Annotated in this window: 44 protein-coding genes (2 of these 44 only partly in view); 40 read left to right on the top strand and 4 right to left on the bottom strand. The window is 43.7% G+C overall.

Features of this window, described 5'->3' with window-relative positions; all coding sequences use genetic code 11:
- The 10 genes from SIO70_RS32955 to SIO70_RS32910 form a co-directional block, all read left to right on the top strand.
- Window positions 1-213, top strand: partial view of a hypothetical protein gene (locus tag SIO70_RS32955; RefSeq protein ID WP_320578156.1) — the final stretch only. It extends 252 nt beyond the left edge of the window; only the last 213 of its 465 coding nucleotides appear in the window; its start codon lies beyond the left edge, outside the window; it ends in the stop codon at window positions 211-213.
- A gap of 677 nt (window positions 214-890) precedes the next feature.
- Window positions 891-1,064, top strand: a complete 174-nt coding sequence (locus tag SIO70_RS32950) for a hypothetical protein (protein WP_320578154.1) — start codon at window positions 891-893, stop codon at window positions 1,062-1,064.
- A 70-nt stretch (window positions 1,065-1,134) separates the two neighbouring features.
- On the top strand, window positions 1,135-1,347 hold the full coding sequence (locus tag SIO70_RS32945; RefSeq protein WP_320578152.1) for a class I lanthipeptide: 213 nt from the start codon (window positions 1,135-1,137) through the stop codon (window positions 1,345-1,347).
- A 32-nt stretch (window positions 1,348-1,379) separates the two neighbouring features.
- Window positions 1,380-1,601 (top strand): class I lanthipeptide, encoded by a 222-nt coding sequence (locus tag SIO70_RS32940; RefSeq protein WP_320578149.1) that lies wholly within the window; start codon window positions 1,380-1,382, stop codon window positions 1,599-1,601.
- A gap of 78 nt (window positions 1,602-1,679) precedes the next feature.
- The gene (locus SIO70_RS32935; RefSeq protein WP_320578147.1) at window positions 1,680-4,070 is read left to right on the top strand and encodes an outer membrane beta-barrel protein; all 2,391 of its coding nucleotides are present in this window, start codon (window positions 1,680-1,682) and stop codon (window positions 4,068-4,070) included.
- 9 nt (window positions 4,071-4,079) lie between these two features.
- Complete coding sequence (locus SIO70_RS32930) at window positions 4,080-7,220, top strand: lantibiotic dehydratase (RefSeq protein ID WP_320578145.1); 3,141 nt, start codon at window positions 4,080-4,082, stop codon at window positions 7,218-7,220.
- 3 nt (window positions 7,221-7,223) lie between these two features.
- Window positions 7,224-8,414 carry a lanthionine synthetase LanC family protein gene (locus SIO70_RS32925; RefSeq protein WP_320578143.1) on the top strand — a complete coding sequence of 397 codons (1,191 nt, stop codon included), beginning with the start codon at window positions 7,224-7,226 and terminating at the stop codon, window positions 8,412-8,414.
- 18 nt (window positions 8,415-8,432) lie between these two features.
- Complete coding sequence (locus tag SIO70_RS32920) at window positions 8,433-9,497, top strand: hypothetical protein (protein WP_320578141.1); 1,065 nt, start codon at window positions 8,433-8,435, stop codon at window positions 9,495-9,497.
- Entirely contained in the window at window positions 9,490-11,751 is a 2,262-nt protein-coding gene (locus tag SIO70_RS32915; RefSeq protein WP_320578139.1) for a peptidase domain-containing ABC transporter, read from the top strand. The genes SIO70_RS32920 and SIO70_RS32915 overlap by 8 nt, the downstream gene beginning before the upstream one ends.
- An 11-nt stretch (window positions 11,752-11,762) precedes the next feature.
- Complete coding sequence (locus tag SIO70_RS32910) at window positions 11,763-12,278, top strand: hypothetical protein (protein ID WP_320578138.1); 516 nt, start codon at window positions 11,763-11,765, stop codon at window positions 12,276-12,278.
- A gap of 3 nt (window positions 12,279-12,281) precedes the next feature.
- Here SIO70_RS32910 and bla read toward each other — a convergent pair whose 3' ends face one another.
- Together bla and SIO70_RS32900 are read right to left on the bottom strand one after the other, a co-directional pair.
- Window positions 12,282-13,166, bottom strand: coding sequence for a class A beta-lactamase (bla, locus tag SIO70_RS32905; RefSeq protein ID WP_320578136.1), 885 nt, complete (start codon window positions 13,164-13,166; stop codon window positions 12,282-12,284).
- 10 nt (window positions 13,167-13,176) lie between these two features.
- On the bottom strand, window positions 13,177-13,554 hold the full coding sequence (locus tag SIO70_RS32900; RefSeq protein WP_083720156.1) for a DoxX family protein: 378 nt from the start codon (window positions 13,552-13,554) through the stop codon (window positions 13,177-13,179).
- A 169-nt stretch (window positions 13,555-13,723) separates the two neighbouring features.
- On the opposite strand from SIO70_RS32900, the gene SIO70_RS32895 reads away from it, so the two are divergent.
- The 8 genes from SIO70_RS32895 (at window position 13,724) to SIO70_RS32860 (ending at window position 26,487) form a co-directional block, all read left to right on the top strand.
- A complete protein-coding gene (locus SIO70_RS32895) occupies window positions 13,724-14,425 on the top strand; it encodes an RsmE family RNA methyltransferase (RefSeq protein WP_320578132.1) in 702 nt (233 codons plus the stop codon).
- A gap of 54 nt (window positions 14,426-14,479) precedes the next feature.
- Window positions 14,480-15,043: a sigma-70 family RNA polymerase sigma factor gene (locus SIO70_RS32890; protein ID WP_320578130.1), complete on the top strand. Its 564-nt coding sequence runs from the start codon at window positions 14,480-14,482 to the stop codon at window positions 15,041-15,043.
- A gap of 67 nt (window positions 15,044-15,110) precedes the next feature.
- Window positions 15,111-16,028 (top strand): FecR family protein, encoded by a 918-nt coding sequence (locus tag SIO70_RS32885; protein WP_320578128.1) that lies wholly within the window; start codon window positions 15,111-15,113, stop codon window positions 16,026-16,028.
- Between the two features lie 176 nt (window positions 16,029-16,204).
- Window positions 16,205-19,513 carry a TonB-dependent receptor gene (locus SIO70_RS32880; RefSeq protein ID WP_320578127.1) on the top strand — a complete coding sequence of 1,103 codons (3,309 nt, stop codon included), beginning with the start codon at window positions 16,205-16,207 and terminating at the stop codon, window positions 19,511-19,513.
- 10 nt (window positions 19,514-19,523) lie between these two features.
- A complete protein-coding gene (locus SIO70_RS32875) occupies window positions 19,524-21,134 on the top strand; it encodes a RagB/SusD family nutrient uptake outer membrane protein (protein WP_320578125.1) in 1,611 nt (536 codons plus the stop codon).
- Between the two features lie 191 nt (window positions 21,135-21,325).
- Complete coding sequence (locus tag SIO70_RS32870; RefSeq protein ID WP_320578124.1) at window positions 21,326-23,323, top strand: glycoside hydrolase family 127 protein; 1,998 nt, start codon at window positions 21,326-21,328, stop codon at window positions 23,321-23,323.
- Window positions 23,324-23,508: 185 nt separating this feature from the next.
- A complete protein-coding gene (locus SIO70_RS32865) occupies window positions 23,509-24,420 on the top strand; it encodes an Abi family protein (protein ID WP_320578122.1) in 912 nt (303 codons plus the stop codon).
- 1,158 nt (window positions 24,421-25,578) lie between these two features.
- Window positions 25,579-26,487 (top strand): Abi family protein, encoded by a 909-nt coding sequence (locus tag SIO70_RS32860; RefSeq protein ID WP_320578120.1) that lies wholly within the window; start codon window positions 25,579-25,581, stop codon window positions 26,485-26,487.
- Window positions 26,488-26,524: 37 nt separating this feature from the next.
- Here the strand turns inward: SIO70_RS32860 and SIO70_RS32855 are convergent, their stop codons facing one another.
- Window positions 26,525-27,547, bottom strand: coding sequence for a quinone-dependent dihydroorotate dehydrogenase (locus tag SIO70_RS32855; RefSeq protein WP_320578119.1), 1,023 nt, complete (start codon window positions 27,545-27,547; stop codon window positions 26,525-26,527).
- Window positions 27,548-27,681: 134 nt separating this feature from the next.
- Between SIO70_RS32855 and SIO70_RS32850 the strand changes: the two genes are divergently transcribed.
- The 4 genes from SIO70_RS32850 (at window position 27,682) to SIO70_RS32835 (ending at window position 33,007) form a co-directional block, all read left to right on the top strand.
- A complete protein-coding gene (locus tag SIO70_RS32850; RefSeq protein ID WP_320578117.1) occupies window positions 27,682-28,191 on the top strand; it encodes an RNA polymerase sigma-70 factor in 510 nt (169 codons plus the stop codon).
- 125 nt (window positions 28,192-28,316) lie between these two features.
- Window positions 28,317-29,306 carry a FecR family protein gene (locus SIO70_RS32845; protein ID WP_320578115.1) on the top strand — a complete coding sequence of 330 codons (990 nt, stop codon included), beginning with the start codon at window positions 28,317-28,319 and terminating at the stop codon, window positions 29,304-29,306.
- A gap of 83 nt (window positions 29,307-29,389) precedes the next feature.
- Window positions 29,390-31,999: a carboxypeptidase-like regulatory domain-containing protein gene (locus SIO70_RS32840; protein WP_320578113.1), complete on the top strand. Its 2,610-nt coding sequence runs from the start codon at window positions 29,390-29,392 to the stop codon at window positions 31,997-31,999.
- A 153-nt stretch (window positions 32,000-32,152) separates the two neighbouring features.
- Window positions 32,153-33,007, top strand: coding sequence for a DUF4249 domain-containing protein (locus SIO70_RS32835; protein WP_320578111.1), 855 nt, complete (start codon window positions 32,153-32,155; stop codon window positions 33,005-33,007).
- 5 nt (window positions 33,008-33,012) lie between these two features.
- On the opposite strand, the gene SIO70_RS32830 is transcribed toward SIO70_RS32835, so the two are convergent.
- Window positions 33,013-33,264 (bottom strand): hypothetical protein, encoded by a 252-nt coding sequence (locus tag SIO70_RS32830; RefSeq protein ID WP_320578109.1) that lies wholly within the window; start codon window positions 33,262-33,264, stop codon window positions 33,013-33,015.
- Window positions 33,265-33,991: 727 nt separating this feature from the next.
- Between SIO70_RS32830 and SIO70_RS32825 the strand changes: the two genes are divergently transcribed.
- The 18 genes from SIO70_RS32825 to SIO70_RS32740 form a co-directional block, all read left to right on the top strand.
- Entirely contained in the window at window positions 33,992-34,807 is an 816-nt protein-coding gene (locus SIO70_RS32825; RefSeq protein ID WP_320578107.1) for a helical backbone metal receptor, read from the top strand.
- Between the two features lie 301 nt (window positions 34,808-35,108).
- Window positions 35,109-36,164: an iron ABC transporter permease gene (locus SIO70_RS32820; protein WP_320578105.1), complete on the top strand. Its 1,056-nt coding sequence runs from the start codon at window positions 35,109-35,111 to the stop codon at window positions 36,162-36,164.
- Window positions 36,165-36,351: 187 nt separating this feature from the next.
- The gene (locus tag SIO70_RS32815; RefSeq protein WP_320578103.1) at window positions 36,352-37,197 is read left to right on the top strand and encodes a heme ABC transporter ATP-binding protein; all 846 of its coding nucleotides are present in this window, start codon (window positions 36,352-36,354) and stop codon (window positions 37,195-37,197) included.
- A gap of 3 nt (window positions 37,198-37,200) precedes the next feature.
- A complete protein-coding gene (locus tag SIO70_RS32810) occupies window positions 37,201-38,235 on the top strand; it encodes a hemin-degrading factor (RefSeq protein ID WP_320578101.1) in 1,035 nt (344 codons plus the stop codon).
- A gap of 336 nt (window positions 38,236-38,571) precedes the next feature.
- Complete coding sequence (locus SIO70_RS32805; protein ID WP_320578099.1) at window positions 38,572-38,889, top strand: DUF6686 family protein; 318 nt, start codon at window positions 38,572-38,574, stop codon at window positions 38,887-38,889.
- Between the two features lie 698 nt (window positions 38,890-39,587).
- A complete protein-coding gene (locus SIO70_RS32800; protein WP_320578097.1) occupies window positions 39,588-41,648 on the top strand; it encodes a TonB-dependent receptor in 2,061 nt (686 codons plus the stop codon).
- Between the two features lie 41 nt (window positions 41,649-41,689).
- The gene (locus tag SIO70_RS32795) at window positions 41,690-42,706 is read left to right on the top strand and encodes an HmuY family protein (RefSeq protein WP_320578095.1); all 1,017 of its coding nucleotides are present in this window, start codon (window positions 41,690-41,692) and stop codon (window positions 42,704-42,706) included.
- Window positions 42,707-43,019: 313 nt separating this feature from the next.
- The gene (locus SIO70_RS32790; protein ID WP_320578093.1) at window positions 43,020-45,215 is read left to right on the top strand and encodes a TonB-dependent receptor; all 2,196 of its coding nucleotides are present in this window, start codon (window positions 43,020-43,022) and stop codon (window positions 45,213-45,215) included.
- Window positions 45,216-45,220: 5 nt separating this feature from the next.
- Window positions 45,221-45,916: an HmuY family protein gene (locus SIO70_RS32785; RefSeq protein WP_320578092.1), complete on the top strand. Its 696-nt coding sequence runs from the start codon at window positions 45,221-45,223 to the stop codon at window positions 45,914-45,916.
- A 5-nt stretch (window positions 45,917-45,921) separates the two neighbouring features.
- On the top strand, window positions 45,922-46,698 hold the full coding sequence (locus tag SIO70_RS32780) for an HmuY family protein (RefSeq protein ID WP_320578090.1): 777 nt from the start codon (window positions 45,922-45,924) through the stop codon (window positions 46,696-46,698).
- Entirely contained in the window at window positions 46,673-47,413 is a 741-nt protein-coding gene (locus SIO70_RS32775) for a hypothetical protein (RefSeq protein ID WP_320578088.1), read from the top strand. The genes SIO70_RS32780 and SIO70_RS32775 overlap by 26 nt, the downstream gene beginning before the upstream one ends.
- 176 nt (window positions 47,414-47,589) lie before the next feature.
- Window positions 47,590-48,321, top strand: coding sequence for a hypothetical protein (locus tag SIO70_RS32770; protein WP_320578086.1), 732 nt, complete (start codon window positions 47,590-47,592; stop codon window positions 48,319-48,321).
- Between the two features lie 56 nt (window positions 48,322-48,377).
- Window positions 48,378-49,079 carry a hypothetical protein gene (locus SIO70_RS32765; protein WP_320578085.1) on the top strand — a complete coding sequence of 234 codons (702 nt, stop codon included), beginning with the start codon at window positions 48,378-48,380 and terminating at the stop codon, window positions 49,077-49,079.
- 124 nt (window positions 49,080-49,203) lie between these two features.
- Complete coding sequence (locus tag SIO70_RS32760) at window positions 49,204-50,724, top strand: S41 family peptidase (RefSeq protein ID WP_320578083.1); 1,521 nt, start codon at window positions 49,204-49,206, stop codon at window positions 50,722-50,724.
- A gap of 284 nt (window positions 50,725-51,008) precedes the next feature.
- A complete protein-coding gene (locus SIO70_RS32755; protein ID WP_083720184.1) occupies window positions 51,009-51,458 on the top strand; it encodes a response regulator in 450 nt (149 codons plus the stop codon).
- 66 nt (window positions 51,459-51,524) lie between these two features.
- On the top strand, window positions 51,525-52,094 hold the full coding sequence (locus SIO70_RS32750) for a biliverdin-producing heme oxygenase (protein WP_320578080.1): 570 nt from the start codon (window positions 51,525-51,527) through the stop codon (window positions 52,092-52,094).
- A gap of 39 nt (window positions 52,095-52,133) precedes the next feature.
- Entirely contained in the window at window positions 52,134-53,645 is a 1,512-nt protein-coding gene (locus SIO70_RS32745) for a GAF domain-containing protein (protein WP_320578078.1), read from the top strand.
- A gap of 42 nt (window positions 53,646-53,687) precedes the next feature.
- Window positions 53,688-57,671: the 5' portion of a CheR family methyltransferase gene (locus tag SIO70_RS32740; protein ID WP_320578077.1), read on the top strand. 519 nt of this gene lie beyond the right edge of the window; only the first 3,984 of its 4,503 coding nucleotides appear in the window; it begins with the start codon at window positions 53,688-53,690; the stop codon falls past the right edge of the window.

The raw sequence follows: 57,671 nt of genomic DNA, 5'->3' as shown, positions 1-57,671 counted from the left end.
GCAAAAGGGATGTTAAAAGCAGGTATGCTGGACTTCGAAATTGAAACGCAGTTGAAAGATGAACTACTCAATAAAAAAAGAAAAGTTAAAATAGAAAAGCACGTATCTTTTCGTGTGACTTTGTACCGTGAATTACCGGTTTTTTATACCGTAAATTACCGGTTCTTGTTTTCTTCTAATGCCCGCGATGCTGCTGTATTTAATACTTCGTAAGTTGGAAGGTACAATTATCAATTTTCATTCCATTTTACATGATAAAAATAATCTGTTGACACGAATTTTTGAAATCATTTTCTAGTTATATTTGAATTGTAGTCGATTACAACCAGTGTAAAATAATCGTTTTATTAGCCATTAAAATTCATAAAAATCTAAGCTAAAGTTCGATGAATAAGTTTTAACCCGTGTTCAAAGAATGATGATCCCGTATTCACCGATGAAGAGTTTGTTGAGGAAGATTTTTACTGCTTATCCTTAGATCAAATGCAACTTCATAAACTAATCATAAGAGAGCCAAATCTAAATGCAAATGCATGTACGAACAGTGCAAACGGTTTCCCCATGCATTAGTTATCTGAATTGCAATGTTCAACTTTATGGGGATGTAATGTCGTCATGAATGCTTTTCTTCTTTTGCCCAAGGGGACGACTTATTGTTTCTTTCCACTTCTATAGTAAGGGGTGTAGTGTGTGCTTTACGAGATCGTAAAGGCATTGGGACCTTTTTTTCCTTCTGGAACCAGTTTAATCCGCATATTAAATCCGGAAAGTTATTGTTGCGCAACACAGGTGGAACTCGAAAATCCTGACCCAAAGAGTAGAGACTTCATCATTATTTTAAAAAATCATCTGAAATGAAAAAATTAGCGTTAAACCCTCTTGCCCTCGACATGGAAACAATTGCTAAACTGGATGAAAAGCAATTATTAGAAATCACTGGCGGTGTTAGCGACGAATTAGCTGCTGGTTCCACTGGTTGTGGTTCCGGTGCAAGCACTTGCGGTAGTGGTGGTTCTACTGGTTGCGGATCTGGTGCAAGCACCTGTTTGTCTGATGAAGCTTAATTGACTCTGTAATTCCTCCCTGCTCCTGTAGCAGGGAGTTTTTTGCCCGTAGAATTTAAAGCAGGTTTATATGAAAAAAATTCAGTTAAATCCTTTAGCCCTGGATAAGGAAACCATTGCGAAACTGGATGAAAAGCAACTCATGGAAATCACAGGTGGTATCAGTGAGGAAGTGGACGGAAGCTCCAGTGGTTGCGGATCTGGTGGAAGCAAATGCAGCACTGGTACCTCTACCGGTTGTGGTGCGGGTGGTAGTCAATGTCTAGTTGATGCTGCCGAATAATTATCCATTTTACTCCTAATAAAATCGATTATATGAAAAAGGTAGTATTAAATCCATTATCCCTGGATCAGGAAACTATTGCAAAGCTGGACGAACAGCAGTTGCGGGAAATCAATGGTGGTATTAGTGAAGATATAGCAGCTGGTTCTACCGGTTGTGGTGGTGGCGGCAGCAGCTGTGGTACTGGCGGCAGCGGCGGTAGCGGTGGTGGCGGCGGTTGCGGTTCCGGCGCAAGCACCAGTTTTACAGAATAAGCGTAAGCTTTTATAATCATACTGATTAACATCCCCCTGTACGTACATGCAGGGGGATGTTACTACATTTTTTTTCAGATGTCTACAATTAAGCCATATTTCTTTTTCCTGTTTTTTTTATTTGTCACGCTACCGGCTCTGGCACAACAGCTCACTATTTCCGGGGCATTGCAGGACAGCGCTCATTTACCTGTGGCAGGGGCCATGGTGCAATTGATGAATAGTGTGGATAAAAAGGTGATGTATACCGCACAGTCAAACAATGATGGCACCTTCCTCCTGAAGAATATTGACAAGGGTAGTTATCTCCTCCATATTCAACGTCTTGCTTTTAATGAATACCTGCATGCAATCAATGTCAGTGACACGAATATCAGCCTCCCGGTTATCATTATGAGCGTATCTGTCACTACCCTGAAGAACGTTACGGTGAATGGCCGGAAACCAGTGCTGGAAGAAAAACTGGACAGAACCATTCTGAATGTGGAAAACAATGTAGCCTTAACCGGTGCTACCGCGCTGGATGCTGTGGGCAAAATGCCCGGTATAAGGGTCTCCAACAGTTCAATTTCCCTGCGGGGAACGGGGATGCTCAATGTATTGCTGGACGACCGCTTATTACATATATCCGGCGATGACCTGATCAATATGTTGCGCAGTATGCCCGCCAGTGAAGTGGTGAGAATTGAACTGATCCCTAATCCTCCTGCTAAATATGATGCAGGCGGAAGTTATGGTCTCATCAACATTGTCACAAAAAAGAAACGACAGGAAGGTTTCAGTGGTAGCTTAAATGGTGCTTTTACCCAGGCGTTTTACAGTGGGGAGAACGGAGGTGTACTACTGAACCTGAACAGAAATAGATGGAATATCAGTACTAGTCTGAACGGGACAAAATCTTTGTATAACGAACTGACTAACCCTGTTACCTACTATACCGATCAGACCTGGGATCAACATAGAAAATCAGTGAACGATAATAAAAATATTTTATCCCGGACGGCTATTGACTATACTTACAATAAGCGGCAGCTGATTGGGTTCACCTACATTTATTCCAGCAGGAAAACCATTACCAATGAGCGTTCTAATACGACTATCGGTCTCAGCAAACTGGATTCTCTCATAGATGCAAAGAATAATATTGACCGGCATACACAAAGCCACGATTTCAACCTGCATTATGAAAATAAATTTGATTCGCTGGGTGGCAAGTTCAGTATGGATGGTGGATATTTTACTTTCAATAACAGGTTGGAACAGTTCACCCAAAGTGATGTACTGAACCCGGATGATGAAATGACCAACAGCTACCGGTTCAGGAATACCGCCCCGCAGGATGTACAGGCTTTTACACTACAGTCAGATGTGAACCTGCGGCCACGGTTTGTGACCTTTTCTTTTGGTGGCAAGTTCAGTTATATTGATACTAAAAGTGGGACTAATTATTATAGCTATACTGACCTGGGGTATAAATATGATACGACAAAGAGTAATTCATTCACCTATAAAGAAAGGATTGAAGCGCTGTATGTCAATGCCCTGAAAAATAGAGGTAAATGGGCTTTCCAGGTGGGGCTGCGGGCGGAGTATACACAGACTACCGGCATCTCTGTCACCCAGGATCAGACGACTAAGAATAATTACCTGAAATTATTCCCCACTGTCTATATCGGGTTTACAAAAGATAAGCAGAACAGCTTTTCTTTCTCTTACGGAAAGCGGATCAACAGGCCGAACTACTGGTACCTGAATCCTTTTAAACAATACATCAGCGAGTATTTTTATTATGAAGGTAATCCCTACCTGCAGCCGTTTTATAACAATACTTTTCAGCTGAATTATATACACAACAATATGTTCATCACCCGGATACAGGCCAATATACTGAACAACGTATATGACCAGATCCTGTTGACGGACGAAGTGACGAAGGTATCCCGCCTCACGAGACAAAACTATTATTCACAGCGTAATTATGGGATCAATGAAACCGTGAATGTGAATGTGGGCAACTGGTGGGAAAACTCCAGCACAGCCGCCGTGTATTACATCGATACCCGCTCAAAAGTAACAAATACTGCCAGTCAGCATGGATGGGGGGCTGATGTATCTACCAGCAATACTTTTTATTTCAATAAAGGAAAGACTGTTATGGGGGGCGTGGATGCTTCCTATACTTTTCCACAGCTGTCAGGTGTGAACAAATTTGATGCTTATTATGGAGTGGATCTTGGTGTCACCGTATTGTGTTATCAAAAGAAGTTATCTCTTGGTCTGAATGCGACCGACATTTTCAGAACCATGAAGACACGGTTCCATAGTACGGTAGATGGTGTAACTACTTATTACAACAATTATTTTGATGCCCGGAAGGTGCGTGTGTCAGTCTCTTATAAGTTTGGCAAAACCAAGACCAGACAGCAAAGTAAGCTCAGTAATACTGAAGAGAAAGGTAGAACCTATTAAACTTTTTGTATGAAGGATTACGTGTTAGAAGATTTTTATTTGCTGCGTACCCCGGCAAAACCCGTCGAGGAGATCCTGTATCTGAATGAACTGCTGGATCAGGGCAACCTGGATGCAGTGAAGCAGCTTTTTCGTGACTCTTATTTTTCTGAAGCCATTTATATTTCATCGAGGGACTTATATATGTCTCTACAAAAATGGTTGGAAGGAGAGGAATTATCTCCCAAAAAATTGAAGAAATTATTGACGGGACTGCAAAAGTATTACTCCCGCATGTGTACCCGCAGTACACCCTTTGGCCTGTTTGCCGGTTCTGCCTGTGGAAGCATCCATGAGCAGCAAAGTGGGGTCAGCTTTGACAGTAATAAAATACGGAAAGCGACGCGGTTTGATATGAGTTATATCAATGAACTCACGCACCAGCTGGCCAGACAGCCGGCAATAAAAGAGCAGATCAGGTATTATGTGAATAACACCTTGTACAAGGTGGGGTATCGCTACCTGTATGTAGAATATACTATGGTGGCAGGTAAGCGCAATCATGCTTTGAGTGCACTGACCGCCAGCGATTATATCGATATGGTACTGGAACTGGCAAAGGAGGGTGTGACCATTCCTGTATTGACTGTCGAAATAGGTAAGACTATTTCTGACGAGCAGGCCATCAACAATTTTATCAATGGTCTGATTGCTTCGCAGGTGCTTACACATGAATTGATGCCTGCTATTGCAAACGAAAATTTTGTACCTGCCTTTATTCAGCGCCTTCAGGAGCTAGGGCAGGAGCAGGTGTGTGCACCACTGGAAGAAGCGTTACACGTCATGAAGGATGAAAAAATCTCGCTACCCGGTTTTCAGGCAGTGGAAGAAAAGGCCGGGAGCGTGATACCTGTGAGTGGACTGGAGGTGCTGCAAACAGACATGTTTTATAATATGCAGCAGAATAACCTGAACAGGCAGGTGATCAGTGAGCTGGCGGAGGCGTCTTATGAACTGAGCAGCGCCATTCCTTCTTATGTTCCTTCCCTGCTGGAAACCTTTATGAAGAAATTTGCAGAGCGGTATGAACAGGCGGAAATTCCACTGGTACTGGCCCTGGACCCGGATGTAGGCATTGGCTATGGACTAGCTACTACCGGCAATGTAGAATACATGCCATTGATTGAAAAACTGGCGATCACACCCGGTGGTGGGGATGCTGCCCGTAAGCGACTGGCTTTTGAAGACCTTGTAGAAAATAAGATGCGTAGCTGGTGGCAAACCGGTGGACAGGTCATCACACTCACTGCGGCTGACCTGGAGATGTTAAGAACCAGGTCAGCCGCCGACCGGCCTACACAGTCAACATCCTGTTATATGTTCGGCAGTTTGCTGGCAAGTTCCTGCGAGGCGATTGACAGAGGCGAATATGCTTTTCTGGCCACACAGCTGCATGCGCCTTCTGCGGCCAAACTGATGGCCCGTTTTGCGCATGGGGACAGTCTCCTGAAAGAAAAAATGTTGCATATCACCCGTACCGAGCAGGAGGTGAACAGAGAGCGGATTATGGCGGAAATCGCTTATGTGCCGGAAGGCCATTTTGCGAACCTGTCGATTCGTCCTGTACAGCGGAACTATGAAATTGCTTTTCTGAGTCAGTCTGCCGTAGAACCGGCCTATAGGATTGATGTCAACGACATACTCGTCTCCATTAGGAATAACCGGATTGTGGTACGGTCCAGGCGATTGAACAAAGAAATCCTGCCTTGTCATACCAATGCCTTCAATACAGACCTGGCCCAGCCATTTGTGCGCTTTCTGACAGATCTGCAGTCGATGTTTGTGAACACGGGTTTCAGGTGGCAATGGTATAACTATGCGCCGGAGCCTCATTTGCCAAGGGTGGAATATAAAAAGATCATCCTGCACAGGGAGAAATGGTTCCTGGCCAGATTCAGGAACAGTACGGACGAAGTATTGATGGATACACTGCATGCATTCCTGGAAAAATACCAGGTACCCCGCTATGTGATCCTTTCAGAGGGGGATAATGAATTGCTGATAGATACCACCAGCGAATTTTGTAAAGGACATGTGATACAGGCCATGAGAAAGGGTGGGGTTACTTTTTTAGAACACCTGCTGACACCTGAAAATTGTTTTATCAAAGATGAAAAGGGTCATTACGGCAATGAGATGGTGATCCCTATGTCTGTGTCCAGTCCGGTGTTTGCAGAGCAACCTGCAAAAGAACTGATCGATTCATCAGTAGTTTGTCAGCGCACATTTGGTCCGGGTAGCAAGTGGTTATATTTAAAAATCTACAGTGGTTTTAAAACGATGGACTTGTTGCTCAGGGATATTATCCAACCGTTGTTACAGGAATGGAAAGGTAGTGGTGCGATTGAAAAATGGTTCTTTATCCGTTATAATGACCCTGATAGTCATATCCGTTTACGCCTGCTGAGAGGAACCGACCAGGAAGGCTGGTACCGGATTGCAGAAAAACTGAATGCGGAACTGGAACCCCTTATAGAATCGGGACAGGTATTTAAATGTATGATGGATACTTACCAGCGTGAGCTGGAGCGCTATGGTACCCTTACCATGGAAGACAGTGAATCGCTCTTTTACTATGATAGTGAGGCTGTGATCAATATGCTTGATCACCTGCAGGGGCAGCGGGGCGAACAGCTGCGTTGGCAAATGGCCCTGTATAATGTAGATCAGCTACTGGATAATTTTCAGTATGACCTGATGCAGAAAAGGGATTTTATGAAGCAGTTGCGGAATAACTTTTTCAGGGAGTTTGCAGGTAGAAGCAGGGAGAGCGCTATCAGGTGTGATCAGTCACTGAGCAATAAATACAGGAATAATAAATCGCTGATACAGGAAGTGTTTGTACCTGCCAGGAGAACTACACAGGTACTGGCGGCGATGGAGAGTTATAATGTGAGAGGCGACATGCATGCTGCCACTATTAAGCATATAAAAGGGAAGGTGCAACAGCTGGATGGCCTGCTCAACAGCTATATACATATGACGATGAACAGGACCTTTTTGGCAAGGCACCGTGTTCATGAACTGGTGGTGTATGATACCCTTTACAGGTATTATGATTCACTGGTAGCAATGGGGAAACAATTGTCTTTATCTATAAACGTGAGTTAACCTATGGAGACGACTATTAAAAATAACGTGGTGATCAGTGAAGAAATTGAACGCATCAGGGACGGGATTACAGGCGTTGAGCACCTGATACAAAATGCCACTTTCGATACGGGGCTTACGGGGTATACCTTATTCTACAGTTATTATGCAAAGTATAAGCAGGATGATACTTACCTGGACCTGGCTATGAAATATTTAGAGGAGGGGCTGGCATTTCTGAACGGCGATTTCAGGCGGGTATATGCAACAGATTCACTGGATAATCATTTGGGGCAGATAGGTCGCATGTTATTGTTTCTGCGGGAAACGAACCTGCTGAATATTGATATAGACGATTTCCTGACAAATATTGATGAAGCCCTGGCTACGCTTATGATCAGTAAGATCGGCATGGGTGACTTTGATTATAACAGTGGCGCACTGGCGGCAGGGCATTATTTTATGTACCGTATACAAACGAATCCTGCTGTGGCGGTGAATCTCGCTACGTTGGTGAGAGGTCTCCGTGATAAAGCCTATACGGATGAAGACGGCGATTATTACTGGAGATCTCCTTCTATTCATGACAGGGTATACATTGGAATTTCGCATGGCAGTGCTGCAATTATGAATATTGTGAGCAGTGTGATGGAAGCGGGTATTGAAGTGAAAATATGTGAGGATATATTGAAAAAGACAGCACACTTTGTGAGCAAACAGATAAGAACACAGGAACGTGGTATTTTCCCTTTGATGCGGAATGATAAAGTGGAACCGAAGCAGTTTGCGATGTGCTATGGTGATCTTGGAACAGCTTATGGTTTGTATCGGGCTGCAGGTGCATTGCAGGATACATCTTTAAAGGAGCAGGCCGAAAGAGCATTGGAAGATTGTTTGTTGCGATCGCGGCAGGATAACCTGACCCTGGATGCCGGGTATATATACGGAGCGGCGGGTTTGGCTGCTACATTCGAAAAGGTATATGAAAAAACAAATGATGTGAGATACCTGGAGCGTGCAGATTACTGGTATGAGCAGATACCTTTTTACGGCATTCATGGAGGTCCTTATGCCGGTTACAGAAGCAGGTTGCTTGAAGCTTCGGATTTCTGGCATGTATGTTTTGGATGGGGTGTGATTGGAATTGGTATTGCACTGATGCGATATGATGATAAATCATTACCTCCTATTGGAAAGTTACTCATGATCGCTTAACCTCTTAGAAGTTTTTGTATGGAAGCACTTCACCGTTCAATGGATACTTTAATGGCTGTATGTGATGATTTACCTGCCAGTACAAAGGAAATCACCATGCTCTATAACTATGGAAAATTAATTGCTATTCTGCAGCACAAGGAAATGTTGCCCTATAGCACCGGCGAGGAAGAAATGGAAAGTGTATATGTGCTAACCCGGAAGTTCGGAGATATTGCAAAGGATATTGTGGTATCGCAAGGGGAGGTTGGATTATCCGGATTTTTTGAATTGGAGCATACGATTGAAAGGCAATTAAACGGACACCTATACCTGTATGCCAAGCAATGGGGACTGTCCGTAAAAGCATTGTATTATCATAAGATAAAACAGTATGACAAGGCTGTAGATTTCAGTATGGAATGTGTGGCGATGAATGATTACCTGGTCAATATCGGTATTCATTCCTTGTTCTTTCGCAGCCTGGAGCAGTACAGGAATATTTCCCGTTCCTACCTGCGCAGTGGCGACTGGCGTACAGGCTGTAAGGTAGCGAATGACCTCATGAAGTTCCTGTTCAATGGTGTACCCGGCTCACTGAAAGGCGGCATCTACCATGATCCTGCTATATGGAATGCTATTCCATATGCAAGAGAGTATTATACTTATGAAACTTTCAGGGCGATGGTGTCTATGACGATCAGGATGGCTGCAAATTTTCCGGATTGTCCTGATATGTATACGGCGATTTTTGAGGGACTGGAAATTAATGCAGATACTATTGAGAGAGTGATTATATCCAACTGGCTGGAGGTGAAGAATAGTTTCAGGAAAAAGGACTATCCATTGTTTGTAGACAACTTTATAGAGTTTATGAATGAGCCGACCAGCATGATGTTCGACCTGCTGAAGATCTCCCTGTTCCAGGATATGCTGGTGCTGGTTCAAAGCAGTGATTATGCAAAGAAAGAAGCATTGTTGTTGAAACTGGAAAATCACCTGGATGAAAAGCTGCATGTGAAGGAAAATTTAAGAAAGGATATTAGTGCGACGAACTTTGCCCTGAATGATTTTAACAGCCATAAGCAACCTCTGAATGCGTAAGAGATTCCCGATATATAAGCAACTTGATAAAATGGATTGCGGACCTACGTGTCTGAAGATGATTGCTGCCTGGTATGGGAAGCACTATTCATTGCAGACCTTGAGGGATCATTCTTATATGACCAGGGAGGGTGTGAATTTAAAAAACATCAGTGACCTGGCGACTAAGATTGGGTTCCGCACGGTAGGTGCGAAATTGTCGTTTGAGCAGTTAGATAGCGAGGCAACCCTGCCATGTATATTATATTGGAACCAGAACCACTTTGTAGTGTTGCCTCCGCAGGATTATAACAGCAGGAGGAACGGCAAGATAATGGTAGCCGATCCTGCATTTGGATTGGTAAAGGTGGATAAGGCTACTTTTATAAAGGCGTGGGTCAGAACGGCTGATAATTGTGGAATTGCATTGTTGATGTCTCCGACTGCATCATTTTATGATAACGAGGGGGAAAAAAAAGAGGTAAAGAGCTTTTCGTTTTTGCTGAATTATGTTCGTCCTTATAGAAACTATTTTTTGCAGTTATTACTTGGAATGGTAGTGGGTAGTGTATTGTCACTGATCGCTCCTTTTTTGACGCAGGCATTGGTGGATTATGGTATAAACCAGCAGCATCCGGAATTTGTGTCGTTAATATTGTTTTCGCAACTGGCATTGTTTGCAGGCAATACGGCGATAGATGTGATAAGGGGATGGTTATTGTTGCATGTTGGGAGCAGGATCAATATTTCAATTATATCTGATTTTCTCAGTAAGCTGATGAAATTGCCGGTCAGGTTTTTTGACACCAAGATGCCGGGTGATATTAGTCAGCGGATAGCTGATCACAATAAGATAGAATCATTCCTGACGGGCACGTCATTTAATACCTTGTTCTCGCTGGTGAACCTGGTGGTATTTTCTGTCGTACTGGCGGTATATAGTCTTACGGTATTCTGGGTATTCTTTGGGGGGTCAGTATGTGCTATTGTCTGGATATTGTTTTATCAGAAGAAGCGGCGAGAGTTGAACTATGCGCGGTTTCAGCAGCTGACGGATAACCAGAATACCTTGTATGAGATCGTATCCGGTATGCAGGAGATCAAGATGAACAATAGTGAAACCACGTTCAGGTGGGGTTGGGAGCGGATACAGGCGAAGATGTTTAAGATCAATGTGAGTGGACTGGCCATCAACCAGTATCAGTTGGTAGGTTCTAATTTCTTTTCACAGTTAAAGAATATACTGGCTACTTATATTGCAGCCCGGGAGGTATTGAATGGTCATATGTCGCTGGGTATGATGTTGAGCGTATCGTATGTGATCGGGCAATTGAACTCGCCGGTAGATCAGTTGATTAACTTTATACAGGGTGCGCAGGATGCAAAGATCAGCCTTGAAAGACTGAGTGAAATTCATACCCGTGAGGAAGAAGAGAAGCCGGATGAAGTAACGCCGGATCATGAGTTGGTGGCCGTTTCGGAGGTCCCATTGAATGGGCATCATGTGGACATTCTTGCAGAAACAAAACCTTCGAGGGAGGGTATTATCCGGTTGCAGGATATTTCCTTCCAATACGGAGGGCCTTCATCGGCACATGTGCTGAATAATATCAACCTGGACCTGACGATGGGAAAGGTGACTGCTATTGTGGGCACCAGTGGTAGTGGAAAGACGACGTTGATGAAGCTGTTGTTGAAATTTTATGAGCCGGCAGAAGGACAGATCTATATTGGAAATACGGCTATGGGCAATGTATCGTCCCGGTGGTGGAGAGATCAATGTGGGGTGGTGATGACGAATGGGTATATTTTTGCAGATACGATAGCAAAAAACATAACGGTACAGGAAGAAGCAGACCGGGAGCGGTTGATGTATGCAATCCGGATGGCGAACATTGAGCAGTTTATCAACAATCTTCCATTGGGATTAAATACTAAGATTGGTACATCGGGCAATGATATCAGTTCGGGGCAAAAGCAACGTATCCTGATTGCCAGGGCGATCTATAAGCAACCGAAGTTTATATTTTTGGATGAGGCGACGAGTACGCTGGATGCTAATAATGAACGGATCATCATGGAAAACCTGCAGAAATTTTTTACGGGCAGAACGGTGTTTATTATCGCGCACAGGTTGAGCACAGTAAAAAATGCAGATCAGATAGTGGTGCTGGAGAAAGGGAAGATTGTGGAAATTGGCAATCATCAGCAATTGACCATGAAGAAAGGTCATTATTTTTCGCTTGTAAAAAACCAGCTTGAACTGGGTAATTAAAACCTTGTCGTATGCCAGCAGAATTGAAATTCAATGAACATAGTGAAGACGTACAGGAGATCATCGGGAGGGTACCTTCCTGGGTGATCAGGAGGGGGATTACGGCGATTGCGTTTGGAGTGTTGATAGTACTGGCAGGAGGTGCATTCATCCGGTTGCCGGATACGATTCCATCCAGCGTGTGGCTGACCCGGATAGTTACATGCAGCGATACCACTTATGATGTAAAGGCCCTGATCAGCAGGTACAAATCGGGGAAGGTGCAACCGGGGCAGGAGGTATTGCTGAAATTTGCCGAATATCCATTTGAGGAGTATGGATCCCTGAAGGCGAGGGTCATTACGATCAAGGCGCAGGACAGCGTTTATGTGGCTGATCTGAGCCTGGAAAAGGGATTGTATACTACCCGCAGGCAGTGGTTAGACTACCGGGGGAGGATGGAAGGAGTAGGAGAAATAATGGTGGATGAAAAGAGTGTATTACAACGGATCTTTGATAATGTGATCCGGAGATGGAGAAGCAGGTAGTGATTACCTGTTCCAGTGATCATATATTACTTTTGAGATTTGTGCGATCCAGGCTTCTCTTTCAGCATCACTTCCTTTTGAATCGGATACGAATACTGTCAGTATCAGGTGTTTCCCATTTGGTAAGATAATAATCCCGCTATCATTTGTGGCAGCAGTGAATCCATTATGTGTGCCGGAGGTGCCGGTTTTATGGGCTACTATCGTGCCTTTGGGCAATAGCCCTTTGATGCGGTTTGCGCCCGGGTAAGATCCTGCCAGGTCTTTCCAGAGGATATCGTATGATGCGCTGGACAATACTTTATTTTGGAGGTAGATCTTATATAATTGGGTGATACCGGTTGGCGTTGCCCAGTTACGATATTGGGTGGTATCATTGCTTTGTTGTTCCTTTTCGGTGGTGGCGATGTTGATCCCATTTACACCGAGGCTTTGGATGTAAGCGTTTGTTTTTTTAGTTCCTCCCAATAAGCGCAGCAGCACGTCGCATGCTGTGCCATCGCTCTCCATGATATTGTACCTGGATATTTCCCTGAGGGTCATGCTCACACCGCCATGTGGATGTTCATCACGGATAGGGCTATGGCCTTTGGGCATGATGTCGTCGTTGGTAATGAGGATCTTTTCATCCAGTTTATATTTCCCGATATCTACCTGATGCAGGATGGCCAGGGAAATGGGGAACTTATACACGCTTTGCATAGGATAATGATCATTGCCTCTGTAAGTAAGCGTATCACCGGTTTCCAGCAATAAGGCAGATACGCCGATATGTGCATTGGAATGTGTGGCAATAGAATCGATCGTTTTCCGGAGAGCGGTAGTTTGTGCGTGTACGATAGCAGACAGGCATACCAGCAATAAAACAATGGCGGTCTTTCGTGGCATATAATTTTTATTACCTTGAAGATACGCCAAATATTTTATGATAGGTAAAGTAGCTGATCGCTAAGATCAGCATGACAAATATAGGGAAGAAGGTCTGGCCGTTGGAAAGACCGTCTACAGCGGCATGGGAAACTGCTGCACTGATCAGGTTAAAAGTAAAGCCGGCATATGCCCATTCTTTGATCCTGCCTTTGAAGAAGGGGAGAATTAATACCAGCGCTCCTGTTACTTTGAAGATAGTGAGGAGCACCCGGAAATATTCAGGATAACCCAGATGTACAAACCCTTCTTTGGCTAATTGAGAATTGCCATAGATGGCAGGCATCACGCCTTCGAAGAGGAAGAAGATAGAGGTGGTAACCCAGTAAATGATCTTAGTCGTTTTCATATAGTATAATTTACAATTGTAAATATAGATTTGTTCACAGAAAATTGTGAGGGGGGAGTACGTCAATAAAGGGGGAAATTGCGACTGAAGGGGAAAGAGGGTAAGGCGGTAATTTGATGGCATTTGATTCAGAATCATTTTCTCGCGCCAATTAAATAGCTTTGCACCCATGTTTTACGCAAAAGAACTGCTGCCATCTGCAGCCACTTACACAATGGATGAACCTGGTTCCAAGTATTGCATCATGGTATTGCGCCATACTGCCGGGGATGAGGTGATCCTGACCGATGGGAAAGGGGGACGATACCAGGGGGTGATTACGGACGATAACCGCAAGAAATGTGTCGTAAGGATCTCCCAATACACCCTGATGCCGGCGGTGGCTGCGCCTGTGAGAATGGGGATTGCGTTTACAAAGAATACTTCCCGTATCGAGTGGTTCCTGGAAAAGGCCACAGAAATTGGTATACAGTCTATTATCCCGCTGATCAGTCATCGATCTGAAAAAGAGAAATTCCGTGCAGACAGGCTGGAAAACATCCTTGTATCTGCCATGCTCCAATCCCAGCAATATTATTTACCGGAACTGACTGCGCCAGCCAATTTTGATAAACTGGTGAATGAGCCCCCTTCCGAGCAATTATTCATCGCGCATTGTCTGCCGGAACAAAAACAACATCTCTGGCAAGCCATGGAAAAAGGGAAAGATTCGCTGTTGCTGATCGGGCCTGAAGGAGATTTTACACCTGAAGAAATTTCACTGGCCCTGGGTAAGGGGTTTAAACCTGTATCACTGGGTGAAACCAGGTTGCGTACGGAGACAGCCGGTGTGGTGGGGTGCACGATGATGAATGCGGTGAATGTTGGATAAAAGAAAAAATAATTGTAGATTACACACTTATAATATATACTTTATAAGTACCACGTGAAAAATGCGCATCTTCATCAGGATTCCGATTTATGGAATTTGATAAAAGCGGATGCTATTCCGGCTTTTAATGAAGTATACTCCCGCTACTGGGAGGTGCTGTTCCGTATGGCTTACAAACGTCTTCCTTCGAAGGAAATCGCCGAAGAAATTGTACAGGATACATTTATTATTCTCTGGGGAAAGCGGCATTCCATTGAAGTGACCACTTTAAAAAGTTATCTCTTCGCCATCACCCGTTACGCTATTTTCCATTATCATGCCCGCCAGGAAACCATTCGCACCCGTATGCAGGAAATGGCTGCCATGACGCAGTCGGCACCCGATATAGAAGCGATTGTGAATGCGCGCTTACTGTTGCAGCTGGTGGATACCATTGCGGCAGAACTGCCTGAAAAAAGCCGCCTGGTCTTTGCGGATAATAAACTGAAAGATCATGCTCTCTCTGAATCTGCCCAATCATTTAATATCTCCGTCAAAACTGCTGAGGGGCATCTAACCCGTGCACTGAAAACAGTGCGGTTAAAACTGGGTACTTTGTACACTACTTTATTTATGTGAAATTTTTTTGCGTCAGACCAAGGGTAAACCTTTTGAAAAATACTCTACCTATTAAAGGGCAATTCCAATGTCAAAAGAAAACATTCAGGAACTAGCTGGAAAATGGCTAAATGGCACTGCCACCCCTGCTGAAATACAGCGTTTGCAGGAGTGGTACCAGGCCCGGGAAACCATGCCCACGCCAGTACCGGATGCGGAGATGGGGGTACGGATCAGGGAGGGGATTCAAATTGGTCCCCGAAGAAAATCTGTTAAATGGGTGCGCATCGCTGCTGCAGTGTTGTTATTGTTTGCCGCTGGCTATCATTATTATAAAGCACCTGTTACCAGGCAAATGGCCGTTTATGTTCCCCGTGAGCACCAAAATCGATTATTGTTGCCGGATAGCTCTGAAGTATGGCTCAATGCAGATAGTAAACTTACGTATAACGAAACTGATAATAAAAGAGTAGTAACACTGGAAGGCGAGGCCTTCTTTAATATCAAACAGGCAGCAGGCCGCCCTTTCGTCGTCAAAGCAGGCCCCTGCACCGCCACAGTTTTAGGCACATCTTTCAACATTAAAGCGTACAAAAATGATCCAAAAGTCCTCATCACCGTCGCCACCGGCAAAGTACAGGTAGAAGATCAACACCAGCAATTGAAAGTGCTCACTGCCAACAAACAGATTGCGCTGGAACCAATCACAGGAGCGATCAGAGAAAAGAAAGTAAACGCAGTCGTATATAAAGCCTGGATAGACGGCAGCTTTGAAGTCAACAATGAAACCTTTGAAGAAGTCGCCAACCGCTTAAGCCGGAAGTATGATGTCGATATTCACTTTGAAAATCCGGCACTTGCGCACTGTACTTTCCTGGCTAGTTTTGACCAGGCAGCCAATCTGCCATTCATTTTATCCATGTTGTGTAAGATTAACAATTCCACATTTAGCATCAGTGAAGATAAGAGGGAGGTAACTATTTCAGGTAGTGGCTGTAGTAATTAAGGATAGTTTTTTTATTGATTAAATATTCCCGTTATGAAATTTATCAGCATGCCCGCCGGTGATTCTTCATGATAGAAAGAACATAGCGCTTTCAGCATCCACGGTCTGCAAACTTCAGATGCCTCAGCGCTACGGCATTGTACTTCTATTACATCATACAAAATGCATTTAAAGATATGAAATACTGCGGTATTTTAAGCGGGGTTCCTATTCCCTTATACGAACGTTTTCAACCGTTATTAAAGATCATGCGCTTCCTGTTCCTGGTCATACTGGTTTTATGTACAACGACGCTGCTGTTGGTAGCCCGCGATAGCCGCGGGCAGGACCTGAGCGCCATCAGACTCCACCTGAATATCCATGACGCCAAACTGGATAAAGTACTAAAGCAAATTGAACGCAACACTGAACTGCTTTTTATCATCGATGGCACTGTAGCCCAGCAGGCGGCGGTTCCAACACTGGAAGATAAAGAACGCTCTCTCAAAGAGATCCTGGATGCTGTATTGGCGCCAAACGATCTTGCTTATATGCAGGATGGACATTACATCATTATTAAAAAATCTATTCCTGCTGTTTTTGCAAAGCCTGTTTCTGGTGTGGTGACAGATGAAAAGGGAGAGCCGTTGCCAGGTGTGAGTATCTCTATTAAAGGATCCCGGGCAGGAACGATCTCTAATGAGAAAGGAATTTTCTCCCTGAATAGTTCTACTGACAATGATACGCTGGTCATCAGTTATGTAGGATATAAAACACAGGAGATCCCGGTGAAAGGTACCAGCCAGCTCACGATCCGACTGGCACTGAGTGAAAACTCCCTGCAGGATGTCGTGGTAATTGGATATGGTAGTCAGCGTAAAGGTGATCTGACCAGTTCCGTTGCTACCGTGAAATCTGAAAGTTTTGTAAAGGGAAATGTACTCGATGCCGGACAGTTATTGCAAGGTAAAGTAGCCGGACTGTCAGTATCTGCACCAAGTGGCGATCCTACCAGTGGTACACAGATCCTGTTAAGGGGTAATACCACATTGTTAGGTGCGAATAGTAGTCCGCTCGTACTGATCGATGGTATACCCGGTGATCTGAAAACAGTGGCGCCGGAAGATATAGAATCTATGGATGTACTGAAAGATGGTTCAGCAGCGGCGATATATGGTACCCGGGGTACGAACGGTGTGATCATTGTGACCACCAGAAGGCCAGGTGCTGCCTATACCAACACAGTAGATTATAGTGGTTACGTGGGTACACAAACGGTGGCGCGTAAACTGGATATGCTCACAGCTGAAGATTATCGTCAGCAGATAGCAGAGGGCACGCGTGATAAATCATGGGACCTGGGGTCCAATACGGACTGGCAGAAAGCCATTACACAGACACCGATCACGCATGTGCATAACCTGACATTCCGTGGTGGTAACAGTAAGACGAATTACCTCGCGAATGTGAACTATCGTTCATTGGAAGGTATTATGAAGAAGTCTGACAACAATACTTTCACAGGTAGAGTGGATATCAATCATAGCATGCTGGACGATAAGCTGCGCATCAATGTAGGTTTATTGAATTCAAATAATAAGTTCACCACTACAGGTGATGGAATTAGTTTTAACGGGTATACCTACAGACAGGCGTTGATACGGAATCCGACATCTCCAATATACGATTCTACAGGTAAGTGGTTTGAACAGACAGGTTTGTTCAACTATGAAAATCCGTTGTCAAGATTGTATGAGAGCAGTGGAGAAAACACTTTACAGAATACGCGAATGAACAGTACCATTACGTTGTTGCCAATAGATGGGTTGAAATTGTCAGCGTTGTTTTCTTATACCCGTTACAATGAAGAGCGTGGTTATTCAGAGACCAAGCAACACATATCTACTTTGCGTGATGGCAGGAATGGATATGCTTCAGTAGGTTCTTTACAGAATGTACAGCGATTGATGGAACTGACGGCGCAGTATAATAAGAATATTGGCAAACATAAATTCAGTGTGATGGGTGGTTATAGTTACCAGGAAACTGACTACCGGAATTCTTATATGCAGAACTGGGATTTTCCGACAGATCGATTTTCATATAATGACATTGGTATAGGGTATGCCCTGAAACAAGGGCTGGCTGTGCAATTTAGTGAGAAGTCAGAAACCAACCTGATAGGTTTCTTTGGTCGTGCAACTTATAGTTATGATGACAAATATTTATTGCTGGCTTCACTGAGACATGAGGCAGCGAGCCAGTTGTACGGAACGAAGCAGCCATGGGGCAATTTCCCGGCGGTATCATTTGGTTGGAGAGTGAGCAATGAGCCATTTATGAAAGGCATCAGCTGGCTTACAGACCTGAAGCTACGTGCAGGTTATGGTGTGACGGGTACACAGCCTACAGATCTGTTTCTGGGTGTGGGTATCCTGAGTTATGGCGATTATGTGTATAACAATGGGGTTTGGATACAAACACTGGGCCCATCACAGAATCCGAATGATAAACTGCGTTGGGAAGAGAAACATGAATCCAACTTTGGTGTAGACTATACATTGTTCAATGGCCGGGTGAGTGGTAATGTGGATTATTATATCAGAAGGATCAATGGTTTGCTGTATGACTACGCGGTGCCTAGTCCTCCGAACTTATATAGCAGCACCCGTGCGAATGTGGGTAAGATGGAAAACAAGGGGTTAGAAGTAATGGTAAATATCATTCCGGTGAAGACGAACGATTTTGAATGGAGTACGAGCCTGATGTTCTCAACCAATACGAACAAACTGATCACGCTTTCCAATGAGTTGTACCAGGCGAGTGTGGATTACATTACTACGGGTAGTACGGGAGAGCCGATCCAGACATTTACCAATATTGTGCGAGTGGGTCGTAATATCGGTGACTTCTATGGTTTTAAAGTGGTAGATATTTCAAATGATGGTAAATGGATCTATGAAGGTCGTGATGGGAAACCGGTAGATTATGCTTCCTATCAGCATGCATTTGAAGATAAGCGGGTATTGGGAAATGGTTTGCCAAGGTATTATGGAGGATGGAATAATACATTCCGCTATAAGAGTTTTGATCTGAGCGTGACCATGCGTGGCGCGTTCAAGTACCAGATACTGAACTTCCAGCGCATGTATTATGAGAACACAGGGTTGCAGCAGTACAATCGTCTGAAATCAGCATATGACAAGGTAATGGGCAAGGCGGTACTGAGTACGGATATGCCGTTGGAGTTCAATAGTAACTATGTGGAAAACGGAGATTTCTGGAAAATAGATAACATCACTTTAGGCTATAATTTCAATCACATTCAGGGTAAGTACATTCATGGGGCGAGGGTATATGTATCCACGTTGAACACGCTGACGCTCACAGGTTACAAGGGGATAGATCCGGAAGTAAACAGGCTGGGACTGGCGCCGGGCGTGGATGACAGGGATAAGTATCCTTCTGTAAGAACATTTACTGTAGGTGTGAACCTGAATTTTTAAAACCAAAGCAATGAAAAGATATATATGGATAGCAGTGCTGTTTGCAATGGCCTGTACCAAACTAAAAGATACCAGTTATAATAAGATCATTGATAGCCAGTTTGATCCGACTACAGAAGATTTGGCAAGCTTAGTAGGGGCAGCGTATGTAAACTGGCGGTATGTGATGAATGATTGGAATGGATTGTTCCGTGCACAGGAAGTATCAGGAGATGAAGTGGTGATACCGGCGAGGCCGAATGGTTGGGTAGATGGGGGGATTTACCTGCGTATACATGAGCATACCTGGACGGCGGATGATGATATCGTGGTACAGACATGGGGGCGTGCATATTCGGGGATTACGAATTGTAACAGGGTGATTTATCAGTTAGAATCAGGGATCATACCTATATCAGATTCAGCGGCCAAGCATGCAACGCTGGCGGAGTTGCATGTATTGCGGGCATCTTATTATTATGTGTTGTGTGATTTTTATGGGAATGTACCATTGGTGACGGAGTTCAATGTGCCGACGGGTTATTTGCCTACACAGAATACAAGGAAAGAGGTATATGATTTTATCGTGAATGAAATCAATACCTATCTGCCATTGTTGAGTGCGAAGAATGATGGAACGACGTATGGTAAATTCAATCAGTGGGCGGCACATGCGTTGTTGGCCAAGATGTACCTGAATGCGGAGGTGTATACGGGTACGCCGGCATGGGCAGAGTGTATAAAGCAGTGTGATACGCTGATAGATTCTCATGTAGGGTTTGCTTTGGAGGCTGCGCAGCGGAATGTGTTCATTACGGAGAATGAGAACTCACCAGAGATCATTTTTGCATTACCTTTTGATGAGACGTATGTAACAAACTGGAATGCATTTGATATACATATGGAGACGTTGCAACCGGCGAACCAGGCGACGTATAATTTGAAGTCCACGCCGTGGGGAGGGATATGTGCGATACCACAGTTTATAAAGACGTATGATGCGGACGATGACCGGCTCAGGGATAACTGGATAAAGGGGCAGCAGTACAGTGCGGGTGGAGAGGTGTTGAATTGTACGATGGGGGCTTATTCAGGGCAGCCATTGAATTATATCAACGCGGTGCCGGGGATAGATGCATCCGAGGAGATACATGGGTATAGATTAGGGAAGTTTGAGATAAAGCAGAAGGCGCAGGTGCAGTTGAGTAATGACTGGCCATTGTTCAGGTATGCAGATGTGTTGATGATGAAGGCGGAGAGTTTGTTGCGGACGGGGAATAGTGGGGATGCGGCTACGTTGGTGACGACGGTAAGGCAGCGGTCATTTTCAACGAATCCATCAAAGGCGACGGTGACGGGGGCAGATCTGTTGAAGGGGAGTGTGTATGATTATGGGTTGAGGAATCATCTGGATTCAAGTTTTCAGGGTGGGAGTGATGTGGTGTATGGACGGTTTTTGGATGAGTTGGGATGGGAGTTTAGCCAGGAGGGAAGAAGGAGGCAGGATATGATCAGGTTTGGTGTGTTTACGAAGAAGAGTTGGTTTTCGCATAGTCCGAATGGGGATTATAGGAGTTTGTATCCGATACCAAGGACGGAGTTGAATAAGAATGCGAATTTGAAGCAGAACACGGGTTACTAGGATAGCGGTGAAGTTGTTTTGTGAGTTTACTGAGTGCCTTTTTGTGATGTGTCTGAAAGATTTTTGCGAAGTGTTGAGTAGATACTAAGCGACGTTTTAGAATTTTTTGGAAGAATTATTTTTTGAGATAGGTCTTTTTTGTGGGAAGGGCTGCGGCCCTTTCCAGTATTCTATTATAAACATGCACGATTATGAAGCGATTATTATTATCATTGTCACTGTTCTATTCAGTTACCTTATCAGCCCAACAAGCGGATTACCCGATCCGTGCAGTCAATTTTACCGCTGTAAAATTGACGGACAATTTTTGGTTGCCGCGTATCCAGGTGAATCATACAGTAACGATTCCGGCGTCGTTTGCGCGGTGTGAGAATACCGGCAGGGTGAAGAATTTTGAGATGGCGGCAGCGCACTCGGGAAAGTTTTGTACGAAGTTTACATTCGATGATACGGATATTTATAAGACGATAGAAGGGGCTTCGTTCTCGATGGCAGTGACGCCGGACAAGCAAATGGATAGGTATGTAGATTCATTGATAGCGATAGTAGCGAAGGCGCAGGAACCGGATGGGTATTTGTATACGGCGAGGACGATCGATCCTTTGCATCCACCAGAGTGGGCGGGGCCTGAGCGGTGGGTGAATGAGCATGTGTTGAGTCATGAGTTGTATAATTCAGGGCATTTGTTTGAGGCGGCGAGTGCGCATTACCTGGCGACGGGGAAGAAGAATTTCCTGGATATCGCGTTGAAGAATGCGGATTTGTTGGTGCAAACATTTGGGCCAGGGAAGAGAGGTGTGGCGCCAGGGCATGAGGTGGTAGAGATGGGGTTAGTGAAATTATATCGTATCACAGGGCGGAAAGATTACCTGGCGCTGGCGAAGTTTTTTATAGATGAGAGAGGGAAGCGGGCGTATGATAAGAGGAGTAAGAATGAGTGGCAGAATGGGAAGTATTGGCAGGATGATAAGCCGGTGACGGCGCAGGATGAGGCGGAAGGGCATGCGGTAAGGGCGATGTACCTGTATTCAGCGATGGCAGATATAGCGGCGATAGATGGGGATACAGCGTATTTGGCGGCGATAGACAGGATATGGAATAATATGACGGGGAAGAAGATATATGTGCAGGGAGGGATAGGTGCGGTGCCGGAAGGGGAGCGGTTTGGAGAGGATTATGAGTTGCCGAATGCGACGGCTTATAATGAAACGTGTGCGGCGATCGGGAATGCGTTTTGGAATGAGCGGATGTTTTTATTGCATGGGGATGCGAAGTATATAGATTTGTTGGAGAAGGTGATGTATAATGGGTTAATATCAGGATTGGGGTTGGATGGGAAGTCGTTTTTTTATACGAATGCGATGCAGGTGACAGATGGGGTGAAGCATGGGAGTTTAGAGCCGGGTCGTTCAGGGTGGTTTGAGTGTTCATGTTGTCCGACGAATTTAGTGCGGTTTTTGCCATCAGTGCCGGGGTATATGTATGCGCAGGAGGGGAAGAAGGTGTATGTGAATTTGTATATAAATAGTACGGCAAAATTGAAAGTGAATAATGCGGATGTGGTAGTTACGCAGCAGCATGATTATCCGTGGGAGGGGAATATTGAATTAAAAATAGATCCGGTGAAGGCGACAGCTTTTGATTTGTATGTGCGGGTACCGGGATGGGCGAAGGGAGAGGCGATACCGGATGGGTTGTATTGGTTTAAGGATACTTCTTATGCTGCAGTGGTGATAAAAGTAAATGGGCAGCCGGTTGCATATAAGATGGAGAAGGGGTATGCGGTAGTGAGCAGGCAGTGGAAGAAGGGGGATGTGGTGACGATGAATTTGCCGATGGAGGTGAAGGAGGTGTTAGCGGATAGCAGGTTGGTGGATGATGTGGGGAAGGTGGCGATACAGCGGGGGCCGTTGGTGTATTGTGCGGAGTGGAAGGATAATGGGGGGAAGGTGAGTAATTTGTTTCAGTTGGGGAGTAAGTGGGATGTGGTGATGGAGAAGGGGTTGTTGAATGGGGTAGTGGTGTTGAAGGGAGAGGGGAAGAGGGTGAATGTAGAGCGGGAGAGGCAGGAGGTGAAGACGGTAAAAGAGGGGGTGACGTTGATACCTTATTATAGTTGGGCGAATAGGGGAGAGGGGGAGATGAGTGTATGGTTTTTGGAGAGGGTGAAGGAGGTGAGTTTGAAGTGATAATTGGGTGATTGAAATGATTGAGATATTCTTCAATTTTTAATTTTTTGATTAAAAATTGAAGAATATCTTTTTTTTTGTGGGAAAAATTTGTTTTTGACTAAAGAATGGGTGTATATTTGTGTTAACAGAACCCGCCGCGCTTCTCGTCAGATCAGCGTACCAAGGCGGGACATTTTTTTTTTATGAAATCCATTGAACGACCATTCCCATTATTACCAGACCAGATTAAAATTCTTCAACAACGTGGCTTAATGATAAATGATTTGGAAGAAACGAATCATTATCTGGCGCATGTAGGATTTTTTAGATTGGCAGAGTATTGGCAATTTTTGCAGAAGGAGAATATCCGAAATGCATTTATTTCTGGTGCTACTTTCGACCAGGTTATTGATCTATATAATTTTGATCGTGAACTCCGGCTATTGTTATTAGACGCTTTAGAGCGTATAGAAGTATCTTTTCGTGCTATCATGATTAACATGATGTGTCCTGTTTATGGCTCAAACTGGTTTACAAATAAAACTATATTTTTTAGTGAAGAAAGATTAAGTGGTGTCATTGAAACGATCAACCGCGAGCTTGAGCGATCAGATGAAGTATTTATAAAGCAGCATGATAAACAGAAAAGTGGATTTGAACATCCACCAGCATGGGAGACTTTGCGGATACTTTCTTTTGGCACATTGTCCAAGATTTATAGAAACATTCGGAACGATATTAGAGAGAAAAAGATCATTTCAAATTTGTATGGGCTTCCTGAGGAGAAATGGCTTCAATCATGGGTACAGGTAGTGTCTATTCTTAGAAATTATTGTGCGCATCATTCATTGATTTGTTACAGAATGTTTTTGTCCCGTCCTAAGGAGATTCGACGTACAAAACTACCATGGATAAAAAATATTCCTGATGGGAGTAGAGTCGAAAGTAAGCAATTGTATTATCAGATATGCATTGTAAGGTATTTGTTACATACAGCGAGTCCGGGGAATGATTTTAGTTATAGGTTGATGGAATTGTTGGTGAAGTATAGAGGGATTGATTTAGAGAAGATGGGATTTTTGGAGAATTGGGATGAGGAAGATTTGTGGCAATGATGAAGTTTATAATAGTTGATTGTAGAAGGTTCGATTAGAGTCGTGTTTTTGTAAAATGTGAAGGAGAATATCGATTGAATAATACTGGGATCAATTATTAAAAATTGATTTTTTAGGTAGGTGGAAATTTGTTTTTGTCTTATTGGTTATAGTATATTTGTGTTAACAGAACCCGCCGCGCTTCTCGTCAGATCAGCGTACCACAGGCGGGGCATTTTTTTATATGAACTTCACTGGAAAGCTATTTTCTTTTAGCTTTAGCAAATTAAAATATTTAGATAGTTTGGTGTGATTGATGGAAATGGAGGAGTTAATGTGGTTAGTTTTTTGTTTAGATGAGAATAATAATAACGATCAAATAATGTAGTAATCAACTAATGAAAAATGCTTTTTTAGATAGGTGAAAATTTGTTTTTGTCTTATTGGTTATAGTATATTTGTGTTGACAGAACCCGCCACGCTTCCCGTCAGATCAGCGCACCCGAGGCGGGGCATTTTATTTAGATGAACTCCACTGGAAGACTATTTACCTTATAACTTCATCAAATTAGAATCCTTATATAGCTCGGTTAAATAAAAATGATTCGTAAGAAGACGAATCGTTATTTAGTTTGTTGTGATTGAAGAAAATCGAGGAATTAAGAAGGTTTGTTTTTGTATAGATTAGAATAATAATAGCAATCAAATAATGTAGGAATCAACTAATGAAAAATGCTTTTTTAGACAACTGAAAATTTGTTTTTTTTGAATAAATGAAAGTATATTTGTGTTAACAGTCCCCGCCGCGCTTCTCGTAAGATCAGCGTACCAGAGGCGGGGCATTTTTTTATATGAACTCCACTGGAAGACTATTCACGTTATAACTTCATCATATTAGAATCCTTAGAAAACACGCTTAAATAATAAATGATTCGAAGAAAACGAATCGTTATTTAGTTTGTTGTGATTGAAGAAAATCGAGGAATTAAGAAGGTTCGATTTTTGTATAGATGAGAAAAATAATAGCAATCAAATAATGTAGCAATCAATTAATGAAAAATGCTTTTTTAGATAGGTGAAAATTTGTTTTTTTTGAATAAATGAAAGTATATTTGTGCTAACAGAACCCGCCACGCTTCCCGTTAGATCAGCGCACCCGAGGCGGGGCATTTTTTTTATATGAATTCCATTGAAAGACCATTCACGTTACCAGACCAAATAAAAATCCTTGAACAACGCGGTTTAATAATTAGTAGTTCTGATGAGTCAATTCATTATTTAACCCATGTAGGATTTTACAGATTATCAGGTTACTGGAAATATTTACAGAAAAGCCAAGTCAGTAATACATTTATGACTGGTACTTCATTCGATCATGTTATTGAACTCTATAATTTTGATCGTGAACTCCGACTATTAATAATGGACGCTATTGAGCGTATAGAGGTCTCTTTTCGTGCAATCCTGATCAATATGATGTGCCCCTCTTATGGTTCGAACTGGTTTGCAAATAAGTCTGTATTTTTTAGTGAAGAAAGAGTGAATGAAGTAATCGAAACGATTAATCGTGAGCTTGAACGATCTGATGAAGACTTCATAAAGCAGCATGATAGAAGAAATAGCAAATATGAACATCCTCCAGCCTGGAAAACATTACATATACTTTCTTTCGGTACATTATCCAAGATCTATAGAAATATCCGAAGTGATGTTAAAGAAAAAAAGATAATAGCTAATGTATACGGGATTTCTAAAGACAAATGGTTCCAGTCATGGATACAGGTTGTATCAATGCTTAGAAATTATTGTGCCCATCACTCATTAATTTGCTACAGAATATTTTCGTTCCTCCCGAGAGAAATACGACATGTTAAATTACGCTGGATTAATAACATACCTCCAACTGGAAGTGTAGAGAGTGAAAGATTATACTACCAATTATGTATCGTTCGCTATCTATTACACACCGCCAGCCCGGGAAATGATTTTAGTTACAAACTAATGGAGTTGTTAGTAAAATATAGAGGAATTGACCTGGAACGTATGGGATTTCCGGAAAATTGGGATGAAGAAGATTTGTGGCAATAAAAAAGGCTGTTCTTTTAGAACAGCCTTTTCAATCTTTTTACTTCAACCCATCACATATCTTCTTCGCTATCGCCGGCCCCTCATAAATAAACCCTGTATACACCTGCACCAAACTCGCTCCCGCATCCAACTTCTCCTGCGCATCTGCCGCCGTAAAAATCCCTCCAACCGCAATAATCGGAATACTCCCCTTCGTCTTCTTAGAAATATACCGAATCACCTCCGTTGCCTTCTCCTTAACCGGCAAACCACTCAAACCACCCGCACCAATCGCCTCCACTTCATCGGGAGGAGTCTGTAATCCTTCTCTTGAAATCGTCGTATTCGTAGCTACCAGCCCTGCCAGTTTTGTTTCTGTAACAATCTCTATAATATCATCCAGCTGACTATCCGTCAGATCCGGTGCTATTTTTAATAAAATCGGCTTTGGCTTCGCCTTCTGCTCATTCAGCATCTGCAAATGATGCAATAACTGTTTCAGCGGTTCTTTTTCCTGCAAAGCCCTTAAGTTAGGCGTATTGGGGGAGCTGACGTTGACTACAAAGTAGTCCACCACATCAAAAAGCGCCTGAAAGCACTTTTCATAATCACTAATCGCCTCTTCATTTGGTGTGATTTTGTTCTTCCCAATGTTGCCTCCAATAATAATATCCGACTTCCGTTTCTGCAGTCGTTTTGCTGCCGGAACGGCGCCGCCATTATTAAATCCCATCCTGTTGATCAGTGCCTTATCCATAGGCAAACGGAACAAACGGGGTTGGTCATTACCCGGCTGAGCCACCGGTGTTACAGTCCCAATTTCAACAAATCCAAACCCCAGACTAGCCAATTCATCTGTATACTTCGCATCCTTGTCAAACCCTGCTGCCAAACCAACGGGGTTTTTAAAGGTCAGTCCCCATAAAGTCCGTTCCAGCCCGGTCTTTTTAGGCATACAAAATGAATGGAGGATACGCTTGCCCATTGGAACGCCATGCAATATCTGCAGGCCTTTCATTACCTGATAGTGGATTTTTTCCGGCGGAAAACGGAAAAACACCTTTTTGATTAAATTATACATGCGGCACAAAGATAATGTTAAACCAGAAAAGCAAAAGACAGATCCTCGTCATTTCCATGTTGTCACAATGAAACTTTTATTATTTATAATTGCATTGATCTTCATTCGGGAATACTATTTTTGTAACCGATATCATGCTAGACCGCCAGACATTAGAAGCCATTTTTAAGGAGTACCATGCCCAGTGTGTGGCATTTGCCGTGCATTATACCGGAGATGTACATGATGGTGAAGAGGTAGTACAGCAGGTTTTTCTCAAGCTTTGGGAGAAACGGGAGAGTGTGGATATTACCGGAATGGTGAAGTCTTATCTTTTTGCCGCTATCCGGAATACAGCGATTAGTAACTGGCGGAAAGATACCGTCAGGTCTGAAAAAGAGCTGGCTTCAGGATATGAGTTATCCCCATCTGTGACGTCGTCCCAGGCATGGGAGCTGGAAAAATTGTACCAGCAGGCATTGGAGAAGTTACCGGAGAGATGTAGGGAAGTGTTTGTATTGAGCCGGCAGCAGCAATTAAAATATGCGGAGATTGCGACCCTGATGAATATTTCGGTAAAGACTGTCGAAAATCAAATGGGGAAAGCGCTGAAGCATATGCATAAAGAATTGAGGGATTATTTGGGGATGTTCCTGTTTTTATAGGCAGGTTGCACGATATAATTTATTTACCACAATAGGGGAGTCCTCCTTCCGCACGCGTCATTTATCATACCGGCAAATGTTATTTTTGCCCGGCAAATCTGTAAATCTACTAACTGTACATGACTATGCTTACACCAGATGAGGCATTATATGCACTCCTATGCAAGTATCTGCTGAAGGAAGCGGATAGCAATGAGCAGCGATGGGTGAATACGTGGTTGCAGGCGAATCCTGAGCATCCCGTATTGCTGGCTTCTCTGGATAAGTTGTTACGTACAGCACCTGAGCAGTCGGAAGCGGGAAGAATGGATACGGAGACGGCCTGGAGGTTGCTGAGTGAGCGGATGGAGCTACAAGAGGGAAGTGGTGGAAGGGCCCAACGGGGAATGAGTGATAAGTGGGAGCAGGGGGGCGGAAATGGTGTAATCCGTACCAGGTGGATGGCAGCTGCAGCTGCTGTTTTCCTCCTGATCAGCGCAGGCCTCTGGTACATTACGCATCAAAACGAAAGGCAAATCAACTATAACGGCGCCCAGCTGGTGAAACTGGATGATGGCTCCAGCATCCAGCTGGAGCCCGCCGCACAATTACAGGTACTTCCTGGATTTGGCAAAAAAGATCGTAAGGTTATCCTGAAAGGAAAAGCCACCTTTGATGTAACTACCGATGCCTTTCATCCGTTTATTATTGACCTGGGCAATCAGGCGATAACTGTTTTGGGTACCCGTTTTAGTGTGGATAACAGCAGTCAGCTGCGTGTCTTCATTCATTCAGGGAAAATTAAAGTGACCCGCCAGCAGGATAGTGTAATTTTAACTGCTGGCATGTTGTTGCAGGAAGATTCCAGCAAGCAGCATTACCAGGTTGGCGCACATATTCGTGATGTTGAAACCCGTGCTGTAGTCTTTAAAGATACTCCTTTGCGGGAGGTGTTGCAGACCATTCATGTGCTGTATCATATAAATGTAACTGCAGATGCAGCATTACTGGAACTACCGGTTACTGGCACTTATACAGGGGAACCAGTGAAGAATGTATTAGATGCCATTGCTTATTCGACGAATTCAAATGTAATTAATAAGGGTGCTGATTATGAGTTGAGGCCGCAGGATTAATTCAATTAAGAAGCACCACATTAAAGAAGTCCAGAAAGTATTTCAATCAAGAAGGCTGAAAAGCCATTTTTTTAAATCACTCTATGTCATTGCTCGGAAGAATGCTGCTGGGAATGTTACTAATTCCCCTGCAGGTGTTAGGCTGGGACTGGCATACCCGGATCACTGTCGCCGTAAATAATCAGCCGCTTTCCGTTATCTGCGGACAACTGGAATCTCAGTACGGCATCCACTTCTCCTATAGCAGGGAGATAGTAGACCTTTCCCGCCGGGTAACAGTCAATTTTCAAAACAAACCCCTGAAAAGAGCCCTGGAGGAACTCTTTTCTCCTTTTGATATTCGCTTCGCCCGCATTGGTGAACAAATTGTGCTGACCGTAAAAAAAACTCACAACATCACTATCTATGGTTATGTGCAGGACGCGCGCAATGGTGAAAGACTTATTGGTGCTACGATATATGCTCCCAGTCAACAGGCAGGGGCTACTACCAACCAGTTCGGTTTTTTCAGTCTGACCATTCCAAAAGATTCCTGTAGTCTGTGGGTAAGTTATATCGGTTATAACCCGGAAAGACTTTCGTCTACCAGGAAATCATTTGTCATCATAGGATTGCAACCTTCTAATAGTTTGCAGGAGTTCACGGTATCTGACTCTGCGCAATCTAACCGGCAGATGAGCGCCTTGCATGTATCACCGGCAGATGTAAAGGCGATGCCCAGGTTATTGGGTGAGTCTGATGTGATGCGTGCGATTGCGACTTTGCCAGGTGTATCAGGTGGGGTAGATGGAGGTACGGTGACAAGTGTAAGAGGGGGTGGTTCTGACCAGAACCTCATTTTGCTGGATGGTTCACCAGTTTTTAATTCTTCGCATCTGTTTGGATTGTTCTCTGTGTTCAATCCGGATATTGTGAAAAGTGCAGACTTTTATAAAGGTGGATTTCCTGCACGCTATGCAGGCCGGCTTTCTTCTGTGATTGATATTTCTACGAAAGATGGGGATATGAAGGAATATCATGGGGAGGCTTCTGCGGGTGTGATTGCTGTAAGAGGAATGGTGGAAGGACCTATTAAAAAAGATAAGACGTCGTTCGTTGTTTCTGCCCGCAGGTCTATTTTAGAACCTTTTCTGGATAATATTTATGAGGAAATTCAAAAGGAGAAAGGGACAAAGGTGAACCTTGTTTTTCATGATGTCAATCTGAAAATAAATCACATTTTTTCTCCTAAGGACCGGCTTTACTTCAGTAGTTATACAGGTAATGATAACCTTGGATTGACATTGCAAAATAATGCGGATAGTACGACTGCTTCAAATCCTTTTAAAGAGAGCACTGTTACGAAATTGAGTTGGGGGAATCATACGAGTGCATTGAGATGGAACCATGTGTTTAATCCGAAGTTGTTTATGAATACGACCTTGAATTATTCACAGTATTATTTCAATATCGATTATAATTATTATTACGAGCCTTCGAAGAGTACTGATTCTATTCATTTGTATGGGAAATACTATTCAATGGTGCAGGATCTGATGTTGAGAACGGATGTAGAATTTATTCCTTCTCCGAATCATATATTCAAATTTGGCGTGGGTGGAATTATTCACAAATTTAATCCCGGGGTTTCGGCATTTCAGGATTATTCACAGTCTAAAGCTTTGTTGGATACGTCTTATAATCAGGCGACTTCTACAGGTGGAGAGGCTTTGCTATATGCGGAGGATGACTGGACAGTTACGGATGCACTGCGGGTAAATATAGGTTTACATGCTTCAGAATTTCTGGTGCCGGGAAAGTTCTATTCATCTTTGCAACCGAGGTTGCAGGCGAGGTATCAGTTACCGCACCATTGGACGCTGATGCTGGCGCATACACATATGAACCAGTACCTGCATGTATTGAGTGTGTCGAATTCGAGTCTGCCGATGGATTTGTGGGTACCTTCTACAAAGAAGGTAAGGCCGATGTTTTCAAGGCAGTTTAGTTTTGGGGTGAATAAGTTATTGAAAGATCAGCGGTATGCGCTTTCACTGGAAGCTTATTATAAGAGTATGAAAAATGTGATTGAGTATAAGGATAATAGTAAGATTTTCAACTCGGCAAGTAAGAATTGGGATGATTATGTAGAGGTGGGTACGGGAAAGAGTTATGGTGGGGAGGTAATGTTGGAGAAGCGGAAAGGGAAGTTGAAAGGGTGGATAGCATATACGCTTTCGTGGGCGTACAGGCGGTTTCCGAATGTGAATAATGGGGAGTCGTATCCTTATAATTATGATGGGAGGCATGATATAAAGGTGATGTTGATGCAGCAGGTAGGGAAGCGATGGGAGTTGGCGGCGAACTGGCATTATAATTCAGGATTGCCGTTGACATTGCCGGTGGCGAGTTTTGAAGGGGTGAATAATTCTTCGCCTTATGATGGGGGAAGTAGTTTCCCGGTATTGGATCAGTTGAGTAATAGGAATCAGTATAGGACGAGTGTGATACATAGATTGGATCTGAGTGCGACGCATACGAAGGAGAAGCCGTGGGGGAGCAGGAGCTGGACGATTAGTTTGTTTAATGCTTATAATCATGCAAATCCGTTTTTGTATTCGATTGTGACGGATAAGAAGAATGAGAAGCGGTACCTGCAGGAGATTAGTATTTTGCCGATACTGCCGAGTGTGGCATTTTCTATTAAGTTTTAATAAAGTGAGGAAGGGTGGATGGGATGGTGTAGGAGTAGTTTTTTTCAGTGTGTGACATTTTCTATTAAGTTTAATATCGTGAGGAAGGGTGGAGGGGATAGTGTGGGTGTAGTTTTTTTCAGTGTGTAACTTTTTCAATCAAATTTTAACACCATGCGGAAACTTTTAATTTCCCTTATCATCATAACATCGATCTCCTGCGTAAAGGAATCAAGAATTGAAATCCCTTATGCCGGTGACAAGATCGTTGTAAACAGTCTGATTCAACCCGACAGCCTGATCTATATCCGTGTTACCAGCAGTAAGCAGGTCACGGAATATCAATTTGACCCATTAGACTCCGCTACCGTTGTATTGACAGAAGACGGCATCACCCTGCCTACTCCTACTTACACATTGATAAATGGGTTAGGATATTACGTATCGCACGCTGTTGCAAAGATTGGTAGTCATTATTCCATTCATGTGGAAAATGATGGATTAACTTCTGTGAGTGCAGGTGACAGCACACCAACCAGCCCGTTGATCAGCGACGGGTATGCACAACGTACATTCAACAGGGTGCGCTTTACCCTGAAGGAAAATGGTGCTACCTCCGACTATTATCGTTTACGGATCTTCAACGCAGATTCTGTCGATGGCAAATGGGTAATTGACAATAGCGATACCCTTCACTTCAGACTTGACCCTGCATTGAATAATGATCTGCCTGACATCATCACCAATGATTACAATAGTGAGTACATCATAACGGATGCAAATTTCAATGGTAAAACCATACAGTTTGTACTACAGACCCAGAAGGAAGTCAGTAGCACGCACATGATCATAGAAGTAAGCGCGCTTACTCCTGCAGCCTGGCAGTACTTACAGTCTACATCATCTCAAAGATTGAGCGATTCGCAAAACATTTCCCTTGATCCGGAAAACGTTTATTCCAATGTAGAAAACGGATATGGTATTGTTGCTGGCATTAATGCGGCAAGGCTCCTCTTTACTGTAGAATAACTCCCTTACTTTTCAATCTGGTATTTCGAGACGATTTCATTTAATCGACACGATAGCTTTACACATTCTGAAATAATGGTACTATCCAGTTCGGTGTACCCAGCTGATTCTAATTCGTACAATTGAGGATAGAGTGAAGCCATGAGGCGTTTTGCCGCAGTGATCAATCCATCCTGGAGATTGACGATTTGTGTTTGTTCGCGCATAGTATTTTGATAGTACGGCGATAATGGATTCAGCATTTCTTCCCAATCCATGGGCTTAAATTTTTCCGGTGACAGGTAATAAATATTAAAACAATAGATTTGATGGTTTGGTTTAACGATTATGCAAATTGAGTAGTTGTTTTTTTGATTTTGGCATTGTCATAAAAAAAACATCAACTTTTAATGGAGGTGTTTTGCTTTTTTCGGGAGGGGGCGCAGATTGCTAATAGATGCAGATAGCAACAGTTTTTTTGATTTTTAGGTGAGGGGCAGTTTGCTAATGGATACAGATAGCAGCGGCATTTTTTGTTTTTCGGATGTGGCGCGATTTGCTAACAAAAGCAAATAGCAGGAGCATTTCATTTGTGTGACAATAGCTTGCGGCCAGCATAAAATTTTGCAGGAAAACCGAAATCACCGCTCATCCTTATTTTCTTTTTGCGTAAAGATTGTCATAAAATTTTCCCGATTCGATTAGTGCTTTACATTTCTATGACATAGCTTTGCATTACTCAAATACTCCGCCGCACATCATCGACCTTTCTGGTATATCTCCGCATACCATTCAGGCTGGTTGATAATCAATATTTATTGGCTTGAATTACTGTCAGGGGATACTGATATCCTCATGGGTTTTCTATGTCCTGACTGTAATAAACATATTAAAGAAACCTTGCCGGAGCATGGCGGAGTAAAGTGCTTCCGGTGAGCGATGGTTGGCCCGTAACCCCGGGTAGGGTCAACCATTATTTTTTCTATCAACTTATTTAAAGATTTTATGAACCGCTTGATCGTCCTGACCGCTACATTACTTGTGGCGATGAATACTTTTGCCCAGAAGAGAATTGTTTCCCTGAATGGCGCCGTTACTGAAATTGTTGTTGCATTGGGTTTTGAGAAAAATATTGTGGGGGTGGATGTAACCAGTACTTATCCTGCCAGCATGCAACAGGTTGCCAAAGTAGGGCATAATAGAAATATCTCTGCAGAGCCAGTGTTGGCGCTTAATCCTGATCTGATTTTGGGGACGGATAATTTTTTACAGCCGGCTGTGATTGAACAGTTTAAAACTGTGGGAGTGAAGACACAGATTTTCAAACAGGAATTTTCTATTGAAGGGACTAAGAAGTTGATTACTGAAGTGGCTGATGCGTTGCAGGTGCCGGCAAAAGGTGTTGCACTTGTTAAACAATTGGAGAAAGAGCAGGCGGCATTGAAGATAAAGTCAACTGGTAAGAAGGTGTTATTTATATATGCACGTGGTGCGGGGACTATGTTGGTAGCGGGTACAGGAACCCCTACGGAAAAAATGATTAGTCTGGCAGGAGCACAGAATGCTGCTAATAGTTTTAATGATTTTAAACCATTGACACCGGAGGCGTTGGTGACGGCTAATCCGGATATTATTTTGATGTTTGATGATGGGTTGAAGAGTATGGGTGGAGTTGATGGGTTGCTGAAGGTGCAGGGAGTGCAGCAAACGACTGCCGGGAAGGAGAAGAAGGTGGTGGTGATGGATGGGGCTTTGTTGACGGGTTTTGGGCCCAGGGTGATAAGTGCAGTGAAGGAATTGGCTGGGAAGTTGAATAGTTAGGAAGGGAGGATTTTCAGGAAGATTAATGATTAATGTTAGGGATTTCGGCTTAGGGAAACTGGAAAGTTAATGACTAAAACGTTCAGGAATGTCGGAGTTGGTAGCTGGAAAGGTAGTAATCAAGACGTTCAAGGATTTCGGCTTAGGGAAACTGGAAAGTTAATGACTAAGATGTTCAGGAATGTCGGAGTTGGTAGCAGGAAAGGTAGTAATTAAGACGTTCAAGGATTTCTGCTTAGGAAACTGGAAAGTTAATGACTAAGATTTTCAGGAATAACCGTGCTATTAAACAGAATAGTTAATGAATAAGATATTTAAGAATATCAGTGCCATTGGTGGGCTTAGCATACTATTGGTACTGGTTATTCTCATTGCGACAGGTACCGGTGCCATGCATATGTCACCGCTGCAGGTGCTGGCTATTCTTCTGCACAAAGCAGGTATCCATATCCCTGTATTTTATGAAGAAAATATGGAAGGGGTGTTGTGGATGATCCGCTTGCCGCGTGTAATATTAGGTGTGTTGATTGGTGCGGGATTAGGTGTGGCAGGGGCTTCTCTGCAAGGGCTATTTCGAAACCCACTGGCTGATCCGGGTTTGATCGGGATTAGTTCCGGTGCATCGATGGCTGCTGTAGTGATGATTATTGTACAAAGTTCGTTGCCAATATTTCAATCTGTTCCCTTACTGAATTTTTATTCGCTCAACTTCTCTGCTTTTGCAGGAGCGATTCTTACGACACTGTTTATTTTTAGAGTAGCGCGTAATGGCGGACAGGCAGTGATATCTACTATGTTATTGGCAGGTATTGCGGTGAGAGCTTTGTGTGAATCAGTGACAGGTTTGATGACGTATGTGGCGAATAATGAACAGTTGAGAAGTATTACGTTTTGGTCATTGGGAAGTTTGGGAGGTGCGAGTTGGACGACGGTGATGGGGGTGACACCTTTTATATTAATACCGGTTATATTATTGCCTGGTTTGGCGCCTGCGATCAATCTTCTGGCCTTAGGTGAAAGAGAAGCGATGCATAGTGGTGTGAAGGTAGCGCGGTTAAAGGTGCAGTTGGTGATATTGGCTACCATGGCGGTGGCGGCAGGCGTGGCAGTGGCAGGGATTATTGGATTTATTGGGTTGATAGTGCCGCATATTGTGAGGCAGTTTACAGGGCCGGATTATAGAATTTTAATACCTGGTGCTGCGTTGTCAGGTGCGGTGTTGCTTACGATTGCCGATTTGTTGTGTAGGACGATGATTGCACCTGCAGAATTGCCGGTGGGGATTATTACGGCTGTGATTGGTGCGCCGTTTTTTATTTGGCTGATTGTAAAGGAGAAGAGAATGATAATGGCTTGATGTTGTTATTGCAGATTAGTAAATGAGCAGAAGATGATACTGGCGTGATGTTGTTATTGCTGATTGCAAAGGAGCAGAAGATGATACTGGCATGATGTTGTTATTGATCATCATAAATAAAAAGAAGACAATACTTTCCTTACCCTGTTATCACTCATCGTAAAAGAAAGAAGACAATACTGGAATAATGTTGCACATTAAAAACATATCGCTCACACTGGGAAAAATGCCAATACTCAAGGGGATCAGCTTTGATGCATCGGCAGGAGAGCTTTGTGTAATCATGGGAGCCAATGGAGCAGGAAAATCGACATTGCTGAAAGTGGTTGCCGGTGAGTACCCAACTTATAGAGGAGACGTGATGATTGCCGGGCAGGCACTGCGTAATATACCAATTGCCAGGCAAGCTACTACCAGGGCTGTACTATCACAGCACGTGACATTGAACCAGGCATTTTCTGTGCAGGATGTAGCAGCAATGGGAAGGTATGTATATAGCAGGAATTTGGAATCACTGGATAAGGAAATTGTGAAGAGTGCATTGCAGATCATGCAAGTCTATGACCTGAAAGACAGGGCTTATCCAACCTTGTCCGGTGGGCAAAAGCAACGTGTGCAGTTGGCGAGAGTATTAGCGCAGTTGCTGGAGGCACCGGGTTTGCAGGAGCTGGATTATACTGGTAAAAAAATGTTGTTGTTGGATGAGCCAGTGACTGGAATGGATATTTTGCATGAACAGCTGGCTTTGCAACTAGCGACGAAACTGACTGCTGCCGGGGTATTGGTGGTGGCTGTATTGCATGATTTTCAGTTGGCCGCTGCATTTGCACATCGTATAATATTATTAAAAGAAGGAACATTGTATACACAGGGTACTGTGGATGACGTGTTTACTTCTGCGCATATTAAAAATAGTTTTGGTGTGGAGGTGTCAATATTGTCGCATCCACAATGTAATTATCCGCTGGTGGTTACCGCCGCTACCACTGGTTTATTTCAATCACCTGCCAGGAAGGCATTAAATGTTTTTTAAAAAATGAATGAAATTGTAACACCAACTCTTAAAGATCAATGGATCGCGTTTCGGGCAGAAAATCCTAAAGTAAGGATTCGCGATGCGGCAAAACAATTGCAGGTAAGTGAGGGAGAGGTGGTAGCAGCCTGCACTGGTACGGCTGTTCAACATCTGAAAGCTGCGTTCCCGGATTTGATGGAACGTATGCCTGACCTGGGTAAGGTAATGGTGCTGACACGCAATGAACATTGTGTGATTGAAAGGAAAGGTTTGTTCGAGCAGGTGGATGCTGCTGGCAGACATGTAGGTACTGTGTTGGGAAAAGATATTGACCTGCGTATGTTCTTTGGTCGCTGGAAGTTTGGGTTTGCAGTGAATGATGATGCGGCAACCGGGTTCAAACGTTCTATCCAGATCTTTGATGCACAGGGAAATGCGATTTTGAAGATCTATGCAGTAGAACAGACAAATATTGCAGCATGGGATAAATTGATAGCAGCGTTTACAGCTGATGAACAACCATTGGGAATTACAGTATTGCCTGCTCCGGCGCCGGCTGTGTATGCGAATGAGACGGCGGATAAAGCGGCTTTCCTGGAAGGATGGGCTGGTTTGCAGGATACGCATGATTTCTTCCCTTTGTTGATGAAACACAAAGTTTCACGCACGTTTGCCCTGGAGATTGGAGATGGGAAGTTTACGCGGAAGATAGGTAAGGAAAGTGTGAAGACGATATTAGAGCGTGCGGCGGCGAGTGGTTTGGAGATCATGGTGTTTGTGGGTAATCCAGGGAATATTGAGATTCATACAGGGAAGGTGGAGAAGATTGTGGAGATTCCAGGATGGATTAATGTGATGGATGCTGATTTTAATTTGCATTTGAAGACGGATGATATTGCCCAGAGCTGGGCAGTGCAGAAGCCAAGTGTGGATGGTGTGGTGACTTCGGTAGAAGTGTTTGATGCAGAGGGGGAGATGATTGCACAGTTCTTTGGGAAAAGAAAGCCTGGGAATCCGGAGTTAGAAGGGTGGAGAGAGTTGGTTGCGAAGCTATAAGAGCAAACTATAAAAGCAAAATACAAAGGGGAACTCATAAGTAACAGGAAGGCCATGAGAATTGTATGTACGAAAATTCTCTCCATCCATGTACGCGAATACAAAGGGGGCATCTCGAAGTTTTCGAAGACGCCCCCTTTGTATTTTGAAGGGCAGGGCCTGCGGCCTGCTAAAGAATACATTATATTTTATAGTAGAAAAGCTTTGAGCTGGCAGGCAGTTTTTCCCGTTTAGGTAAATCCTTTTCCCGAATCGATCCATCACCTTTCTTATTCCCGCTTACTTTTGTCACATATTAATATCCTACGAAACCCTATTTTTTAAACAAGATATTATATGTGTGACATCAGGACTTTATGTATAAAGAATACGGCACAAATTAGCCATTGTATGCACTGTCAGACGGTTTTTATCTGGCATAATAATTTGTTACTCAATTTCTCCCCACAAGAATTTCAGTTCTTTCGTGAAACGATGAATAGACAAGACTTTGTAGATTGTTGTATGGTATTCCCTGATGGGGAAGAAAGAGTCATCATTCATGCTCCTTGTAAGGATATCAGCTTCACTTTTACCCAGGATGAATTCAATGACCTCAGAGATGCGATCGATGAGGCGTTACTGCTACAGCAGGTATATGAATTAATACGATAGGTTGCTGAGTTGGCAGGTTGAATTTTGGGGATAGACGTGCCAGGTTTCAGAATTGATACGCTAGGTTGCTGAATTGGCAGGTTGAATTTTGGGGATAGACGTGCCAGGTTTCAGAATTGATACGCTAGGTTGCTGAATTGGCAGGTTGAATTTTGGGGATAGACGTGCCAGGTTTCAGAATTGATACGCTAGGTTGCTGAATTGGCAGGTTAAATTTTTTGGATAGACGTGCCAGGTTTCAGAATTGATGAGTTGAAGTTTCAAAATTGGAATACTAAGATTTCAGAATTGATTCGTTAAAGTTTTGAAATTGGAGTACTAAGAATTCACAATTGATACGCTAAAGCTTCAAAATTGGAATACAAATATTTCAGAATCGATTCGTTAAAGTTTTGAAATTGGAATACTAAGATTTCAAAATCGATAGACTAAAGTTTCAGAATCGATTCGTTAAAGTTTCCTTATTGCGTAAATCATTTTCCTGATCAGATTATATGAAGCAAAGATTCTTCATGATCTTTGCTTCACAATTTTACTCCGCCAGTGTTCTGTATTGTGTGACTGTTTTCTCCGCGACAGCTTACACAATAGCTTATTATTTTCCGGTATCATGGACTAACATCTATGTCCCTTATCTGCCTGTGTTCGCACCGCCTGCAGCCTGGGATAGGTACCTCGACTGCCATCAAAAAATACTTATGAAGTTTAGGGTAATTCTATTAGCCTTGCTATTCGCATGTTCGTACGAAAGCAATGCTCAGATTAATAAAGGAATGGATTCGGTACAGCTAAATGATGTTGTGGTGACAGGACAATACACCCCACAATCATTAAAGCATTCTGTATACCAGGTGAGGACCATTACTGCAGATTATATTAAAATGCGGGGGGCTACAAACATTTTAGGTGTGCTGGATAATCAGTTGGGTATTCGTTTTTCTAATGATAACACTTTGGGCGAAACTGATGTGGAACTCATGGGAATGTCTGGTGCAGAAGTGAAGATCTTACTGGATGGTGTGCCATTGGTAGATCGTGGAAGTACCCGGCAGAGCCTTGCCCAGATTGATGTACATAGTATTGAACGTATTGAGATTGTAGAAGGACCGATGTCTGTTGTCTATGGTACAGATGCACTCGCAGGTGTGATTAATATTATTACAAAGAAGTATAATGGCGATAAGCAATTGTCTGTAAATGCGAGTGTACAGGAAGAAACCGTGGGCAAAGAATATGCAGCACTGGATGGTAACGGTCAACACAATGCATCGTTGGGATTGCGCTGGAGTGATCATGGTTATTTTGCAGGTGCAGGTATTACGGGAAATAATTTTGGCGGATGGAGTGATACACTGACTGGACGCGCCAAGGCTTGGCATCCGAAGGATCAGTTGATGACTTATGGTACAGTGGGTATTGACAGGAAAAATGTGAAGGCCTGGTATCGTCTTGATTACCTGGATGAAGACCTGGCTGCAAAAGGAGATATTAATTATGATAATGGAAAAGCGACAGATGCTCATTATCTGACTAAAAGATATACACACCAGGCACAGGCGATGTGGCAGGTGAATGATGACCTGAGTATTAATGGTGCTATGTCTTACCAGGATTACAATAGACATACACGTACTACTATTAAAAACTTTACCGATGGGACGGAGACTTTATCTACCGCTTCCGGTACGCAGGATGTGACTAAATACAATGCTTTGTTCTTTAGAAGTACAGCGCAGTATTCCCTGAATGCTCATTTGTCTTTTCAGCCGGGTGTTGAATATAGTCGTGATGCCTCTTCCGGACAGCGTATAGATGGTACGCCCAGTATTTCTAACTATTCCCTTTTTGCTTCTGCTGAATTAAAACCAACCAGAGGTATCAACATCCGCCCGGGTGTTCGATTTAGTAAGAATTCTATTTACGATGCGCCCCCGGTGATACCTTCTTTGAATGTAAAATTTGCATTGTCTAAGACATTGGATCTGCGGTTGTCGTATGCCCGTGGTTTTAGGGCGCCGGCTTTGCGTGAGTTGTATTTTAATTTCTTTGATGCGAGTCATGCTATTAAAGGGAATACTAACCTGAAGGCGGAATATTCTAACAGTTTTACGGGATCATTGAGCTGGCAGGCGATTCAGGCAGGGAACGTGAAATTGAATGTAACTGCGACCGGTTTCTATAATGACTTTGATAACATGATTGACTATGCGTATGTGGCGAATAGTGATACGATGACTTATGTGAATATTGCCAAATTTAAAACTACGGGTGGAACGCTGATGGGAAAGCTCAATTGGAAAAACCTGGATGTGAGTGTAGGGGCTTCTTACATTGGTAGATACAATGAATTCTCTGATGATGATACTTACAAAACGTTAGATCCTACGCCAACTTTTATGTGGACGCCGGAGCTGAATGGGAATGTTACTTATAATATGAGGAAGATTGGGACTACGCTGAACCTGTCTTATAAATATAATGGTGTGAGACCTACGTATGAGTCGGCGACGGCTACGGATGGTACCACTTATTTGCACCAGGTGAAGTCGGCGGCTTATCATATGGCTGATTTTACAGTGGTGAAGTCGTTGACAAAGTTGTTCAATATTAATGCAGGGGTGAGGAATATATTCAATGTGACGAATATTAATAATAGTACGGTGAATAGTGGAGTGGCACATAGTGCGGGGACGCAGTTGCCAATGTGGTATGGGAGGAGTTACTTTTTGGGGGTGAGTTTTACGTGGAACAGGAAATAATTCAATTGCTCATAAAATACAATTAAAAAATTTAAAACTCTATGAAATTAAGCAGACTTTTACTCGTGCTCGCGATTGCTACTACTGGTTTATTTAGTGCATGTAGTAAAGATGATGATGCCACTGTGGTGATTGCTCCTTCTGATGGATCCGAATTAACTTTAAATGGTGGTGGCGGTACTGGCTCACCAAACACTGTATATGTTGATATGAGTACTGACTCAGCGACTGCTGTAAAACGCCTTAGCTGGTCACTGGGTTTTTATAGCGGTAGTGATTACAGAGTTATTCTGAATGGCTTTAGCGCTATGAGTGCGAAAGTGACTACCAAAACTGATATTACTGCGGTAACTACTGATGATGCCAGCGGTGTAAGTATGGCGATTGGCCAGGGTCAGGGTACACTTAGCATGATCGATGATGTATATGGTGATCTGAGTGCTACTGTGATTGCTGAAGTATCTGCTACTGCTGATGCGAACTATGTATACCTGGTGAAACCAGAAGATGGTACTACCGATCCTGCTACCTGGTATAAAGTGAAAATTACACGTAATGGTACTACTGGTTATACTTTACAATATGCTTTGCTGGGTGCTACTACTATTAATTCTGTTACTATTACCAAAAATTCCAGTTATAACTTTGTGTTCTTCTCATTTGCTACAAATGCTACGGTGAGTGTAGAGCCTAAGAAAGCGGAGTGGGATTTTGCATGGTCCTATGCAGCGTATTATACTGCTACTATTCCTTATTTCTTCTCTGATTTTGTGGTGATCAATCAGTATGCTGGTGTGTCTGCTGCCAAGGTGGATTCTACTGTGGTTGGGTATTCAAGCTTTACGAAGGCGGATACGGCTTCACTGACTTTCTCTTCTAAGAGAGATGCGATTGGTAGTAGCTGGAGGTCTACCAGCAGTGGTATTTACAAGCAATATTATTATATCGTGAGAGATCCGGCTGGTAATTATTATAAGCTGAAGTTTGTGAGTATGGGGATTAATGATGGTGGTGAGAGAGGGTATCCGGTTGTGGAGTATGCGTTAATTAAAGAATAGGCTAATTTTTTGAGGCTTGCTTCGCAAACCTCAAAAAATTAGCAGGGTGAAAGTTCTGAGGTGCGCGAAAGCGCACCTCAGAACTTTCGGTTTTTGCGGAAGCGAGCCGCCGCAGCCTTCGTTTTTCGCGAAAGCGGAAATCATCATCCATCTATTTTTTAATAAGCACTCCTTATTTTCCTGATTGCGTAAATTGTTTTCCCTTTTCGTCACTTCCCTGTCACATTCCCTTCCTACTTTTACACCACTCCGCCCCGAACCAAATATATTATTGTACCCGATATGCTGTAGATAGCAGTATCCTTCAATTTTCATGCGTACCAGCAAAGATTTATACACGCTCTTCATATTGTGTTGTAGCAGTTTGTGTGCCTTTAGTCAATCCGATACCTCCCGTACTTTAAAAAGTGTGGAAGTCAAAGCCGTGCACCTGGAAACACTTACCAGCAGAGCTGCCATGCCTGTGACTGTGATTAGTCGCAAGACACTGGAAATGATGGGTAGCCGCCGACTGGATGAGGTGATGCGGGAACAGACGGGTATTGCGATTGTCAATGATGTCTCTGCAGGGTCGAGGGCAATTGGTATGCAACTACAGGGTTTTAGCGCTGATTATATCCTGATTTTAATTGATGGTCAACCTATGATAGGTAGAAATGCAGGTAATTTCGATTTATCAAGGATTACTGTTGCTGATATTGAAAGAATTGAAATTGTGAAGGGAGCCAGCTCGAGTTTGTTTGGGAGTGAGGCGTTGGGAGGGGTTGTGAATATTATTACCCGCCAACATATTGATGCAGCACAGGGGCAGGCTATTGTAAGATATGGCTCGCAGCATACGCAGGATTTTACTTTGGAAGGGGAAACACCATTTGATGATAAAAACGGTTCCCTCAACCTATCCGGTAATTATTATCATACCGATGGCTACAATGTGAATTCATTCCTGAGCAAAGGTGCGACCGCACCTCCCTATGATAGTTATAGTCTGCAGGGCCGGCTTCGGTATAAATTGAATGCTAACAATTCCTTGAACATCGCCGGTCGATGGGCACTCCGTAATTCAATCAATGAATCTGTCTATAGCAGTAGCCAGGTGACGAATACCACCAGGGATGTACTGCATGAAACTGATGTGAATGGATCGATCGTCTGGCAGACTAACCTGAGTAAAGGTCGTAGGGCTAACCAGGATGAAGGTAGGATAGCTAACCTGAATAAAGGCCGGATAGCTAACAAGGATAAAGGCCGGACAGCTAACCCGAATAAAGGCTGGCTACTAAAAACACAGTACTACCTGACAAGATATAGCACTACACAGGATGTAAGTACAGGTAAGTCTGCACAACTGAGCTCAAATGATTTTACGCAATACTATCATCGCTTTGAGGAGCAGGTGCAGTATGTTGTTTCCAATCAGTTATCATTTACCGGTGGCATAGGAGGTAATCTCGAAGTGATGGATGGGAATGATTTAAAAAGTGAGTATGCCTATGCACAAGGAGACTGGAAAGTAAATGACCGCCTGAGTTCCCGTTTGGGTTTCCGCTATGACCATTCTGATTTTTATGGCGGCAGACTTAATCCCAGCGCTGGATTGAATTATAGCCTGTCAGAAAAAATAGCATTGACCGCTGCTTTTGGTACTGGTTATAAAACACCTGATTTTCAGAAGAGATACCAGGTGTTTACCAATCCACAGGCAGGATATACCGTATTGGGTGTGGAAGAAGTGGCTACTCAGTTAGCCACCATGCAGGCAGCAGGTTTGATCAGTGAGGTAAGACCTGTGGCAAAAGATATCAGTGCTGCACTGAAACCTGAAATGGCTGTCTCTTACAATGTTGGAATGAGTTATGCACCTGTTAAAAACATCCGCATGAATGTGAATGGCTTTTACAACCAGCTGCACAACTTTATCAACACTGTTCAGATTGCGACCCGCACAAATTTTCAACCTGTTTATTCCTATATCAATCTTGACAGATCTTTTACCGGTGGTGTAGAAGCCAGTGTCAGTACACATGTACTGAAAGGACTGGAAGTATCTTTCGGCTACCAGTTACTGTATGCAAAGGATAAAGGTATCATGGATTCTATCAGGACCGGCGCCTATCCATACAATAAGATACGTAACAATAATACAGGAGAAACGAGGGCATCCAAAGTTAGTGATTACATAGGTCTTGAAAACCGATCCCGGCATATGCTCAACCTACGTGTGTTTTATGAATATGCTCCCTGGGGCATCAACACTACTTTACGTGCGAATTATAAGAGCAGGTCTGGCTATGATGATGCAAACAATAACCGGTTTCTGGATACCTACGATACATTCATTGATGCCTACTGCCTGGTATATGCTTCTATCGAAAAGAAGCTTTGCAAAGGTCACCTGGCTGTTCAGATCACAGCAGACAACCTCATGAATTACACCGATATGTTGATGCCAGGACAACCCGGACGAATTTTGATGGCCGGGTTAAAATGGCGACTGTTTAAACAATAACCAATATGTACAAGCGAGCCCAATGGCAATGGTTAGCAGCCATCGTACTGCTGACTATGGCCTGTAAGAAAGATGACAACAACGTTACCAAACTAAATTATGAAGATGGCGTGAGCACTGTCATCTACGACCTTGCCGGCGATACTGAAGCCTCTGTGGCGGATGGTGTGGAAGGAAAAGAGAAACGCCCGTTCAGGAGTTTTTATTTCAAGCTGTCTGCCAAACTGCAATCATGGGATAGCAGCAATACCTTTAAGCAAAGTAGTAACTGGGATCTTGCTTTTACAGATATCTATAACGCCCTCGTATATGTGAATAATGGTAGTGGAGAAGGACCTGGAAAAGGTGGTTCCGGAAAGGGACTGATCATCGCTGTAGATACTGCTTATAGCAAAGTGACGACAGCTCCCGAAGAGGATGCATTCGAAACGGGGAATCTTCGTTTTGCAGGATGGGATGGTTATCCACAACCTTATAATACCGGCTGGTATTTCTATTCGCTGAACACACACCTGGCTGTGCCTATTAAGAACCGCACGTTTATCATCCGCACAGCAGATGGTAAATATGGAAAGCTGGAACTGATCAATGTATACCAGGGAAATCCTCCTGCTGTGACTGATCTTTTCTGGCCGGCACCCTATTTCACCTTCCGCTATTTTGTACAGCAGGATGGTAGTCATAACCTGAAAACACCTTGATACTAATGCGTATATCTTTCTTGCTGTTAACCGCCTTTTTATTCGCATCCTGTTCGGATAAGGATAAAAAGGACGATCCTGCTTTACCTGATTTACCTGCGGTGACTGTGACTGCCAGTGGTACGTATACTGTGCATAACCTGGCGGGCGATACTGTAGCGAGAGCAGGTGGTAGCGCTGCTTTCAAAACTGTATACTATAGCCTGGAAGATGGCCGTGTGATACCCGATGCTTATGCCGCAACTGATAAATGGGACATTGCATTTGCCAGCATTTACAACAGTAGTGTATGGGCGAATAATGGTACGGCTACTTACAATCCTGGTAAGGGTGGACCTGGCCAAGGGGGCATTTACCTGGTGGTAGATAGTGCGATTGATAAGCAATATTTCGATTATGAAAACCAGCGCCCTGCTGCTGTACCTATTGCTGAGAGTTTAATGGAAGAGGCGTTTAATAAAGTGACGAATGTTCCTGTGGCAGATGCTGATCTGTTGATAAATGGTTATCTCACTTTGGATCATTTTAATGGGAGTACAAATGGATATGCCTTTTATGATTTCTATGGACAGATGTATCCGGGTGATAGTGAGAAAGCCCATGTGGTGTATGGGTTGCCACGTACTATTATTATTAAAACAGCGAAGGGGAATTATGCAAAACTGATGATCTATAGTTTTTATAAAGATAACCCGGCCAACCCGGATATTCATACTGCTGCACCTTATATCACTTTTAAATACACGATCAATAAAGATGGCGATAAGACATTTAACCAATAGTTTGCTGGCACTGACACTGTTCTTTGTTTGCTCCTGTGGAAAGTACAATGATACGACTACACCTGCAGAAACTTATTTAGAAGGGACCAACTGGGTACCCAGCCGTGTGAAGCAATTGGATGAACATATTTACCTGGATGAGCAATACAATGTGGTATATGTGGTGAATTACCCCGCTCCGGATGTAGGGCATGGTGCATCAGAAGGGCATCGTGCATGGTATTTTAATTTTGATACGCACAAGGCAGTGGATAGTGCTGCTGCGGTGGATGGTGAAGCGACATGGCATATCATGTTCAACAGCATTTATAACTCACAGATAAATGCGGATGCGGCTACCGCTGAGGGGAAGAATGGATTGGGGAAGATCAGGGTGGTGAGAACTGCGTTTGATGAGTTGACAGCAGCGCCGGCGGATTCTATGATCAGGAATAGTGTGCCGATTTCTTTTGATATAAATGATGTGATTGATAGCTGGGGGTATTATCAGTTTAGTGATCATTCGTTGGTGCCTTATAAGGATAGGTCTTTGATCTTTTTGTTGAAGGATAACAGGTATGTGAAGGTGGAGCTGGTGAATTTGTATAAGGATAACCCGGCGACAGCGCCTGATTATAAAGATGAGCATACGAAGAACCTGGCGCCCTGGTTTAATTTTAGATATTATGTGCAGGAGACGAAGGGGGATTTGAATTTGAAGACAAACACAAAATAAATACTATACAGGAAACGGCCGGTGACCGGGAATAACCACTAATTGGAAAAAGAAGTATGGCCTTATGCAGGCTGCATTCACCACAGACGCTGGATGTGACGGTCCTGATAGCGCCCGGGAAAATGCTGTCCCACACAAGATGCCATACTATTGAAAATTCTTAAAATACAAATCTAATGAAAACACTTCGTTTTAGCGCTGCCCTGCTGGTAGCGGGAACTATTGCTTTATTTTCTTCCTGCCAAAAAGATGACGTAACTACACCTAACAGCGGCCTCACTGTAGGTGGTGGTCTGGCTGTAACGGTACCAGATGGTGGTTCTATTGATCTGTCCGTAGCTGGTCCGTATGCCAGCAAAACAAAAGGTACTGTATCCAGATCCGGATCAGTATACACTGTTACCAACTTTGCCCAGGGTACTGTAACTGCGCCAGCTGACAGCACACAATGGTCAAATGTCGCGAGCACTTATTATTTCAACCTGGCTACCAACGTAGGTGGTGACTCAGTAAATGCGACTACTGTGAGTTATACCCTGCGTTTCACCGGTAGTGCAAATGGTGATATCTATGCTTATTCCAGCACTTATACGCTGAACTACCAGGATACTGCTTTCGCTACTGCCAAAGGTGTAACTACGATTGCTGCTCCGGGTGGTAAACTGGGTACAAACAATATTTACATGGGCGCTGTACTTGTGAGCGCTGGTACCGGCTGGTATGATTATGATATTTCCAGCCATATTGTAACTGCACATCAACCACGTACACTGATCCTGAAAGATCGTACTACTGGTAAAGCTGTATGGAAGGTGAGCATCACCAGCATTTATTCCAACAGCACACCTAATGCAGGTAGCTCTGCTACCAACTATCCATACTATAACTTCCAGTACCAGGCACTGTAAGGGGTGAGGTATAGCCGGGAGGCCGTTTTCCTGTATTTTTTTAAACAAATAATGAAATGAAACTGCAATTCAAGTATGCTTTTTTAACACTGTGTCTGACAGGGGCTATCTTCGCCTGTAAAGATGATAAAGACACGGATGTGACACCTGTGGAGGAAAAGAAAGATTCGATTGTGAATGAATATGTAACTATCAAAGTGAGTGGAGTGGTAGAGGTGAATAGTCTGCCTGTACCTACAGCATCTACACTGGATTATAATCTGTTTAGTTTTGCGAAAATGGGATTGGTTGGTGCAGGGGAGGATAGTATTAATACGGCTTCATGGGATCTGGCTTTCCAGGGGTCTGGTTTGAGTATGGCTCCCAATTGGGGAGGTACCGCGCCTAATTACTGGGATGGCGTGGATAAGTTTGCCATGAATGCTTCGGATGTGAAGGTGGTGGGGTATGAGGATACGACATTTGATAAGATCACGGCTGCACCTGCGGAGAGTGAGTTTATTCATACGGTGGGTATGGATGTGTCTCAACCGGTATTTAATACTGAAACAGGGGATTTGATGTATTTCAATTTTCCTAAGACGACGGTGTTTGTCTTTAAGCTGAATGATGGCAGGTATGTGAAGTTCCAGTATGTAAGTATTTACAAAGGAGCACCAGCGACGCCAACTGTGACGATTCATCAGAACGACTTTGGGTATTGGACGTTTAAATACTTTATTTCTGCTAAGGGAAGTACAGATTTAACAACGAAATAATTAGGTTTTAAATGACAAAAGACAACAGCTTCCGCCTACGACGGAAGCTGTTGTCTTTTGGATAGCGCCGCTAAAAAATTCAAAAATGTTGTTTTTTTTGTAAATTCCATTAAAATCCACTCTGGTGAAACAACCCATTCTTATTGCACTCCTATCCTGTGCCACTATATTCGTAGCCTGTCGTAAGGACCACGATACTGATACTGAAACACCCGTATCCCCGACTACAGGCACCCGTGAGCAATTCACGCTCGACTCCATTTATCTCTATGCAAAGCAGATATACCTGTGGTACGATGCTTTGCCTGACTATACTACCTTCAATCCCCGTCAGTATGCTACCGGCAGTAGTGTATTGACTAATTACGAGAAGGAACTGTATGCCATTACCCAGTTAAAAACCAATCCCAGTACCGGCTACTCATATGAGTACTCTGGCTATGCCGGCACGCCAAAATATTCCTTTATTGACGATGGTTCACTCACCGGTGGCCGCCGTGGTAGTGTTGCGCTGACCGGCAGTAACCGGCTGGCTACTGTTTCCCTGACGGATAAAGGGGATGATTTCGGCCTGAGTCTCAGCGCAAGCACCGACATCCGCATCCGGTATGTGAATCCCAAATCTCCTGCAGCACTGGCCGGGTTACAGAGAGGTTTCAAAGTGACACAGATCAATGGTACTGCTGTATCTACTTCCAATACTTCCTTTATTGAATCTGCACTCAACAGCAATTCAATATCCATGACTATTGTGGACAATAATGGAATGACAGGTACGGTGAATCTGACGAAATCAAATTACTCAACAAGTCCGGTGATGAAGGATACTGTCCTGACCGCCGGCTCTTCAAAAGTGGGGTACCTGGCCTATAGCCGTTTCTCCGTATTGTCCAGTTCGCAGACGCCGCTGGAAAATGCATTCAGCAAGTTTGCCGCCGCTGGTGTGACCTCACTCATCATCGACTTACGATATAATGGTGGTGGGTATACGACTACTGCTGAAGAGCTGGTCAACCTCATTGCACCTTCTTCTCTGAAAGATAAGGTGATGTATACTGAATACTTCAATCAACTGCTACAGGATGGTAAAGCAACAATCTTAAAACAACAGACTTACCTGGATGCCAATGGTAATACTGTTCAATATAATGGTCATACAGCTACCTATGCTGATCTGGATTATTCAGTAAGTGGTAACACTTACAAATTCAGTAAGGCAGGGAGTTTGAACAGTGTGAAGCAGGTCGTTTTCATCGTAAGTGGTAATACTGCTTCTGCGAGTGAACTCGTGATCAACAGTTTAAAACCTTACCTGACCGTGAAGCTGGTAGGTAGTCAAACCTATGGAAAGCCAGTGGGTTTCTTTGGTGTTAAAATCGACGCCTATACAGTTTACATGTCAAACTTCTATATGCAGAATGCAAATGGGGATGGTGATTATTTTCAGGGTATGACTCCTGATATTGCTGCCAGTGATGATGTGACGCATGATTTCGGAGATGCAAATGAGACCTGTATAGCAGCAGCTTTGGGTTATCTGGCCGGGTCCGGAAAAACGGGTGTTACAACAACGGTAACGCCGTTGATACACATGGGACCGACCTCATTTTCCGGTATGATAGAGGATAGATTGCACACAAAATAACGCTCATTTTTTCCCGATCGCGTATTTTCTTTTCCCGATCCGATCTGTCTACAAATGAGAACAGGCGTACATTTGTGAAGCTTCCTTATCAAATTGCTGTTTGTTAACACCCAAAAAACTACACAAGCATAGATCTCTTTAAAAAGTACCAAGTCCTACCATCCTGTTTTAACGGGGTGGTAGGCGCTATTCTGAGAATTTTGTCAATAAAAAGCCTTATTCTGTGCATTCTTGGAAATATGCAACAATATTTAAGTAATTTTATCCGTCAAATTTAAATCTGGATGATCAAGAAGGCGCAACGTACCAGAAAATGTATACTGGTTGCTGACGATGACGCAGACGACCGGGAGCTTATAAAGGTGGCTTTTGAGGAGAGTGGGACTGAAACTGAATTGCGTTTTGTTGAGAATGGAGAAGAATTAATGTATTACCTGAACAGGCAGGGAAAATATGCGGACGAAGAAAAATACCCTTTCCCAAGTATTATCTTACTTGACCTGAACATGCCTCGTAAAGACGGTAGGGAAGCATTACGTGAAATTAAGGAACATGCAAATCTTAAGTGGCTGCCCATCATTATTCTGACTACTTCTACAGAGGCAAAGGATATTTCCAAATGCTATGAATTGGGGGTGAATAGTTATACCATCAAGCCTTCCAATTTTTCAGACCTGGTCTCATTTACCCGCATGCTGCATACCTATTGGTTTACAGTGGTGCAATTGCCGTAGAATTAATTCCACACGCGGCCAATCAATATTCATAGTACTTTTAATCATTGTCACATATACTAGATAATGATTGAACAGTTAAGAGAAAGTACAGCGGCACTACATCAGGACCTGGAAAGGACCCTGATCCCGGTGATTAAACAAGCCAATTCCCCTGAGGCATACATCAGGTTACTGCAATTGTTTTACGGATACTATTATCCGCTGGAACAATACATTGCAGCGCATATTGATACATCCTTCCCCGGTGGATTTGATAACCGCCGCAAGGCTGCTTTGTTATTGCAGGACATCAACGTGATCAACGGTTCACCACTGGATCCCCCACCTACGTGTACCGATATACCAGAAATTAATGATAACGGACAGGCGCTTGGAGCTATGTATGTACTGGAAGGCTCCACCCTTGGCGGACAGGTCATTTGCCAGATTATACAACGAAACCTCCCTTTGCCAGAAATTACAAAGGCGTTATCTTTTTTAAACGGTTATGGTGAAGAAACCCGCGCTAAATGGGACAGCTTCGTACTCTACCTCGAAGGATACCACGGAACTGATGAACAAAAAAAACGGTTAGTGGAAGCCGCTGCCAATACCTTCAGGCAATTCAAAGTTTGGGCGCAAGCCAACGCCTGATCCATTTCAACTTAATATATACTGGAATAACCTGTCTTTATGCAAACAAAGAACTACGACTCCACCTTTTGTGGCAGTGTTCCTTTACATCAGATTAACCTGATACAACCCTATGGAATATTGCTCATACTGCAAAGGAGTGATTACAAAATCGTGCAGGTAAGTGAGAATATCGGGCAAGCGCTGGAACTGCCACCTGCAGAAGTTGTGAATACGCTACTGTCCAGGTATATACCTGCCACCCAGCTGGAACAATTGCAAAAGAGAGTGAATGAAGGTATCGTTGAAACGGTACCATTTACTTTGTCTTTTTCAAATAAAGACTACCTGGTACTGATGCAGGTAAACGGTGAATCCGTGATACTGGAAATGGAGGCACAAAGCACGCCTACTACCCAAAACTCGTTTATTACCATTTACCAGCAACTCAAATACGCTATGGCGGCCATTAATGCAGCTCCCTCTATTGGGGAAGCCTGCCAGATAGCCGCTTCGCAGCTGAAAGAGCTATCTGGTTACGATAAAGTGATGGTGTACCAGTTTGACAACAACTGGAATGGTACTGTGTTAGCAGAGGATGCTGTACCGGAAATGGAAAAGTACCTGGGGTTGACTTTCCCTGCTTCTGATATTCCAAAGCAGGCAAGGGCCATGTACCTCAAGAACCCTTACCGCCTGATTCCCAACAGAGATTATGTGCCGGTGAGCCTGTATCCTATCATCAACCCCCTCACGAATGCATTTACTGATCTGTCTGGTTGCAACCTGCGCTCTGTACCTGCCGTGCACCTGGAATATATGAAGAACATGGAAATCATGACATCCATGTCTTGTCGTATATTAAAAGACGGGCAGCTATGGGGACTGTTTTCCTGTCATCATCGTACCCCTTTCTATCTGCCATACGAAGGGAGGGCGCTTTTTGAACTGCTGTCGGACATCATTTCAGCACGTATTATATCTCTTCAGTATAAGGAAGAAAGCGATGAATATGCCGATCTACATGACATTCAGACCAGGCTGGTAGAACAGGTATACATTTCCAACGACCTGCTAACTGGTTTATTTGGGAATACCACCAATGTACTCCAGCTCTTTAATGCCACCGGCGCCGCCATGGTATTTAATAAAAGAATGGAAAGCATTGGAACTGTGCCCGATAAACATGCTCTCAAAGATCTGTTGCTCTGGCTCCAGAGTACAGCGGAGAAAAGTGTGTACCAGGAACTGAGTCTGCCGGCAGTGTATGAACCTTTCGTGAGCTATGCTAAAAACGCCAGTGGAATTCTGGTCATCAGTATACAACCACAAAAAGGGGACTTTTTGGTACTGTTCCGTCCGGAGGTAATCAGGGAGGTGAAGTGGGGAGGTAACCCGGATGAAGCGATTCGTTTCGAAAAGGATAATATACAATACCACCCCCGAAACTCGTTTAGCATCTGGCAGCAACAGGTACGGAATACAGCGCTGCCCTGGCGTGAGACGGAACTGACAATGGCGGAACACCTGCGAAATTTTATATTGGAGTACATAGTGAAGGCAATGGATTGAGGCTTTCCGGCCCATCATTTGTTTATGGTATAAAACCTTTAGATGAAGAAAGCGAATTACATAGTGGCAATTGGGGCATCTGCCGGTGGACTGGAAGCAATTCATGAATTTTTCGATAACATGCCGGAGTACGGCAACCTATCATTCGTGATTATACAGCATCTGTCATCGGACTATAAGAGCCTGTTGGTGGAGCTGGTATCCAAGCATACCCATATGCAGGTGCGTGAGGTAGAGGAAGATATGCCTGTGGATAACGATTGCGTATATGTGATTCCAAACAATAGGGACATCATCATTGAAAAAGGCCGGCTGCGGTTGATGCAGAAACCTGTTGAAAAAGCGCCAAATACAGCCATCGATACCTTCTTATTTTCACTGGCAAAAGATAAGGGCCGTGAGGCCATTTGCATCATCCTCTCTGGTACGGGTACTGATGGTACTCGTGGTGCAGGAGCTATCAAGAAGGCAGGAGGCATGGTGATGGTACAGGATCCTGAAACCGCCAAGTTCGATGGCATGCCACGCAGCGCCATCGCCTCAGACAATATAGATTATATACTCGCACCGGAATTTATGCCGGGCGAGATTTTCAATTATATACAGGACCTGCCGCTGCATGTTTTCAATGGTAAAATTGAAGAACACCTGTTGCCGGAAGTATTCAAACTGGTACAGGAAAACAGCGGTCAGGATTTCCATCATTACAAGTCTCCTACTATCACGCGCCGTATTGCAAAACGTATGGCGCAGTTCAACTACAAGACATTAGAAGATTACCTGGCATTGCTCCGGCAGAATCCTGAAGAGGGTAAGTTATTAGCCAAAGATTTCCTGATCGGGGTGACCCGTTTCTTCAGGGATACGACCGCTTTTGAAGTACTGAGAGACCAGGTATTGGACAAGTTGATCGATAGCAAAGAGGAAGGCGCAATCCTGAAAATATGGGTCACTGCCTGTAGCACAGGAGAGGAAGCCTACTCAATGGCTATCCTGGTAGACCAGATACTACAAAAGAAAGGCAAGTGGTTGGATGTGAAGATCTTTGCAACAGATATAGACAGCAATGCCATAGAGTATGCTGCCAAAGGTGTGTATCCAACTGCTGTATTGAAAGATGTGGAGCCGTCGGTGGTGAAGAAATATTTTCTGAAGGAAGAAAAGCATTACCAGATTGTATCACGACTGCGTAAACAAATTGTGTTTGCCAGGCATAATATTCTGAAAGATCCTCCATTCATAAAGAATGATCTGGTGAGTTGCAGGAACATGCTCATTTATATGGACAATGTGCTGCAAAGACAGGTATTGGCGTCACTGCATTTTGCATTGAATACAGGGGGGTATTTATTCTTAGGCACCAGCGAATCTGCAGCATTGATCAGAAGCGGGCTGGAAGAAATCAATGCAAAATGGAAGCTCTATCGTAAGACGGATGCAGCCCGTTCTGCACCACCGGATAACCTGTATAGTCCACTGGAATACATTCGCCAGTCAAGAGAAATGCGTCCGAATGCAGGCAGTTTGTTAGGACAGGAGAAGCGACTGGCAATAGATCTGGCAGATGAATTCAGGAATGTGCTCTCGGAAGAATATGGTTATGCCGCGGTGTACATTGACAAGAATTATGAGATCAGGGAAGCGACAGGTAATTATAAAAAATTCCTTTCTCTGCCTGATAAAAAGCTGAACCTGAACCTGCTGAAAATGGTGCCCAATGACTTGTCCATGGTATTGAACATGGCATTGCGACAGGCAGGGAAAACTACGCAGAAGGCGACGCTGAGAGGCATTAAACTGAATACAAAAGAGGGGCTCCGGTTAGTGAACCTGTTGATTAAACCGGATACTGGTAATGGACAATATACCCTCATCGTATTTGGTGAAGAACCGGAAAGAGCGGCATTGTTGTCAGAGCAGAAAGAGGAACTGACTTATCCTGCAGGTGTGAATGAACACATCATGTCGCTGGAAGCGGAGCTGGGGGAGACGCGTACGAATTTGCAGATGGCCATTGAAGGTTTGGAGACTTCCAACGAAGAACTGCAAAGTAGTAATGAAGAGTTGCTCTCTGCCAATGAAGAATTACAATCCAGCAATGAAGAGTTGCAATCACTCAATGAGGAGTTGCATACCTTGAATACAGAACACCAGCTCAAAATCAAAGAGCTGATGGAGCTGAATGATGATATGGACAACTACTTCCGTAGTACCGACATCGGTCAGGTATTTGTGGATGGCCGGATGCAGATCCGCAAGTTCAATCCCGCGGCAGTGAAGATGATCAACCTGATCCCTGCTGATATTGGGCGGCCTATCAGTCATATCTCTACGAATATTCAGCAGGATAGTTTACTGGATGATATTAATGCGGTCCTGCGCAATAAAAATATATTAGAGAAAGAAATGGTGCTGAGCAATGGCAATATGCACCTGATGAAAATAATGCCTTATATCAGGCAGGATAAACAGACCGATGGCGTAGTGATCACCTTTGTGGATATCACGGCCATCAAGGAGCTGGATATGCTGTTGAAAGGTGTGTTCAATGCCAGTACCAGTCTGATCATGGCCTTTAAGGTGGTGATGAGCAATAATGGAAATGTATCTGATTTCCGGTTGCTGACATCTAACAGTGCAGCTGCAAATTTGCTGGGCCATGATGTGATTGCCCTCAAAGCGCCTTCTATGAAGCAATCTATGCCGCAACTGATGCAGCAGGGGTTATTTGAGAAATATGTGCAGGTGGTACAGGATGGTTCGGTATTACATACAGAGGTATTGGTGAACCATAATGAAGAGGATGTCTGGTATGAAATGTCTGCCGTGAAAACAGCGGATGGCATTGTGATCACCTGCTCTGATGTGACAGAAAAGAAAGATGCGGAAGAACGTTTACGCCGTAACTATAATGAATTGATACAGGCGCGTGAAAGTCTCCGAAACCTGAATGCTGCACTGGAAGATAAAGTGCTGGAACGTACCCGTGAGCTCACACAGAGTGAAGAGCGATTCCGTTTAGTTTCCAAAGCCACCAATGATTCTATCTGGGACTGGAACCTCACCAACAATACTGTGTGGTGGAGTGACAACTTCTTTAATATTTACGGGTATAGTCCTGATAAAGAGTCTTTCAGCAGAACTTTCTGGATGGAGAAAGTGCATCCGGATGACAGGGTGCGGGTGCAGGAAAGCATTAGCCGTGCGGTGAATACAAAACAGAGTCAGTGGTCAGAAGGGTATCGTTTGCTAAGGGCAGATGGCACTTATGCACATATCCTGGACAGGGGGTATCTGTTGCAGGATGAATATGCCACTCCTTATCGTATGCTGGGGTCTATGCTGGATGTAACGAATTTGCGGGCAGCAGAGGAGCAGGCGGTAATGAGTATGGAAGAAAAACGCTTCCTGGCAGAGTCTATGCCATTGATCCTCTGGACGGCATGGCCGAATGGCGAGATCAATTTTGTGAATCAACAATTTACTTCCTATACCGGTCTGACCCTTGAGAAAATCAGTGATGCCGGTTGGGAAAGCATATTACATCCCGATGATGTGCCGGTATGGAGCCGTACCTGGAGTAATGCCCTCCGAAATAAGCAGGACTTTTCGCTGGAATTACGGATCCGTAGAAATGACGGACAATTTCACTGGTTCCTGTTGCGTACCCGGGTACAGCGTGATCTGAACGGCGCAGCGATGCTGTGGGTGGGTACGAATACCGATATCCACGAGCAGAAGATGCTGGCAGAACTGATGGAACAGCGGGTACAGGAACGTACCAATGCCCTGCAAAAGGCGAATTATGAGCTGGAATCGAGCAATGCGGAGCTGCAGCAATATGCCTTTGTGGCATCGCATGACCTGAAAGAACCTTTGCGCAAGATCCACATGTTTGGAAATATGCTCAGGGAGCGGTACCAGGATCAGATGGAAGAAAAGGCGGTAGATTACCTGAACAGGATCATCAATTCATCGAGCAGGATGACAAACCTGATCAATGATTTGTTAAGATTTTCCCGGTTG

Source organism: Chitinophaga sancti, assembly GCF_034087045.1.
GTDB lineage: Bacteria > Bacteroidota > Bacteroidia > Chitinophagales > Chitinophagaceae > Chitinophaga > Chitinophaga sancti_B.
This window is presented reverse-complemented; position numbering and strand designations above follow the sequence as displayed.

Excerpts from the sequence above, each read along its gene's own strand:
- SIO70_RS32950 (WP_320578154.1), top strand. The coding sequence starts at position 891 with ATGGAAACAATTGCTAAACTGGATGAAAAGCAATTATTAGAAATCACT.
- SIO70_RS32945 (WP_320578152.1), top strand. The coding sequence starts at position 1,135 with ATGAAAAAAATTCAGTTAAATCCTTTAGCCCTGGATAAGGAAACCATT.
- SIO70_RS32940 (WP_320578149.1), top strand. The coding sequence starts at position 1,380 with ATGAAAAAGGTAGTATTAAATCCATTATCCCTGGATCAGGAAACTATT.
- SIO70_RS32935 (WP_320578147.1), top strand. The coding sequence starts at position 1,680 with ATGTCTACAATTAAGCCATATTTCTTTTTCCTGTTTTTTTTATTTGTC.
- SIO70_RS32930 (WP_320578145.1), top strand. The coding sequence starts at position 4,080 with ATGAAGGATTACGTGTTAGAAGATTTTTATTTGCTGCGTACCCCGGCA.
- SIO70_RS32925 (WP_320578143.1), top strand. The coding sequence starts at position 7,224 with ATGGAGACGACTATTAAAAATAACGTGGTGATCAGTGAAGAAATTGAA.
- SIO70_RS32920 (WP_320578141.1), top strand. The coding sequence starts at position 8,433 with ATGGAAGCACTTCACCGTTCAATGGATACTTTAATGGCTGTATGTGAT.
- SIO70_RS32915 (WP_320578139.1), top strand. The coding sequence starts at position 9,490 with ATGCGTAAGAGATTCCCGATATATAAGCAACTTGATAAAATGGATTGC.
- SIO70_RS32910 (WP_320578138.1), top strand. The coding sequence starts at position 11,763 with ATGCCAGCAGAATTGAAATTCAATGAACATAGTGAAGACGTACAGGAG.
- bla (WP_320578136.1), bottom strand. The coding sequence starts at position 13,166 with ATGCCACGAAAGACCGCCATTGTTTTATTGCTGGTATGCCTGTCTGCT.
- SIO70_RS32900 (WP_083720156.1), bottom strand. The coding sequence starts at position 13,554 with ATGAAAACGACTAAGATCATTTACTGGGTTACCACCTCTATCTTCTTC.
- SIO70_RS32895 (WP_320578132.1), top strand. The coding sequence starts at position 13,724 with ATGTTTTACGCAAAAGAACTGCTGCCATCTGCAGCCACTTACACAATG.
- SIO70_RS32885 (WP_320578128.1), top strand. The coding sequence starts at position 15,111 with ATGTCAAAAGAAAACATTCAGGAACTAGCTGGAAAATGGCTAAATGGC.
- SIO70_RS32880 (WP_320578127.1), top strand. The coding sequence starts at position 16,205 with ATGAAATACTGCGGTATTTTAAGCGGGGTTCCTATTCCCTTATACGAA.
- SIO70_RS32875 (WP_320578125.1), top strand. The coding sequence starts at position 19,524 with ATGAAAAGATATATATGGATAGCAGTGCTGTTTGCAATGGCCTGTACC.
- SIO70_RS32870 (WP_320578124.1), top strand. The coding sequence starts at position 21,326 with ATGAAGCGATTATTATTATCATTGTCACTGTTCTATTCAGTTACCTTA.
- SIO70_RS32865 (WP_320578122.1), top strand. The coding sequence starts at position 23,509 with ATGAAATCCATTGAACGACCATTCCCATTATTACCAGACCAGATTAAA.
- SIO70_RS32860 (WP_320578120.1), top strand. The coding sequence starts at position 25,579 with ATGAATTCCATTGAAAGACCATTCACGTTACCAGACCAAATAAAAATC.
- SIO70_RS32855 (WP_320578119.1), bottom strand. The coding sequence starts at position 27,547 with ATGTATAATTTAATCAAAAAGGTGTTTTTCCGTTTTCCGCCGGAAAAA.
- SIO70_RS32850 (WP_320578117.1), top strand. The coding sequence starts at position 27,682 with ATGCTAGACCGCCAGACATTAGAAGCCATTTTTAAGGAGTACCATGCC.
- SIO70_RS32845 (WP_320578115.1), top strand. The coding sequence starts at position 28,317 with ATGCTTACACCAGATGAGGCATTATATGCACTCCTATGCAAGTATCTG.
- SIO70_RS32840 (WP_320578113.1), top strand. The coding sequence starts at position 29,390 with ATGTCATTGCTCGGAAGAATGCTGCTGGGAATGTTACTAATTCCCCTG.
- SIO70_RS32835 (WP_320578111.1), top strand. The coding sequence starts at position 32,153 with ATGCGGAAACTTTTAATTTCCCTTATCATCATAACATCGATCTCCTGC.
- SIO70_RS32830 (WP_320578109.1), bottom strand. The coding sequence starts at position 33,264 with ATGGATTGGGAAGAAATGCTGAATCCATTATCGCCGTACTATCAAAAT.
- SIO70_RS32825 (WP_320578107.1), top strand. The coding sequence starts at position 33,992 with ATGAACCGCTTGATCGTCCTGACCGCTACATTACTTGTGGCGATGAAT.
- SIO70_RS32820 (WP_320578105.1), top strand. The coding sequence starts at position 35,109 with ATGAATAAGATATTTAAGAATATCAGTGCCATTGGTGGGCTTAGCATA.
- SIO70_RS32815 (WP_320578103.1), top strand. The coding sequence starts at position 36,352 with ATGTTGCACATTAAAAACATATCGCTCACACTGGGAAAAATGCCAATA.
- SIO70_RS32810 (WP_320578101.1), top strand. The coding sequence starts at position 37,201 with ATGAATGAAATTGTAACACCAACTCTTAAAGATCAATGGATCGCGTTT.
- SIO70_RS32805 (WP_320578099.1), top strand. The coding sequence starts at position 38,572 with ATGTGTGACATCAGGACTTTATGTATAAAGAATACGGCACAAATTAGC.
- SIO70_RS32800 (WP_320578097.1), top strand. The coding sequence starts at position 39,588 with ATGAAGTTTAGGGTAATTCTATTAGCCTTGCTATTCGCATGTTCGTAC.
- SIO70_RS32795 (WP_320578095.1), top strand. The coding sequence starts at position 41,690 with ATGAAATTAAGCAGACTTTTACTCGTGCTCGCGATTGCTACTACTGGT.
- SIO70_RS32790 (WP_320578093.1), top strand. The coding sequence starts at position 43,020 with ATGCGTACCAGCAAAGATTTATACACGCTCTTCATATTGTGTTGTAGC.
- SIO70_RS32785 (WP_320578092.1), top strand. The coding sequence starts at position 45,221 with ATGTACAAGCGAGCCCAATGGCAATGGTTAGCAGCCATCGTACTGCTG.
- SIO70_RS32780 (WP_320578090.1), top strand. The coding sequence starts at position 45,922 with ATGCGTATATCTTTCTTGCTGTTAACCGCCTTTTTATTCGCATCCTGT.
- SIO70_RS32775 (WP_320578088.1), top strand. The coding sequence starts at position 46,673 with ATGGCGATAAGACATTTAACCAATAGTTTGCTGGCACTGACACTGTTC.
- SIO70_RS32770 (WP_320578086.1), top strand. The coding sequence starts at position 47,590 with ATGAAAACACTTCGTTTTAGCGCTGCCCTGCTGGTAGCGGGAACTATT.
- SIO70_RS32765 (WP_320578085.1), top strand. The coding sequence starts at position 48,378 with ATGAAACTGCAATTCAAGTATGCTTTTTTAACACTGTGTCTGACAGGG.
- SIO70_RS32755 (WP_083720184.1), top strand. The coding sequence starts at position 51,009 with ATGATCAAGAAGGCGCAACGTACCAGAAAATGTATACTGGTTGCTGAC.
- SIO70_RS32750 (WP_320578080.1), top strand. The coding sequence starts at position 51,525 with ATGATTGAACAGTTAAGAGAAAGTACAGCGGCACTACATCAGGACCTG.
- SIO70_RS32745 (WP_320578078.1), top strand. The coding sequence starts at position 52,134 with ATGCAAACAAAGAACTACGACTCCACCTTTTGTGGCAGTGTTCCTTTA.